A 53,168-nucleotide genomic window follows, 5' to 3' on the forward strand; every position below is an offset into this window, starting at 1 on the left:
TGACATGGGGACGCTTCGACCAGGACCGTAACTGGACTTGTACCGAAAGTAGCTCTTACGCTGATAAAAGCGCTACCGTTGCTTTACTCCACAGTACCAGCCGCCGAGCAGCGCCGAGCCTAGCAGCTCACTGCCGCCTCGTAGAATACCTGCCCCCAGCCGCCACCGGAAGGGTAGCCCCGCGAAGTCGTAGTCGTGCTGGTCGTCGTTAAGCCCCATCCTGGCTGACATAGACGCCGGTGCCAAGCAGAAACTCGACGGGGCGGACCTAACCGGTGAGGTAGGCGGTGTCGGGCAGGAAGCCGTAAGCTTGGCCAATCTTACTGTATAGCTCCACGCGGAAGGCCCGGAGCCTGCCGGGCCACCGGCCGGCAGAAAGAAACTTGCCCCAGGCATCGGGGTGCTGCGCCGCCAGGTAGCGCGGGGCGTGACTCTGCCGGGGTGGTGTAGGTAGCTACGCAGCAGGGCATAGTTGGCGGCGCAAGCCGATACCGGCGGCGGAGCAGCTCAGCTAACAACACGGGCCGGTACCGGGTAGCTTAGCTGGCTACCCGGTACCGGCCCGTGGACCGCAGAGCAAATGGTTAGTCTGCTGCAATCAAGCAGGCGGCGGGCTATTCCTGAGCCGACTGTTGAATGTCGGAACGGTCGGATTTGGTTTGGCCGCCGCCTTCCAAACCGTTGGTTTGGTCACTGTCGCCGTAGCCGCCCCGGATACCGGCGCCATCATCTTGCGAGAGTTCTTCCTGGGTAGTGGCGGGTTGTTTAGCGGTTTCGTGCGGGGCCGTGGTGTTGGGCTGGGGGGCTTGCCCGCCGTTCTGCGGGGAGTTGCCTGGCTCGTTTGCCATACTGATGGGAGCGTTAGGGTGGAATGAAAAGTTAGAGTTGGGGTACCTGGCCGGTTTCGCCGCCCGATACACCGGTGCCGGCGCTAATGGAGTTGCCGCCCACGTCGCCGTCCTGGGCGTTGCCGGGGGCGTCGTAGTTAGGAGCCCCAGACCGGACGCGGGTTCCGCTGATGGCTTGGCCGCCTTCGGTGCCGCCGCTGCCGGAGTTGTCATCGGCGTTCATGCCGGTATCCTGGCTGCCAGGAAAAATACGGCCTTCCGGCTGGCGGTCGTCCGAAACGGCGTCGGGGCGGTTAGGCAGCGTGCTGGCGTCCAGGGGTTCTTCGCGAGGAGTGCTCATGGCGGGTGGTTCTATTAGGATGAAGGATGCGGGCGAGTGGTGCCCGGCTCTGGCTATACGCAAGCCCTGGCCGGGGCGTTGAGCCCCGGCCGCTGGTAGTCCGGTGGCTTTTTCCCATTTTAGAGGGATTTTTCTGCTGCTATTCCTTTCCTTATCCGCGCATGGCTGCTGCATCTACCCCCGATTCGTTTCTGCAAAAAACCACCGATGAGCTGCTTTACCTGGTGCAGCACCCCGAGCTGTATCACCCTGCCCTAATCGCCGAAGCTGGGCGGGAACTACGGCGGCGCGGGGCCAGCCTACCCAATCCGTCCGCTCCGGAACCAGGGCCACCGCCGGTAGCTATTGAGGAGGAGCCGGCCCGGGCGGGAGCCAGCCGCTGGTGGCCAGCCGGAGTGCTAGCGGCGGCCGTGCTGGGGCTGGGCTGGTGGGGCCTGCGCTCCTCGTCGGCTCCGAGCACCACACCGGCCGCCAAAGTTGTTGCCCGGCCGGCCGCGCCCATTGTGCTGGAGGCGGTGAAAGCGGAGCGGCTACCCGATTTTGAGGCAGAGACGGCCGCTCAGGTGGCCGAGTTGCGCCGGCAGCTGCCCGCCTCCGAGCGCGCCGATACTACTGCCACCGGCCGCTACCTGCGTATGGCCCGGCGTTACTGGCTGGCCGAAAACGCAGCCGTTCACCTCACCAAGCAAGCTCGCACCAACGCCGCCACGGGTGTTTTTCCAGGTCAGGTTGACCTCGCGCTGGAACGCATTTCCTGGTTTATGCGCGCCAAAGCCTATAACCAGCACCTCACGCCCCTTATGGAGGCTCGTCTGACGCTTATGCAACAAGGCCTGGCGCTGCGCCGCAGCTCCTTGCAAAGCTTTAAGTCGCGCTACGAGGCAGAATTGACCATGATGGACCCCGGGGAGGAGCGCGTGAATGAGGAAGCTACGGGCTTTGCGGAAGAGCTGCGCGGCCGCTACCAGCGGAAAGAGCCTATTCGGGGCAATATCACAGACCTTTAGCCGGGTAGCCCGCAATCCTGTCAGGTGCTGGCGGGCTGGCAGGGTTTATGACGCCGGAGGGCAGCGGCCAAGCGCTTACGGTACGGGCCGCCGTCTTGCTTTTCGTACATGCCTGCCCCCGACCCCGCCGCGCTTTTCGCCCAGAAGACCGATGCTGAGCTGCTTTACCTGGCCCAGCACGCGCCCCACTATCCGGCGGCGGTGGGCCGGGCTGCCGTGCAGGAGCTGCAACGGCGCGGCCTGATTCCAACTGAGCTGCCCGCCCTACCTTCCACGCCAGCTCCGGCCCCCGAGCCGGAGCTTACCGCCGCCGGACTACTCTGGGGCACCCTTAAAGGAATTGCATGGCCTCGCCCGGGCTACCGTGTAACTCCCTTCCTGCTCGGGCTGAACGTGCTGGTGTACTTGGCCATGGCAGCGGCCGGCGTTAGCCTCTGGCACCCCAGCGGCGCCGACCTGATACGCTGGGGCTCGAACGTCACTTCTCTCACCCCCACCCAGCCCTGGCGCCTGCTCACCAGCTGCTTTCTGCACGGTGGGGTGGCGCATCTGGTTACCAACATGGCCTCGCTCCTATTTTTGGGGCTGCTCACGGAGCGGTTGGTGGGGGGGCGCCGGTTTTTGACGGGTTACCTGCTCAGTGGTCTGGGGGGCAGCCTGCTTAGCTGGTGGTGGCACACCCAGGGGCTAAACTCGGTGGGGGCCTCCGGCGCTATCTTTGGCCTCTACGGGCTACTGTTGTGTACGCTCGTCCGGCGGCCAGCCGCTTTTACCCGCTCCGAGCGCTACACCGTGCTGCTCTTCGTTCTGTATCTGGTAGCGGGTAGTCTGGCCACGGGCTTACAAACCCACACTACCGATAATGCCGCCCACCTGGGGGGGCTGCTGGTGGGTGCAACGTGGGGCCTGCTGGTGCGGCCGCACCGTTAGTTTTACGAAAGAAGCAGAATTATGCAACTCTTTTAACAAAATTGTGCCTCAGTAGTATTGATCTTACATAAACTGCTACTTTCCTTTCCAGTTACCTAATACTCTGTTTTGTATGAAACATCTGCTACGCTCTTTTTTCGCGGGAATAAGCCTGTTAGCGGCCACCTCGACGGCCCAGGCACAAACCCCCACGCCCGTTCCCAACGGTACGCTCGATACCTGGGTAGCCCGCAATGCGGCCCGGGAAATACCTCAGGGCTGGTTTACCACGGAGGATATTCTGGAGCCTTTGGTTGGGCAGCAGCTCCCCGCTATTGGCTTCGTAACCAAATCCACGACGGTGCACCAGGGCACATTTGCCGCCGAGCTGACCAGCATTGATATCGGCTCGGCTTCTCCCCTCGTACTGCCGGGCATTATTGGTACGGGCACCGATGGCGTAGCGGGCATTCCGTATACCTCCCGGCCCGCCCGGCTGCAGTTCTGGTACCGCCTCACCGGCGCCGATGCCAAAGCCGATTCGGCTTACGTGGGGGCTATCCTAGCTCGCAATGTTGGGGGCGAGTCTCAGGTAATTGGCACAAGCGAGGTCCTGCTTGCCCCCGCGGCGGTGTATACGCTGGTCAGCGAGCCTTTTGAGTACACCCCCCTGGGCCTGTCGCCGGACACGCTGCTGGTAGAAGCTCTTTCCGGTATTGCCGATGAGTTGCACGACGGCACCAAGCTGCTCATTGACGACATTCAGCTGACGGGCAGCATCACGGCCACCCGCAACCCCGCGGCCGAGGCTGCCCTGCAGATTTACCCCAACCCTAGCGCCACGGGCGAGTTTTCCCTGGCCTCTCTCACCGACGCGACTGTTTCGACGGCTCCCTTCACGGTTACCGACGTTACGGGCCGGGTAGTACTGCGCCAGGACAAAGCGCCGCTCAGCGCCGCCCGCGGCCGCCTGGTTGACTTGCGCGAGCAGCGCAGTGGCGTGTACCTACTCCAACTGAACACGCCCGATGGCATCCTGACTCGTAAACTGGTTATTCAGTAAACGCTACCGCTTATATCAGGCCCCGCCCCGGACTACTTTCGGGGCGGGGCTTTTTGTGCTGCGTACTGGCCGGTAGGTTTGGCCCGGGTGAAAGCTCACTCCACACCCTCCGGGCAGTCTTCTGGGCTTGGGGCCTCCCGAAGCTGCTGACAGGGCCGGGGCACCTTCGCCGGCAGCCATACGTTGGTAGTTTTCTACCTTGCCGCTTCATGGCTATGACTACCCCCGAGGATTCTTCTGCTCTTTCCGGTGCCCCACAGCCAACGTCTCGCTGGCGCCAGGCCGCGGCAGCCCTGGAGCGCGCCGCCCGGGTGCCCCTGGCTGGCGCCGACGCCCTGTACCGGCTGGGGCGGGAAAACCTGCACTTCACGCTGCCCGTCCTCAACGGGGCCTTCGGCGACCAGCTAGCGGCCCGCCACGACCGGCGCGCCATCCGGATGAGCTTCCGCCGCTACAAGGCCGATGTGCCCGTAGCCGACCTTCATGTAACCGCGGCACCCCCTGGAAAACCACGCAAAACAGTGGTGTTTCTGCACGGACTCATGGGCGACGAAATTATCTGGCAAACCGGCACGGGCTCGGAGGACATTCGCTTTGGGCCGCGGTTGCAGCGGGAGCTAGGCGTGCACTGCCTGTACGTGCGGTACAACTCCGGCCTGCACATCTCCGAAAATGGCCGCCTGCTCCACCAGTTGCTAACCGATTTGGTCCAGACGTTTCCGGCCGCCGTGGGCGAGCTAGTGCTGGTAGGCCACAGCATGGGCGGGCTGGTGATTCGCTCGGCGGGCTACTATGCCGGGCAGGAAGCCACGAAAGCCGCAACTCCTACCCCCGTAACGGCAGGCAACTCTTCCTCCGAAACCTCCGCCTGGCTTCCTCGCCTGCGCGACGTGTTTCTGCTGGGCGTACCCAACGACGGCTCGTTTCTGGAGCAGAACAGCCACCTCACCTCCCTGATTCTGCGCAAAATCAACCTGTGGCCTACCCGCGCCATCAGCGGGCTGATTGACAAGCGCAGCAACGGTATCAAGGATTTGCGCTTGGCCCGGCTGGTGGACGAAGACTGGCAGAACGAGCACGCCGACGACCTGTTTCCGCCCCGGACGGTAGTGCCGCCCTTGCCGGGAGTGCGCTACCATGTGCTGGTGGGCTCTCTGCTGAAAACTGCCAGCTCGGTCCTGCATGAGTACTTCGGCGACGGGTTGGTGGGCGGTGGCAGTGCCCGGGGCCGCATCTTCCAGGACCCCGCCTCCCCGCCCGACCTGCTTATTACTACCCAGGTGTACTCCCAGCTGCACCACGGCACCCTGCTCAGCAGCCCCGAGGTGTACCAGTACCTGCGCGAGCGGGTGGCCGAATAACCTGCTTTTTGTGCGCGGCGTACTGCCTGCGTAGCCTTACCCGACCTTCGTGTGACGCAGCCTCTCCTTATTCGCCGCATTGTTGAGGAAATTCCGGAAGTGAAAACCTTCTGGCTGGAGCCCAGCCGGCCCCTACCCTACCAGGCCGGCCAATACCTCACTTTGCTGCAGCCTCGCTACCCCGAGCTGCGGCGCTCCTATTCCATGTCCTCTACCCCCGGCCTTGACGCCGGACTGGCCATTACCGTGCGGCGGGTGGCCAACGGCTTGTTTTCGCGGTGGCTGATTGACGAAGCGCAGGTAGGCGACGAGCTGCTGACGACCGGCGCCGGGGGCCTGTTTACGCTGCCCGACCCTAACCAGCTCCCCTACGAGCAGGTACTACTGTTTGCGGCCGGCAGCGGCATTACGCCAGTGTACTCTCTCCTGAAGGAAGTGCTTTACCATCAGCCTACGGTGCGGGTGCTGTTGGTGTATAGCAACCGCACGGTGGCCGCAACCATCTTTGGGACCGAGCTGCGCCAGCTGGCCGCGCAGTTTCCGGGCCGCTTTGCGCTGGAGCTGCTCTACAGCGACCATCCGAACCTGGCCCGTGCCCGGCTCTACAAAGACCTGCTGGTGCAGCTCGTGCGCCAGCACGCCACTACTACCCCCGACCGGATGCTGGCCTTTAGCTGCGGCCCCGGCGAGTACATGCGCATGTGTGGCTACGGCCTGCACGCCGCCGGCCTGCCCCCTACACGAATCCGGCGCGAGAATTTCGTGCTGCCCCCGCCCCTCAAGCGCGCCCTACCACCCGATACCGCCACCCACCGCGTCGTTATTGAAACGCCGCACCAGACCCACACGGTGGTGGTTTCCTACCCCGATACTATTCTGAAAGCTGCGCGCGCTCAAGGCGTACTGCTGCCGTATAGCTGCGAGGCGGGCGTGTGCGGTAGCTGCACCATGCGCTGCCTGGAGGGCCAGGTGTGGCATTCCTACAACGAAGTCCTGACTGATCGGGACTTGGCCCACGGCCTCTGCCTTACCTGCACCGGTCACCCCGTAGGCGGCGACGTACGGCTGACTTTCTGAGCTGCCTGCAAAACGTGTCATCCTGAGCCGGGCGAAAGACCTTTACCGAAGACAGCTAACTGACTACCACTGGTAAAGATCCTTCGCCTGGCTCAGGATGACAGGAAAATTCAAAAGAGCACTACCCCACCACCAGCTCCGTAAACCCGGCACTAATTGCCACACCGGGAAGCGTGAGGCCGGTTTCCGTGGTTACGTCGGTGGCGGCGGCGGGCTGGCCGTCAGTGCTGAAGGCGGTAGCCGGGAAAGGCAGGCCGTGCAGCACCACGCGGTAGGTAGTCCAGGTGGGCTGGAAGTCGCCTTCGATGTGCTGTTGAAGCAATAGTCCTTGATCGGAGCCGGTTACGGTAAAGCGGCGCGTGGTGCTCTGGCCCTGCTGGTAGCCGTAGCCTTCGCCTCCGTCTTCGTATAGCACGCTGGCTTCGGTGCCCTTCTTGTAGTACACGTGCAGGGTAATTTCCTCCACGGTTTTCTCGCCTACGTACTGCATCAGGGGGTACATGGGCACCACAGCCCCGGCCTTGATGAACAGCGGAATCCGGGTAAGGTCGGCGGAGGCCCATACTTCGGCACCGCCGGCTTTGGCCTCATCGGTCCAGTAGTAGAACCAGTCGCCGCGGGGTAGGTACATCCAGCGGCCATCGGCGCCAGGCGTAGTGATGGGGCACACCAGCAGATGGTCGCCGAGGCTGAACTCGGCCATGCGCAGGTAGGTATCGGTATCGGTCTGGTCGAGGAAAGCCAGGGGGCGCAGCATGGGCGTGCCGGCTTGGGCATACTGCCAGAACGTGGTGTACATGTAGGGCAGCAGGCGGTAGCGCAGCTCAATAAAGCTGCGGGCTATGGCCATAAAGTCTTCCCCGAACGACCAGGGCTCCTGGTCGCCGTGGTCGCCGGAGCTGTGGGTGCGGAAGAACGGGTGGAACGCGCCCAGGGCCACCCAGCGCACGTACAGCTCGCCGTCGGGCGTGTCGATAAAGCCCCCAATATCGGAGCCGATAAAGCTGAACCCCGAAATGCTCAGGCGCTGGCACTGAATGTTGGCCAGCCACAGGTGCTCCCAGGAGGCAATGTTGTCGCCGGTCCAGCCGGAGGAGTAGCGCTGCCCGCCCGCGTAGGTGCTGCGGGTAATGGTGAAGGGCCGGTTGGGGTAGCTGAACTGCTTGACGCCGGCTGCCGTGGCGCGCGCCATCTGCATGCCGTAGATGTTGTGCGCCTTGCGGTGGGAGCCGGCGTGGCCTTCGTAGTGGAAGCGCACGTCATCCGGGAAGGTGCCCTTCTCGAACACGGCGGGCTCGTTCATATCGTTCCAGACGCCCTTTACGCCGGTTTCCTGAATTAGCCCTTTAAAGAGGCCGGCCCACCACTCGCGCACCTCGGGGCGGGTATAGTCGGGGAAGTTGCAGAGGCCGGGCCACACCGAGCCCTTCATCAGGGGGCCATCGGCGCGGCGGCAGAAGTAGTCGTTTTTCAGGCCCTCCTGGTACACCGGGTAGTCGGGGTCAATCTTGATGCCGGGGTCAATGATGACGATGGTTTTGAAGCCATCTTCGGCCAGCTCCTGCACCATGCGCTTGGGGTCGGGGAAGTGGGTAGGGCTCCAGGTAAAGCATCGGTACCCATCCATGTAGTCGATGTCGAGGTAGAGCGCGTCGCAGGGGATTTTCCGCTCGCGGAAGCCCTGGGCAATGGCTTTGAACTGGCTTTCGGGAAAGTAGCTCCACTTGCACTGGTGGTAGCCCAGGGCCCAGAGGGGGGGCAGCTCGGGCGGGGCCGTCAGGCGGGTGTACTCCTGGGTTACTTCCAGCAAGGAGGGGCCGTAGATGAAATAGTAGTTCATCTCGCCGCCCTGGGCCCAGAACGAGGCTACGTCGGCGCGCTCCGCCGCAAAATCGAAACTCGCCTTAAACGTGTTGTCGAAGAAGATGCCGTGGGCCGTTTTCTGGTGCAGGGCCAGGAAAAACGGAATGTTCTTGTAGAGCGGATCAGAACCCTTCTGGTAGCCGTAGGTATCAGTGCCCCAGTTGGTGAACTGGCGGCCGCGCAGGTTCATGTTGTCGGGCTTGTCGCCGAGGCCGTAGTAGTGGGCACCGCTTTGCACCAGCTTGCTCATCTTCACGATGTCGTTGCCGGTTTCGTACTCGTACTCCCAGTGGAAGCCCTTCTCATCTTCGCTCAGCACCAGGCCCGAGCGGTTGAGGACGCGGGTGCGCAGGTTTTCCTTGTCGACGACGCAAATCAGGCGGTCGGTGGTGATGCGGTAATGGTCGGGCTTTTCGCGGAACTCCAGAAACTCCAGCTCCTGGCGCGTGGGCACGCCCTCGGGGAAAGCGTAGCTGAAATCAGTGGGGAAACCCGCTTCGGTGGCGTAGCGAAAGCGCAGTACTTTATCCGTGATGACCTGCAAACAAAGCTGCACGTCATTATCGCAACGAAAAATAAAATCAGTGCCTTGCCGCTCGCTGTGCACCACCCGGCCGGGGTAGAATTCCTGCCTGGATCGGGCGGCCAGGTCATTGACCATGTAATTGTTTTCCTGAATATTGTCGGCCATGCTGGTAAATTTCGAGGGAGAGGAGGCAATATAACCCCAGACGCAACGGTCGGACGCTACACAGCCGGCAAAGGTAAAAATGTTCCGGGCCACCGTAGGCCGTACTCAGCTGTAGTTTTCCGGCGGCCCGCTATAAAAGCACCATGGGTAGCTTTTTTCTCTACCTTGCCATACCTCGTCATGCCCGCCGCTCATTTATTCTGTTTATGATTTCCGCCCCGTTTTCCGTGTTATTGCTTGGTTGGGATGAGGCACCCCAAGCCGGCGGGCCCTCTTTGCCCGGTGTACGCTCCTTGGTGCAGGCTCTGGCAGCACGCACGCCCCTCTCAGTGATAGTGCCCCGCCTACCTGAGCCCCCCTTCACTACCCCCGCCTCTACCCGCATTACCAGTCTGGCTAACCTGACGCGGGCCGAGGCCCAAGCCCCCCGCCCGCGCCCCGACCAGCGGCCCGGCGCCTGGCAGCGGCCGGCGGCGCCCTACCTCGGAGCCTCGGCTCTCGCGGAAGCAGCGGGGCCAACTTCCTACCTGGCGGCTTCCGATGGTACCTGGCAGACACCGGCTGCTCCTTACCTGGGTGCTACCCCCGCCCCTGCCTTGAACGCTGCCTCTTCTCAAGTGGAGGGTACGTCTATTGCGGTGTTGCCCGATGGCCGCCCTGCCGCCGAGGCTTTTGCTACCCCTGCGGCAGCCGCAGACCCTACCCCGCTTACCAAGCTTTCACCGGCTGAGCTACTGCTCAATGAGGATGACTTTGCGGGAGAAGCCGCTGAGCCCGATGCCACGGAAGCGGCCGACCTAAGCCAGCCCGCCAATGACCTGGCACCCGAAGCCGAGGCTCACCCCGTCGCCCCGCCGCAACTGGCCACCCTCCCCGATGCCCTGGTTGCCCTCGGCAATACCCAAACGTCGGATGCCGACCTTAATTTTCAGGTGATTCAGTACGCGCGCTTTGCTACCCGCCGGGCCCTGCTGGAAGAATTCTCGGTGGTGTATGCCATCGACTGGACGACGTGGCTGGCGGCCATGGAAATCCGGCAGCAAACCGGCCGGCCGCTGGTGCTGCACGTGCACAGCCTGGCCCAGGACCGCACCACCCACGCCGACCGTGGCTGGGCGCTGGCCCTGGAGCGCCTGGCCCTGCGCCGCGCCGACGTAGTGCTGGCCGCCACCGAGCAGGTAGCCGAGCTGCTGCTGAGCCGCTACTCCTACCTGGCCCCACGCCTGCAAGTGCTGGACCCCACCGACACCGAAACCCTACATACTACCCTGCGCCAACTGGGCAACGGCTTACCCGTGCGCCAACTGCCCGCGCCTTTTTTTCCGCCTACTGCATGAGTACTGAAACCCCTCTTCGCCACGAATTTGATGCCCCCCTGGAAATGGACGGGGCCGACAGCGGCGTGTTCCTGGTAGTTCCTTTCAGCGTACCCGAGGTGTACGGCACCAAAGGCCCGCTGCCCGTGCGCGGCACCGTAGACGGCTTCCCTATCCGGCTGAACCTGGTGCCCATGGGCGACGGCCAGCACATGATCAGCATCCGCAAGGAAGTGCGCAACGCCATCAACAAAACCTGGACCGACACGGTGCACGTGGTGCTGGAGCGCGACACCGATTCCAGCGGCATTGAGCTACCCGACGACCTGAAGTACGCCCTGGAACGGGCCGGCCTGCAAGTAAATTTTGATGCCCTCCCCTACACCCAGCGCAAAGAGCTGGCCCAACGGGTAGCTCGCACCAAAAAGCCCGAAGCCCGCGCCCAACGCATTGAAGACGCCCTGGGACAAGCTCAGTCCGGCCGCAAAACCAAGCACTAACCCTTACTGCTCTTCCATGAAAACGCTAGTGGCTTCTTTCCTGCTCAGGAAAGAAGCCACTAGCGTTTTCAGCTTATCCGGCACAAATAGCTACACCCTGCCCAGCACCAGCACCGTGCGGCTCGTGACGTAGAGGCTGAGCCGGTGCACGCCGTCTTCCTCAAAGGTTTCGTAGGTGTAGTTATTGTCGATGCGGGTGAAGCCGCCGAACTCGGCATCGTCGGAGTTGAGCAGGATGCGGTAGCGGCCGGCGTGGGGCACGTAGAAGCGGTAGTCGGGCACGCTCCGGTCGACGTGGAAGCTGAACACGAAAATCAGACCGCCCCGCTCGAAGATGAGGACCTGGTTGTGGGAGTCAATGTTCAGCTCCCGGGCAGGGGTAGCGGCCAGCAGGCGCGTGGTTTTCGCCAGCTTAATCATCGACTTATCGAACTGCAGCAGAAACTGGTACTTCAGGTCGGGGTTGTCGGCCAGGCTCCACTGGCGGCGGGCGAAGTGGTGGCTCCAGTTGTTACCCTGCCGCGGAAAGTCCACCCACTCCGGGTGGCCGAACTCATTGCCGATAAAATTGAGGTAGGCTTCGCCGCCCAAACTCAGGGTAGCCAGCCGAATGAGCTTGTGCAGGGCAATGCCCCGGGCCGCAACGGGGTCGGGGTCATCTTTGTGCATGTGCTCATAAATGGCCTTGTCCAGCAGCCAGTGGGCCAGGGTTTTGTCGCCTACCAGGGCCTGGTCGTGGCTTTCGGCGTAGGCGACGGTCTTTTCGCCTAGCCGACGGTTGGTGAGCGTGTACCACAGGTCGTGCAGGTTCCAGTCTTCGTCGCGGGTGTGTTTGAGCAGCTTAATCCAGTAGTCCGGGATGCCCATGCCCAGGCGAAAATCGAAACCCATGCCGCCTTCCTCAATGGGCCGGCACAGGCCGGGCATGCCGCTCATGTCTTCGGCAATCAGTAGGGCGCTGCGCTTCACCTCCCGCACGAGGGTAGTAGCCAGCTGCAGGTACAGAATGGCGTCGTCGTCGGCCTCGGGCCCGAAATACCGGTCGTAGGAGCCAAACGCTACCCCCTCGCCGTGATGGAGGTAGAGCATGGAGGTGATGCCATCGAAACGGAAGCCGTCGAAGTGAAACTCTTCCAGCCAGTAGCGCAGGTTGCTGAGCAGAAACTGCTGCACTTCGGGTTTGCCGTAGTTGAAGAGCTTGGAATCCCAGCCCGGATGGTCGCCACGCGCGCCTTCGTGGAAATACTGGTGGCCGGAGCCGTCGAAGTTGGCCAGGCCCTCGGCTTCGTTTTTTACGGCGTGGGAGTGCACCACGTCCAGCAAAACGGCAATGCCGCGGTTGTGGGCCTCGTTGATGAGGTGCTTGAGTTCCTCAGGCGTGCCGAAGCGCGAGGATACGGCGAAGAAATTGGCCACATGGTAGCCGAAAGAGCCATAGTACGGGTGCTCCATCACGGCCATCAGCTGCAGGCAGTTGTAGCCTTCCTGCTGAATGCGGGGCAGGACTTGCTCGGCAAACTCGAGGTAGGAGCCTACCTTGGCTTCTTCGAGGGCCATGCCTACGTGCGCCTCATAGATAAACGGCTCCCGCACGAAATTCGGGACCCGAAATTTCTGATCGGTCCAGACGAAGGGCGTTTCCGGCTTCCAGACCTGCCCGGCAAAATCCTTGGTTTCGGGGTTCTGCACGGCCCGGCGCAACATGGCGGGCAAACGGTCTTTACCCCCCTCGCGGGTTACGACGTGCACTTTGTAAAGCGAATGATGGGTTAGGCGGTCTTGGTACTCTTTATCGGCCAGAAACACCTCCCACACGCCATTCTTACCGCGCGTAAGGGGGGTAGCCTGCCGGTCCCAACCATTGAAGTCACCAACCAAATACACTGCTTCGGCAGCCGGGGCCCACTCGCGGAACCAGTAGCCGCGGCGGCGCCCATCGTAGTTGAGGCCAAGGTGCTGGTGGGCTTGCGCAAACCGGCTCAGAGAGCCACACTCGGCCACAATGTCGCTGAGGCGCTGGGCCAGACGCTGTTGGCGCCGGAGCAGCACCGGCTCGTAGGGCATCAGCCAGGGGTCTTGCTGCACCAGCAGGAGCGTTGGTTCGGCGGTGTCGGCGGCGGTAAGCAGGTCTGGAGTCATAGCGCAAAACGGAAAGTCGGTCGGGCCCAAAGCTACAGGATTCGTCGAAGTCTTAGTAGGACGATGAGTTGCAGGCTGAGTACGGCACAAGAATATCGGACAGTACAGGTCTTTCCTCCAGACTCAGATTGCTGGGGGCGCTACGTGCAACCGGGTATGCTACCTTTACTCTATGAAACGGTTCTTTTACCCGCTGGCCCTGGCCGGACTGCTCGCCTGCTCCACTACCCAAAACACTACCGCCCCGGCCGCTTCGGCCGCGCTGGCTACGCCCGTACCGGCCGCTACCCCCGTGGTAACCGATAAGGTGATGGTGGTATCGGCGCACCCCGAGGCCACGCGGGTAGGCGTAGAAATCCTGCGTAAAGGCGGTAATGCGTATGATGCGGCCGTGGCCGTGCAGTTTGCGCTGGCCGTGGTATTTCCGGTGGCGGGCAACATTGGGGGTGGCGGCTTCCTGCTGTACCGCGGCGCCGATGGGAGCGAAGGCGCCCTCGATTTCCGCGAAACCGCTCCCGCCGCCGCTACCCGCGACATGTACTTGGATAAGCAGGGCAACGTAATTCCGGACCTCAGCACCTTGGGCCACCTGGCCGCTGGCGTACCAGGCACCGTAGCGGGCATGGCCGAGCTGCACAAAAAGCTGGGTAAGCTCCCCTGGAAAGACGTAGTGCAACCGGCCGTAGACCTGGCCGCCAAGGGGGTAGTACTGACGGAAAAAGAAGCTGCTGGCCTGAACCGCACACGCGACACCTTCCTGAAGGTGAATCAAAGTGCTGCCCTCATTCGCACGCAGGGTGAATGGAAAGCCAACGAAACCTTCGTGCAACCAGAGCTGGCCCGCACGCTGGAGCGCGTCCGGGACCAGGGCCGCGCTGGTTTTTACGAAGGCGAAACGGCCAGCTTCATTGTGGCTGAAATGCAGCGCGGCAAGGGCATCATCAGCAAGCAGGACCTGCTGAATTACCAGCCCAAGTGGCGCACGCCCCTGCACGGTACGTACCGGGGCTATGAGGTACTCACGTTTCCGCCGCCCAGCTCCGGCGGGGTAGCGCTGCTGCAAATGCTGCAGATGCTGGAACCGTACAACCTGGGCAAAGCCGGCTGGCACTCGCCCCAGGCCACGCACTGGATTACCGAAGCCCAGCGCCGCGTGTACGCCGACCGTGCTACCTACCTCGGCGACCCGGACTTCGGGCGGGTACCGGTGGCCCAGCTACTGGAAAAGCCTTACAACCAGCAGCGCATGGCCTCTACCCTACCCTACCGGGCCACGCCCAGCGCCCAGGTAACGGCCGGCGCGGGCCTGCCCGCCTACGAATCGGACCAGACGACGCATTACAACATTGTGGACGCGCAGGGCAACGCCGTGAGCTGCACCACTACCCTTAACGGGGCCTACGGCAGCAAGGTGGTGGTAGCCGGGGCCGGTTTCCTGCTCAACAATGAGATGGATGATTTCAGCAGCAAGCCCGGTACGCCCAACGCCTACGGGCTGGTAGGGGGCGCAGCCAACGCCATTGCTCCGGGCAAGCGCATGCTGTCCTCCATGACGCCCACCATCCTGAGCAAGAATAAAAAGCTGGCCTTGGTAGTCGGCACGCCCGGGGGCAGCACCATCATTACCAGCGTTATGCAGGCTATTCTCAACACTCTGGATTATGGCATGAATGCCCAGCAAGCCGTAGCTGCTCCGCGGCTGCATCACCAGTGGCTTCCCGACCAGATTGACGTGGAAGAAGGCGCGCTGCTTCCCGTAGCGAAAGACACGCTGCAAGCGCGTGGCTACCGCCTGAACCCGCGCGCCCCTTGGGGCCGGGTAGAGGTAATTCGGGTGCTACCGGGCGGCAAGCTGGAAGGCGGCGCCGACCCCCGCGGCGACGACGCAGCGGCCGGGTATTAAACAGGTGCTACTACCAAACGCCCCTCCTATATCCAAAGAGGGGCGTTTGGTAGTAGCTTAGTTTGAAAGCTGCCTTACTGGGCTTGCTCTGCGTCGCGGGTGGTTTGCAGGTTGCGGGCCACGTCGGTGAGCTGCTTGGAGAGCTGGTCCAGGGACTCGATAAAGCGGGGGTTGGCATCATCCACGAAGCTGTTGATGTGCTCGGCCAGGGTTTGCAGCACGTCGCTGATGGGGTTTGGGTCAGTGCCGGCAAGAAAGCCCTTGAGCTTCACCAGGTCAGCGGCAATGGTGGCATGAGCGGTTTCGCCAGAAGCGCGCAGCATCTGAATCCAGCCGTCGATGTTTTCAGTGGCCCGGGCGAGCACCTGGGTTACATCTTCACTACGAAGGATGCGGAGCGTAGCCTCCAACTGGTCGGCGCTGGCAGAATGGGATACAGACATGGGGTAGGAAGTAAGGTGAAACAACAGGAATCTTCTTGTTTACTATCCCCTTACGTTGCGGGTTGGCCGCATAGTCCGTACAAGATTTGGCTTGCGGCTCAGCTTCGGGGCCTGCGCCACTGCCTTTCCAACAGCTGTTTATACGGGCAGTAGCATTCTTTCTGCCTACAACTACTACCTCACGGAAGCGGCCTACCCTCTACGGAAGAGTAGGCCGCTTTCGTGAGGTAGGCGGAAGTTTCCGGTAAAGATGGCCCCGGCCCTAGAGGGTGGCCGCAGCGTTTTGCAGGGCCTGGCTTAGCTGCTGCAGCTTGGGCTGCGATTCTGGGTCGGCGCTGGTAGCAGCCTGGGTAGTTAGCGTAGCAAGATTTTGCAGAATCTGCTTTACCTGCGGGCCATTGGGCTCGCCGTGGCCGATGGCATTGTACAGGTTTTGCAGCTCCTCAATGAGCGGAGCAAACCGGTCGCCTTCCACCGTCTGGAGCATGTGCATCCAGCGGTATAAATTGTCGCCGGCTGCGGGCCGCAGGTGAGGCAGTTGGTCGTGCTGTAGGGCGTGCAAGGTGGCTTCGAGGTGGGGCTGGCTGCCAGCCAGCACAGAGCCGGGCGCGTGGCCGTGGTCGGAGGGGGTAGTACTCATATGGGAAAGAGACAAGTCAGAAAGTAAAAAAGATGTCGCCAACGGGTGCAAACACTTTCGCCTGGGTGCTCAAAAAACAGCCTCGCCCAGAGAAGGCAAGGCTGCAGGGAAGCACGGCAGGAAAGCGGAAGGGCTAGGAAAGTTTCAGGTTGCCGGCGGCCGTAATCAGTACCTGGCCCAGGTGGCGCAGATGGTCGCCTACCCCATCGTGCATGTCGCGGGCAATCAGGGAGGTTTGCTGGCCCAGCAGCTGCAGGGAGTTGGCCATGGCGGGGCGGTCGTCGCGCTCTACGAAGGTGCGCAGGTTGCGCAGCTCGGTTTGCAGCCCGGTAAGGGCCGAGCCGCCGAGGCTGTCGAGGGCCTGAATCCAGCTGTCGATATGGCCCAGGCCGGCGTCTACGGGGTGGTTGCTGTGTTGCTCCAGGGCATGGTAAATGCCCTCAATGGTTTCTTCAATGCGGTCGGCGTGATTCATAACGCAGGAGGTTGGGAAGAATGAAGAGGTAGTAGAACTGTACGCCCGCTGCGGCTCAGGCGTTGCCTTCCCGGGCAAACTAGTGCTGCTGCCTGGCAGGTTCCGGCCCCGCCTGCAGGGTAGGCCAAGTGCCGGGCGTGCCTAAACCGTTGCCAGCCTTCTTCCCCTGCCTACTACGTAACGCCCGCAGCTTTCGAGACGGTTTCAACCGTTATTTTGCCTGCTTTCTGGCTCAGCGGCCGTATCCAGTAAGCAACTATGTAAGCCACGCCATCCGGCTGCTGGCAAACCAGACCAGGGAAATCAGCACCTGACCGTGCCCCTCGCCGTAGGGAAACAAGTGCTGCTCCTGGGTGGCTGGCCGGAAAGAGGAATAGCTCACGAGTAGTTACCCCTTTATAAAGCTTGCCGCTGTTCGGTTTCCTTTACTCCATCTCGTCACTTCTTGTCTGCGAAGCTAAAAATCCGGGAATGGGGCCGGCGCTACCTGCCGGCCGAGGCACTATCAGTAGTAGCTACGCTGGGCGGGGCAGGCGTGGTCTGGCACCTGACCCCGGGCGAAGACCTGCGGGCAGCCCTGGCGGGTACCTGGGCAGGCAACGTGGCGTACTTCGGGTGGCTGCTGGCCCAGGATGTGCGGCTGGCCCGGCGGGAGTTGCGGGCCCAGGGCAGACGCTACACCAGCCGCGCCTTCGGGCGCAACGTGCGGGCGTTAGCCGTGGAGTTTGGCCTGGCGGAGGTGCTCGACAGCCTGCTGATTCGGCCGGCGCTGCTGTACTGGCTGCCCCGTTGGACCGGGAGCCACGCGGGCGGTGTGCTGCTGGCCAAATTCCTAGCCGACGTCACCTTTTACATCCCGGCCATTCTGAGCTACGAACTTAGCAAAAAGCACCTGCGTAACTTCGGCAGCGACTAACGCTGCCTCCGGGTGGCTCCTGCTTGCTTTTATGCACCCACCCAGCCTCCCGGTTCTTACCCTCGATTCGTTTCCGCAGAGCCGGCCGCGGCCCTGGTACCTGGAGCGGCTGGCCCAGCACGTGGCCAACTTCCCCGGCGTGAGCCAGCCCCACGCCCACGACTTTTACCTGCTGCTCTACGTTACCCACGGGCGCGGCACGCACACCATTGACCTGGTTAGCTATGAGCTGCACCCGGGCAGCCTGTTTTTTATGACGCCAGGGCAGGTGCACCATTGGCAGCTTTCCTCCGATGCCCAGGGCTACGTGGTGCTGTTCGAGGCCGCCTTTTACTTATTCCGCTACCCCGGGGCCCGGCTGTTTGAGTACCCCTTCTTCCAGCACGCCCACCGCCCGGTGCTGCAACTGCCCCCCGATGAAACCGAACTGGGGCCGCTGTTCGCGCGCATGTGGGGAGAACACCAGGCACCGGCGCCGCAGCAGGATGAGGTGTTCCGCTCCTACCTGCACATTTGCCTGGAGCTGGCCGCCCGCCTCTACCCCCCGGCCCCGCCAAAACCCGCGGCGGGCGAGGCTCCTCATGCCCAGCAACTGCTGCGCGAGTTCGGCAGCCTTATCAACCAGCACTTCCGCAGCCAGCGCACGGTGCAGCTCTACGCCGATTTGCTGCACGTGTCGCCCAATCATCTTAACGCCTTGTGCCGCCGCCACTTGGGCAAAACGGCCAGTACCCTGATTCAGGAACGCGTGCTCATTGAGGCCCGCCGCCTGCTGCGCCACACCTCTGCCACTATTGCTCAGGTGGCCGATGCCCTGGGCTTCGAGGATGCCTCCTACTTCAGCCGCTACTTCCGCACGCACGCAGGCCAAACGCCCGAGGCTTTCCGGACCGCGTAACCTCATGGCTCCCCCACCCGACCACTCCACCCAGCCATTGGGCAGAATCTGTGGCAGATGATGGCCCCGCGTTGATTTGTACCGGACAAAGCCGAAAATGGCTCTTACGGGCGCGCATACGCCGTTTTACTTTTGTCTTACGATGTCACCAACACGTAAGAATCATGACAAGAATCAATTCAACGGCCCTGGCGCTGCTGCAACAACGCTGCCCCCGTTGCCACGAAGGCCCCTTGTTTAGCTACTCCGCGGCCAACCCCGTCCGCTTTGCCGAAATGCCGGCGCACTGCCCCGTGTGTGGGCAGGCCTACGAGCCAGAGCCGGGCTTTTACTGGGGTGCCATGTTCATCAGCTACGCCTTCTCCACGGCCATTATGCTGGTAACGGGGTTTCTGGTGTACTACCTGTTCCACGACCCGGCCGTGTGGGTGTACGTGACGAGCGTAGCCGCCCTGGCCGTATTGCTTACCCCGCTCAGCCTGCGCTACTCCCGCACCTTGATGCTATACTGGTTTGGCGGTGTGCACTACCAACCACGGCCAGCAGGAACGCACTAGCGGCAGCTCTCCGGCGGGTTTGCTACCGGGCTACTCTCCCCTTTTACCGACGCCGCCAAGCGTCCGGGGTTGCTCTACCTGCCAGTGGCTGTTCGCCCCGGCTAAGCACTGATGCCAGAGGAGGCCCTAGGTACCCAAAACGCCGGGAGCCCACGGAAAATCCGGACCCAGTGCCCGGTTTTTCCGTAGACGCGGCACCTACTATCCTTGCCCCGTGTCTGACCTTCTGCTACACCCCAACGCCCAGTTGTTCCGGGTCCGCCACCCCGATTGGGCGGCCAACGCCACCATCTACGAAGTAAACCTGCGTCAATTCACGCTAGAAGGCACGTTTCGGGCGTTTGAAGCGCACCTGCCCCGGCTGGCATCTATGGGCGTAAGTATTGTGTGGCTGATGCCGGTTCACCCCATTGGCGAGGTAGGGCGCAAGGGCACCCTGGGCAGCCAGTACGCCGTGCGCGACTATTTTGGGGTAAACCCGGAGTTTGGCTCCCTCGACGACTTGCGCCACCTGGTGCAGACCGCTCACCAGCTGGGCCTGCGGGTACTGCTCGACTGGGTAGCTAACCACACCAGCTGGGACAACCCCCTGGTGCAGCAGCACCCCGACTGGTACCAGCACGACGAGCAGGGCCACTTGGTGCCGCCCGTGCCCGACTGGACCGATGTAGCAGCCTTGGATTACCGCCACCCCAAGCTGCGCCGCTACATGACCGACGCGCTGCTCTACTGGGTGCGCGAGGCTGACATTGACGGTTACCGCTGCGACGTGGCCGGCTTGGTGCCCACCGATTTCTGGGACGCAGCCCGCCGGGAGCTAGACGCAGTGAAGCCTCTGTTTATGCTGGCCGAATGGGACGAGCTGTATCCGTCGGGCGGCCTAACCTGGGAGCAGTTCAACCCGGATACGAAGCTGCTGGAGAAGGCCTTCAACATGACCTTTGGCCTGCGCCTGCACTACCTGCTCGACCACATTGCCGAGGGCAAGCACCCCCTCCGCGACATTGATAGTTACCTGGCCGCCGAACGGGCTAAGTACCCGCCCTCGGTATACCTGATGCACTTCACCAGCAACCACGATGTGAACAGCTGGGACGGCACCGAGTATGAGCGCCTGGGCCCGCTGGCCCTACCCTTTGCGGTGCTTACCGTACTGCTGCCCGGTATGCCACTGGTATACACCGGCCAGGAAGCGGCCCTCAACAGGCGGCTGGCCTTCTTCGACAAAGATCCTATTAACTGGCAGGACTACCCCCTCCAGGAGTTCTATACCCGTCTGCTCCAGCTCAAGCGCCGCCATTTTGCCCTCCAGAACGGCGACCCGCTCAGTCGCTTCCAGCGCCTGCCCAGCCCCGACGACACCTACTGTTTTCTACGTACCAAAGGCCTGGCGGCTGTGCTTACCGGCGTTAACATTAGCCCCGAGCCCCAGCTGCTTGTGCTACCAGCTGCCGCCGCCGGCACCTGGCAGGATGTGTTTAGTGGCCAGACGCTACTGTTCCGGGCGGGCGAGGAACTGGTGCTGCCGCCCCAGGGCTGGCGGGTGCTGGAGAAGCAGTAAGCCTTGTTTAGCCAGCACCGTATCCTGGAAAAAATGGTCTACCGCTTGCCTACCCGCACGGCCACGTCGCCGAAAGCCCAGGCATTACCGGCGCCATCGTAGAGGTAGCCGTTGCGAAGAAGCAAGTCTGCCCGCGGCGTTTGCGGGGTAGCTAGGTAGGGGAGTAGAAGCAGCGAGACAATCAGCCGGAAGAAGCGCATAAGCCCGTACGGCCAGACCAGTACCAGCAAGTTTTTAAGCCTACAAGCAGCTGTGGTAGTGTTGCTTGCCTACAAAGTACCCCCTATCCTGTTGCTGCTGAGTGTTCCGCAAACCTTAGCAGGCTGCGTGGGCGGCCGCTGCACCAAAAGGTGGTGTTCCTCTGCTTTAGCCCGGCAGTATTTCGCTGGGGGCCTGAAATTCCTCTTTACATCCACTGCATTTGCTGCAGAATAGCCTCCGTGAGGGCCCGGCGGCCGGCCATGAAGCGCTTGTCGGCTTTCGGGCCATACTGAGGCTCCACGTTAAGAGCAAAGATGGCCGTGCGGCCGTCGGTGCGCTCGATCCAGCCCACAAACCACCCGTTATCGGGATTGTTGGCGGAGTGGAAGCGCCAGCCGGTTTTGCCGTAGAGCGAGTACGCAGGGGTTTTCTGTAGCAGCAGCAGCCGCTTCACAGCCCGCTGGTGGCGCACCTCCACTGGCAGGGTTTCCGCTTGCAAACGCCGCAGGAAATCTACCTGCTCAAACTGACTGATACGCGAGTTACCATCCAGCCAAAAGGTATCGAGGGTGCTAGGCGTGACCATGATGCCGGGGTAGCGCAGCTTACGCAGCCACTGCTGATAGGGCTTCACCCCAACGCGGCGGGCCAGCTGCTGGTAGCACGGCACACAAGACACGCGCAGGGCCCGGGCGTAGGGCATATCCTGGTTCCACTGCGGGAAGTCGCGCTTCACCCCGTCCCAGCGGCAGAGGGTGGCTGTATCGGGCAGGGTGCCGGTTTGCAGGCCAATGAGAGTATTCGGAATTTTAAACGTGGACGCGGGCAGAAACCCCTGGCGGCAGCGCTTTTCCTGGTAGGCGGTGAAGCGGCCCGTGGCAGTTTCGTAGAGCAAAAATGAGCCGCGCACCCCGTACGCATCGAAATGTTGCTGAAAGTTTCGCTCCGTAACACGAGGCGCGGGCGCGGTACTAAGCAGCAGCAAGCAACTGAGGCTCAGCAGTAGGTAGCAAGTCCGTAGCATAGCCGCGAAGATAAAGGCCGCACCGCAGCGGAGCGCGCCGCCGTCTGCTGGGTGAGCTATTGCCCTGACTGCGGCGGAGTGAGCTGCTCCACTATACGCGCAATGCGGCGCTGCCGCGTTTCGGGCCGACGCGCGGCAGCCAACTGCTGGAGGTGCTGCTTGCGGCTACTGGGAGCCAAGTGGGAAAAGCTCTGCTCAGCGCCGGGGGTAGCAGCCAGGGCCGCGGCCAAGTCAGGCGGCACCCGCAGGGCATCTACCTCGTCCAGCGCGGTCCAGCTGCCGTCCTGTTGCGCGGCGGCTATCTTGACCTGTCCGGCTGGCATGAGCAGCCCCGCGGCACGGAGCTGCTCGATGCGCTTTTTGTTGACTGCCGACCATACGCTGCCTTTTCTGCGGGGCGAAAAGTACAGGTGAAAGCGGCTGGCGTCGACCTTGCGGGGCAACGAGTCGATCCAGCCGAAGCACAGGGCTTCTTCCACAGCTTCGGCGTAGCTGAGGCGGGGCGGGCCGCTGCCTTTCTTGTAGAGTACCAGCCAGATACCTACCGAGTGAGTATGGTGGGCTGCCAGCCACGCCCGCCACTCCGGGCGGCTGGGGGCATCCACTACTTCCAGCGAATCCAGTTTCGTAGCCATGCGGTAAAATACATTGTGGCACACCCAGGTCCTAACCTCCGGGCCTTCTGCCGGTTTACTTCATCATTTCCTTTCCTTACGCACCCAACGTATGCAACACCGTGAACTGGGCCGCTCCGGCCTGCGCATCGCGCCCCTTGTGCTGGGCGGCAACGTTTTTGGCTGGACGGCCGACGAAGCTACTTCCTTCCGTATTCTCGACGCCTTTGTGGCCGGGGGCGGCAACGCCATTGATACTGCCGACGGCTACTCCGTGTGGGTGCCGGGCCACGTGGGCGGCGAGTCGGAAACTATCCTTGGCAAGTGGCTGCGGCAGCGGGGCCGCCGCGACGACGTGGTTCTTGCCACCAAGGTCGGCTGGGAAGTCAACCCCGAAAACAAGGGCCTGCGGAAAGACTACATCCTGCGTGCCGTAGAAGGCTCGCTCCAGCGCCTGCAAACCGACTACATCGACCTCTACCAGTCGCACAAAGACGACCCCACGACGCCCGTGGAAGAAACCCTGGAAGCGTATGCCCGCCTGGTGCAGCAGGGCAAGGTTCGGGTAATCGGGGCCTCGAACTTTGAGGCGGCCCGCCTGCGCGAGTCGGTGGAGGCCAGCGCCCGCCTGGGCTTCCCGCGCTACGAGACGTTGCAGCCGCTCTACAACCTCTACGACCGGTCCGAGTTTGAGCAGGAGCTACTACCCCTGGTACAAGAATACCAGATGGGCGTGATTCCTTACTATGGGCTGGCCGCAGGCTTCCTTACCGGCAAGTACCGCACCGAGGCCGACCTGCAAAAAAGTGCCCGCGGCGGCGGTGTGGGCCAGAAATACCTCAACGAGAAAGGGCTGCGGATTCTCGGGGCACTGGATGCCGTGGCAGCCCGGCAGCAGGCCACGCCCGCCCAGGTGGCCCTGGCCTGGCTGCTGGCCCAACCCGGCCTGACGGCACCCATTGCCAGCGCTACCAGCCCCGAGCAGGTGCAGGAGCTGCTGCACGCTACCGAGCTGCAGCTAAGCCCCGAAGACCTGACGCAACTGGGGCAGGCTAGCGCCTAGCTCTGCCTCTGCCACGTGCCCCGGCCGGAGTAGCTGCTACTCCGGCCGGGGCACGTGGCATTGGGCCTGCTCTGCTCCCGGCTGGCAACTCTGTCGCGGCGGAGGTGTGGGGGCTACCCCAGGTGGGCCCCGGCAGGTGTTGTAAGCAAACAAGAAGGAAAAATATGGTCGGCATGCCGACATCTTTCTATTGACTCGGCCGTCCTTCCCTATCTTACCGACTGAGTGTTTTCCTTGTCCTCCATGACCATTCGTACCGCTACCCGGCCCGACCTCGACAACCTGTATAGTATCTGGACTGAGCTGATGGACGAGCATCAGACCTATCACCCCATCTTTGGCTACCACCGGCTAGCCGAAGCGGAGTTGAAACGGGTGCTGCTACAGCGGCTGCAGGAGCCGTACACGCGGTTTTTCATTGTGGAAAGTTCCGAGGGGCTGGCCGGGCTGCTCGTGGCTATGTACCAGATTGGCAACAATGGCATGCACTTTAACCGGCGCGGCTACATTGCCGAAACTATTGTGCGGCCCCAGTTTCGGCGTACCGGCCTGGGGCGGCTGCTATTTGAAACGGCCCGCGAATGGCTGACCCGCCAGGGTGCCGACCACTTAGAATTGCAGGTGGCCGTAGCCAACCCCGGGGGGCAGCAGTTCTGGGCCGCTTTGGGCTTTACTCCCGCTACCTACCACCTGATGCTGCCCCTATCCGCGCCGGCTAACCCAGCCGCTACCGGCCAGCCATATTAATGTCGATTTAATTAACTGTGCAGCTACTACCTGCGTTAGACCGAACACGGCCAAGCTGGCCGGTCTGCTTTTCTGCTGTGTATGCTTCTTGCCGCCGATATCCAGCCCTTTGACTGGAAACGCTTACTGATTTCCGATACTGCTCCTCCTCTTTTCCTGCTGGAAATTGCCTTCCGTTGCGTAGTCACCTATCTGCTGGTGCTGGGAGCCTTGCGTGTAACGGGCCGGCGCGGGGTGCGTCAGCTCTCTATCTTCGAGCTAAGCATTATCCTGGCGCTGGGCTCGGCTGCCGGCGACGCCATGTTTTACGACGACGTGCCGATGCTGCACGTAACGGTAGTATTCGTGGTGGTTTCGGTGCTGTACTTGCTGTTCAATTGGCTCACAGAGCACTATCCTCGTTTCTCCGACTGGCTGGAAGGGGCCCCCATCCTGCTAATCGAGAATGGAGAAGTGAAGTTTGACGTTCTGAAAAATCAGAACCTGACCCAAAAAGAGCTATTTGGGGAGTTGCGCCAACACCAGGTGGAGCACCTGGGGCAGGTACGCCGCGCCTACATGGAGGCTACTGGCAACGTGAGCATCTACTTTTTCGAGGATGCTGACGTGCGGCCTGGTCTGCCGATCTGGCCGGAGCGCCTAAAGCAACTAGAGCACCGGGTGGACGAAGCCGGACCGCATGCCTGCACCTGTTGCGGCCACGTGCAGCAGCTGCCCCGCGGCGGGGTTGCCCGCTGCCCGGTGTGCCACGAAGACGCCTGGGTGCCCGCCTGCACCGATAGGCGCGTGCAGTAACGCCATCCTTTCGTACGCCACTTTTCTCCAACCCACCACTACATTTTACGCTGGCGGGGCCGCCGCCCGCAGCTGGGTGGTCAGCCATTGTACTACATCGGTGTCAACCTGGTCGCGGCACTCATCTAGTCCGTGGCCGCAGCCGGGGTAGAGCAGGAGTTGCTTGGGTTGCCGGGCCCGCTCATAAATACTTTCAGAGCAACGATGGGGCAGTATCTCATCGTTGGTGCCGTGCAGCACCAGTAAGGGCCGGGGACTTATACGCGGGGCCAGGTCAGTGCCGTAGGTTTGGCTACTCATGGCCACTACGGCCGTCACGGCGGGAGTTAGCGCACCAGCACTGATGACTACCGCCCCCCCGAATGAGTGCCCGACCAGGGCAACGGCTCCGTAGCCACGATGCTCCACCAGGTACTGCACGGCCAGCAAGACATCCACCACGCACTCCTCTAAGTAATTGGGCTTGCGGTAGTGCAGGCGCAGAGAGGCCACACCCTGCGCCACCAGCTGCCCGGCTAACCGCGGATACATGCCCCACGCAGGCCCATCGAGACCCCCACCCGCGCCCCCGACCCACACCACCACGGCGGCCCCGGCGGCAGCCGGATGCAGGCGCGCGGTCAGTGAGCCGGCGTTGGTACGCAGCGTGAGTTCTTCCACCCCTTAAGCTTGGCGGTCTACCGTTACTGTTTCTAACACATATTCCTGCGGTTGTCGTTGCTGCCGTGCCATACGCGTACTGCTTTATCGTTGCTCAAGAGGTGTACTACTGCGGGCCGAAAATGATGCAGCTGAGGTAGCCGGCAAGGGTGCTACCGGCCTGCGTATTGTCTAGCTTTGTGGCCTACCCTTCTTGCGCCGCTAGCCATGTTGCCCCTGCTCCACGTTCATCATATTGCCATTATCTGCGCCGATTACTCTCGCTCGAAGCAGTTTTATACCGAAGTGCTGGGCCTGCGCATACTCCGGGAAGTATACCGCGCCGAGCGAGAATCGTGGAAGCTGGATTTAGCCCTGGGCGAGCAGTACATCATCGAGCTGTTTTCCTTTCCGCAGCCGCCCGCCCGCCTCACCCAGCCCGAAGCCACTGGCCTGCGCCACCTGGCCTTTGCCGTTTCCGATATAGACCTCACGGTGCTTCACCTCCGCCGCCACGGGGTAGTGGCGGAGCCAATGCGGGTAGATGAGTTTACTGGCCGGCGCTTCACCTTTATTCAGGACCCCGACGGGCTACCTCTGGAATTCTATGAGCAGTAGCCGCGCTTGCCGGGCCTTTGCTCAGGAAAGATGCCGGCCACAAAAAAGCCCACTGCTGCTCGCAGTGGGCTTTTTCACGAAGAAAAGCGGCGTTATTCCACCACCAGCTTCTGCACTACCTTGCCACCGGGCAGCTCGGCTTCCAGCAAGTAAATGCCTTTGGAGAGCTGGTGCTGCACAGTTACCTCGGCGGTGTTCTTGGCCGGTAGCCGCGTCAGCACGGCCCGGCCCGTAAGGTCGCGCACCACGAGGCGGGCTGGTAGTCGGCTGCTATCGGCGAAGCGCACCCGGAAGCTGCCGTGGCTAGGATTAGGATACACCACCAGCGCACCCGCGGCCTGCGCCGACTGGCTGCTGAGCACCGATTGGTATCGGGCTTCCAGCCAGTTCAGGTTAAACGAGCCGGTTTGCACGAGCACGCGCAGCACGTGGCGGCCCGCTGTGAGCGGTACGGCCCCGGGTACCGTGAAGGTGCGCCAGGTTTGCCAGCCGCCGGTAACGGCAAAGGTGGCCGTGTGCAAGTCCTGGGGAGTGCCGCTGTCCAGCAGCTGCAGCTTTACGACGCCGGCCGTCGATTCGCTGGCCACCCGGTAGTCCATCTGGTACATACCATCCTGGGTCACATTCACCACAAAATCGAGGTAGTCGCCGGGCTCAGCGTGGCCTACGTTCAGGCCCCCGCCGGTGTCACTGCTGTTTTCGGTTTCCAGGCCGCTGTTTACGGAGAATTCTGCCGCCTTCATCCTACCCGGCAACTGGTGGCGGATAAGCTCGGTTTTGTTGAGGATGAATTCGGCGGTGAAAGCCTGCAAGGCCTCATTAGCGTATGTTTTCACGGTGCCATTGCCGTCGTAGCTCACTTTTACTACGGTAGTGGGCGTGATGGTTTGGGGCAAGGTCAGCACCAGCTGCTGCTGGGTGTTCAGTGAGGCTGCACCCACCGTAGCGGGCGCCCCGTTGAGCAGCAAGCGAAAACCCTGGTTGCTGACGGAAGCCGAGGACACGGGCTTGTTTAAGGTCAGCAGCACGGCGGTACCCTCCGCGTTGGTCTGGCCCGATACCAGCCGCAGGGGCGTGCCTGCGGGTACGCCCGTCAGGCGGAACTGCATCCAGTTCAGGTTAAACTCGCCCGATACCACGTCAATGCGAACCTGCTGGCTGCCGGCCGCCAGGCTAAACTCTTGCCCGGTAACGGTTTGCCAGGTTTGCCAGCCGCCGGTAGAAGCCACCGTCAGGGTTTCCAGCGGGGTAGTCTGCCCGTTGACCACGCTCGATACACGAATCACGCTGGGGCTGGCATTGGCGCTGGCCACCCGGTAGTCGACGCGGTAGGTGCCCGCTTCCTTTACTGTCACGTTGTAGCCGAAATAGTCGCCGGGGTTAAGGTAGCCCACCTGGGAGCCACCGCCCACATCGGCCGCGCCGCCAACGGTTACGCCTTCGTTTACGTCCAGCGCCTCAGCTTCCAGGCGGCCCGGAATCAGCTTCAGCGTGGCCGGATTTACCAGGTCCAGAGTTACGGGCTGGTCGGTGAAGGCAGCCAGGGCTACGGCGCCGGTGTTGGTAACGGTAGTGCCGGCGTAGCTCACCGTCACCACGTCGCCGTAGGTTACGGGCGTTGCCAGTGTAAGCACCAGCCGCTGCGGGCTGGTAGCGGGCTGCGCAGCCGCGCTGACGGTGGCGGCCGTGCCATTCACCTTCACGCTGAAACCGGTGGGCGCCGTTACCGGGGTCAGGGCTTGGTTAAACGTCAGTACAACGCTCCGGCCGGCCTCCGCCGTAGTAGCCGCCAACAGCTGCGGGGCCGTGGTGGCTGCGTGTGGGGCACTGAACTGCAGGTAGTTGAGGTTGAACCCGCCATTGAGTACGTGCAGCCGCAGGGCATTGGTGCCAGCAGCCAGGTACACGTCCTTAATCTCGGCTGAAGTCCACGCCGACCAGCTACCGGAACTGGGCAAGGTAATAGTTCTGGTCAGGGGCAGGCCATTGCTGCTCAGAGTGATTTGCCCCCCACCCGAGGCAGAGGCAATGCGCACCTGCACATCGTAAAGTCCGGCGGCGGGCACCTGCACGGTGTACTGCAGCCATTCTCCGGTTGAAATCCAGCCCACGTTGTAGCCGTTGGTTACGGCGTCGCGGTTGGTTTCAATGTCTACGCCATCGTTGCGGTACACCCAGCCCTGGTTCCAGGCCTGGTACTGGTTGGTGTCGGAGTGGTAGGTGGCCGTATCCAGGTCGTAGTAGGCAGCGCCGTTACGGCCCAGGTCGTAGTTCACGGCAAAAAGCGGGGCTGTGGGGCTGAGCGTGTAGGGCTGAAACGGCCGGGTAGCGGTGGTAGCTACCTGCCGGAACAGCGCATCAATGTAGTCGGGGTGGTAGAAGGTGTTTTCGATTTTGTAGGCTTCGGCCAGGGCGGCCAGGCCAGCCACCGCTTCGCTGTCGGAAGGCCGGGCGCCTGAGCCCTTCCAGTAGTTGAGTACCTTCTCGTAGGCGGCGGGGCGGCGCACCTCCAGCGGGGTGTTCAGCCCTACCTTCTTTAGCGTCCACCACGACCAGCCGATGTGGTTCTGCTCCAGCAGCTGAATAGCCGACCGGTGCCAGCTGTTGGAGTTCTCGCCCGATTCGCCCATCCAGAGCGGCACGTTGTAGCGGCTGCTCTGGTCCAGCATGCCCTGGATGGCGCTTTTGGTATTCGCGTTCCAGTACTTATGGAAGCTCATCACCACGTTATTGTCGTTCATGGGCCACAGGCCCGAGTGGTTGCCCGCCCAGCAGTTGCCCTCCACGTAAATAATGTGCTGCTTGTCTACCTCCCGGATGGCCGTAGTAATATCATTCAGCAGTGCTTTAAGCGGGGCGTTGGTTTGCTCGCTGCAGCCGTGCAGGTCGCCGGTGGGGTTGGTAAAGCCCCAGTTGGTTTCATTGATGAGGTCGTAGCCGCCAATCCAGGGCTCATTGGCGTAGTGCTCGGCAATGCGCCGCCACAGGGCCACCGTTTTCTGGCGGTTGGCTGCACTCTGCCACAGGCTAGGCTTGGTGGGGTCGTAGTCGGAAATGGCCGCGTCGGTGCCCTGCCCGCCGGGGGCAGCGTGCAGGTCCAGGATCAGGTAGATGCGGTTAGCCTTGCACCAGGCCAGCAGCCGGTCGGTCAGCTCGAAACCCTTGGGCCGCCAGGTGTTCTGGCCCGCCACCGGCTCCTCCTCAATAGGGGCCGTGAACAGGTTGTAGTGCAAGGGCACCCGGATGGAGTTGAAGCCCCAGCGGGCCAGGGAGTCCACGTCGCGCTTGGTGATGTAATTGGCCAGCCAAGCATCGTAGAAAGCCTGGGTTTGCGCCTCGCCTACCAGCTCCCGGATTTTTGTCCGGATTTGGTACTGCGGGTTAGCAAAGCTTTCGGTCTGCAGCATGTAGCCTTCCTGGAGCATCCAGCCCCCGAGGCCCATGCCACGCAGGATTACTTCCTGACCCTGGTCGTTTACAATGCGGCGGCCATCGGCGCGCAGGAGTTGGCCGTAGCCAGAGGTGGTGCCCAGCAGCAACAGCAAGAGCCCGATGGCCCATGCGGGTAGCAGTTTTCGCATAAGATATGGTGGGTTTGGAAAGGTTGACGCGGGGACGGAGGGTAGCCGGCTTAGGCTACCGCAGATAAACAACACGTTGGATATAGGTAAGCTAAAAGAGAATAATACCCGGAAGAAACGGCAAAAACCAGCAAGTAAAAAGCTTTCTGGTGCAGGTTTTGCGCCTTTTCCCGGCTACAGCCGAACTCACTTGCGCCGTAAGTGTATAGGGCTTCCTACCCTAAAGCGGCTATTTAGTAGCCTGCTACCTGTTCTGCGTGTGCCTATACTGCATTATGTCCTTGACTTCATTTTGTAAGGCTACCTGCGGCAAGTAGCCCCGCCAGGAGGTAGCCAAGCACGTAAGGCCGGTGCGCCTTCTACCTGGGTTTAGAGGCCTAGCTCAACCGTTTTTAGCATACTAGCGCGGTATTTCACGTAGTTTATCCTTATGAACCCGTGTTCCGTTCTACCTTGCTCCCGTTATGGCCGAACTACCCCAACCACTCCCCTACCTCATCATTGATTTTGACAGCACCTTCACCCAGGTAGAAGGCCTCGACGAGCTGGCCGATATTGCCTTGGCAGGTCAGCCTAACCGGGAGGAGGTAGTCGGCGCCATTCGGGCCCTCACGGACCGGGGCATGAGCGGGGAGCTGAACTTCTCGGAGTCCTTGAAGCAGCGGCTGGCCCTGCTGCCGGCCCGGCGCGAGCACCTGCCGCTGCTGGTGGAGCGCCTGCGCGGCAAAGTATCCGAAAGCATCCAGCGCAACCGCGGCTTTTTCGAGAAGTTTCACGGGCGTATCTACATTGTCAGCAGCGGCTTCCGGGAGTTTATTGAGCCGGTGGTGGCGGAGTTTGGCCTTGATGCCGACCATGTGCTGGCCAACACCTTTACCTTCGACGCGGAAGGCCGCATTACCGGCTTCGACGCGGAAAACGTGCTCAGCCGCGACGGAGGCAAGATTCTACAACTGCGCCAGCTCGACCTCGACGGCGACGTGTACGCCCTCGGCGACGGCTACACCGACTATCAGATCCGGGAGGCCGGGCTGGCCAACCGCTTCTACGCCTTCACCGAAAATGTGCACCGGGAGGCCGTAGTGGCGCGCGCCGATGAGGTGCTGCCTTCCTTCGACGAATTTCTCTACCAGAACAAGCTTCCGATGACGCTCTCCTACCCCAAAAACCGCATCAAAGTCCTGCTGCTCGAAAACCCCGACCCGCGCGCCGCCGAGCTGTTCCGCCAGGAAGGCTACCAGGTAGACACCGTACCCGGCGGCCTCGACGAGGACGAGCTAGTGCAGCAGATTGAGGGCGTGAGCATTCTGGGCATCCGGAGCAAAACCCAGGTAACCCAACGGGTGCTGGACGCCGCCAACCGCCTCATCAGCATCGGAGCGTTCTGCATCGGCACCAACCAGATTGACCTGACGGGCTGCATGAAGAAGGGCGTAGCCGTGTTCAATGCGCCCTTCAGCAACACCCGCTCGGTGGTAGAGCTGGCCCTGGGCGAAATCATCATGCTAGCCCGCCGCATCCCCGAGAAAAGCCCCAAAATGCACCAAGGCGAGTGGGACAAGTCGGCGAAGGGCTCATTTGAAATCCGGGGCAAGAAGCTGGGCATCGTGGGCTACGGCAACATTGGCTCCCAACTCTCGGTAGTGGCCGAGGCCGTGGGCATGCAGGTGCTCTACTACGATGTGGCCGAGAAGCTGCAGCTGGGCAACGCCGTGAAGTGCCGCACCCTGGAGGAGCTACTACGTCAGTCCGACATCGTAACCCTGCACGTGGATGGCCGCCCGGCCAATACCAACCTCATCGGGGCGGCCGAGCTGGCCATGATGAAGCCCGGCGCCCTGCTGCTCAACAACAGCCGCGGCCACGTAGTAGATGTGCCCGCCCTGGCCGCCGTGCTGCGCTCCGGCCATCTCGGCGGGGCTGCCGTCGATGTGTTTCCCTACGAGCCCAAAACCAACCAGGAAAGCTTCGAGAGTGAGCTGCGCGGCCTACCCAATGTGCTGCTTACGCCCCACGTGGGGGGTAGCACCGCCGAGGCCCAGCGCAACATTGCCGAGTTCGTGCCCGAGCGGATTATGCAGTACGTGAATACCGGCAACACCCAGCAGAGCGTCAATTTTCCCAACATTCAGCTGCCGGAGCAACAGGCCCACCGCCTCATCCACATTCACCACAACGTGCCCGGCGTACTGGCCCGCATCAACAACGTGCTGGCCCAGCACCACGTCAACATCCTGGGGCAATACCTGAAAACCAACGAGCACATCGGCTACGTGATTACCGACATCGACAAGCAGTACGAGCCGGAGGTAATTGGCGAGCTGCGCAAAGTGGAACATACCATCAAGTTCCGGGTGCTGTACTAGGGGCCTCTGCTTATACCTTATAAGAAAGCCTCTCCCGGCCGTGCAGTGCTACGGCCGGGAGAGGCTTTCTTATAGGATTCGGTAACTGACTAGCGGTGGCTTACGCGCTGGGTGCTGACGGTGCCGGCCGCCGTGGTGAGGCGCAGCACATATAGGCCGGCGGGCAGGCTGGGCAGGTTAGGCAACACCTGAGGCTCAGCCGAGAGCGGCAGGGTAGCCGAGTACACGGTAGTGCCGGTCAGGGAGGTCAGCGTGATGGTGGTGGCTTGGCGTGCCGAGCCGGCCGGCAGCGCTACCAGCAGCTCCTGGGCGAAGGGGTTGGGGTAGGCAACGGCCGGTTGGGCGGAGCCAGCTGGGCGGCTCAGAGTTACTACCGAGGAGTAGTAGGTAGCACCATCCTGGTCTACTTCGCGCAGGCGGTAGTAGCGGGTGCCGGCCACTTGGCTGTTGGCGGCCGCATCCTGGTACTGATAGGTGCGGGTGGTGGTGCTGGTACCGGCGGCGGCCAGTTGAGCTACCTCCTTAAACGTGGCGCCATCCTCAGAGCGCTCTACCACAAACCGGGCGCTGTTCAGCTCCTGAGAGGTAACCCAGCGCAGCAGCGTGCCGGTGCTGGTAGCCTGGCCCGTAAAGGAAACCAGCGTTACCGGCAGAGGGCGGGCTACGGATACTACCTGTTCAAACTGATATACCGTGCCGACGTCGTTGCCCACCAGCAAATCCAGGTACCCGTCGCCGTCCACGTCCACCAGAGCCGGGGCCGCGAAACCGCCCACGTCCACGGCTACGCCGTTGGCACCGGTCATAAGGGAGAGGGCCGTAAAGGTTGCCGAGTTAACGCCGGTTTGCTCAGCACGGTAGATGGTGCCATCCTGGCTGCCCACAATCATATCAATGAGGCCGTTCCCGTCCAGATCCGTGAAAACGGGCTTGGAGTAGCCCCCGGCGTCCAGATTAGCCCCAGCGGCGTTGGTAAGCGTGGTGGGGGTAGTAGAGAAAGGACCGTTGGGGCTGGTCTGCTCATAGCGGCGAATCAGGCCATCCAGGGCTCCTACCAACATATCCAGCAGGCCGTCCCCATCCAGGTCCACAATAGAAGGCTTCACCACGTCGGTGCCATCAATGCCCGGCAGGATACCGAGGTTGGTGAACGTGCCGGCCTTGGCGGCCGTCTGCTCAAAGCGCGTGATGGTGCCGTCCTGGGCGCCTACCAACAAATCCAATAGCCCGTCCCCGTCCATGTCCGTCACGGTGGGCTTGGCAAACTGCCGGGTGTTGCCGGTGTTGTTCACCGTTAGGGTGGCCCCGCTGCCCAGGGTTAGTTGGCCCAGGTTGGTGAAGGTAGCAGAGTTGGGGGCCGACTGCTCCATGCGGTAGATGGTGCCCGTTGCCTCGCCAACCAGCAGGTCAATCAGCCCGTCGTTGTCCAGGTCGGTAGACGCGGCCGTGGAGTACGTGCCCACGTCGAAGGAGTTGAATGAGGTGGAAACCTGGCGCAGAAAGCCAGTTCCGGCGGGGCGAGTTACGGTAAATTTGTTGGTGCTCAGGACAGTACCCCCAGCCGTTGTAACCCGCAGGAACCCCGAAATGGCTTCGCGAGGTACCTGCACGCTCACGGAGGTATTGGTGTTGGCCGGGCTGGCCAGAATAGGCATGGGCTGGCCGTTAAGCATCACCGAGAGCGTGTTGCTCAGCACCGTGCCCCTAATGGTAACGATGGTGGCAGCGGTTCCCTGCGAGGACTGACCGCTGGAGCCGCTGGTGGGTGTAAAGCTGAGAATAATTGGGGCCTGCGCCAGGGCGGCGGCGGGCAGTAGAAGCGTACCAGCTACAGCAGCGGAGCGGAGAAGGCGAGGTAGAAAGAGGGCCATAGGTGTAGGGAAGGGAATTTGTCTCAGGATTGGAAAAGGGCGAATTCTCTGGTTGAGAAACAGCCGCGTTTTTTCCTTTTTTGACAAAGCTATCCGTCCTTTTTCCCATGCTGGGCAAATTGAGTCCAATCCTATGGTTCAGTCGGTGAATCGACTAAAATGCTATGCGAGCCTTTTTGTGCTACTGTTCCGCAGCTAGGTTGTCGGCATTATAGCCGCTCGCGCACCTGGGTAAGGATTTTCTCCATTTCTGCCCGCACTGGGGCGTCGTCGCCGGGCAGGTTATTGTTCAGGAAGCTGAACGCCAGCAGCCGTCCCGATTTGGTTCGCACGTAGCCTACCAGGTTGTGGTTGTTGGTGAGCGTGCCGGTTTTGCCCCACAGCCAGGGTTTGCCCGCTACCGGGCGGTAGCGGCGGCGCAGCGTGCCCTGCCCACCGCCGGCCGCCAGCAGGCTCAGTAGGCGCGTTTCCTCTACTTCCTGATGCAAACGTACCAGCAGTGCCGTAAGGGTGCGGGGCGTCACGAGGTTCAGGCGCGAAAGGCCGGAGCCATCCACCCAAATAACGCGGTCAGGTAGCCCGGTCAGGTAGCGCTGCTGCATCATCCGGATGACGCGGGCTGTGCTGAGCGAGTCTACCCCCAGCGAGGAGGAGCACATTAGCAGGAGCTGCTCGGCCAGGAAATTGTCGCTTACCCGAATCATGCGGCGGTAGAGCGAATCGACGGGCAGCCCGCGCAGGGTATACACCGCATCCTGGAGCCGCAACCGAAACGGGGCGGGGAGCACGGGCCGGCGCAGGGTGTCCTGCAGCAGCTGCAGAAGCAAGGTTGGGCTGGTGCGGAAGGGCGTTTCATACACCCAATTTTTGGCGCTGGGAAAAACGGTGAAGCGGTTTTCCAGCTCAGTGCGGTGCACATGGTCATCCGCAGGGTTTGGAGTGCCCGCCGGAGCCAGCGCTGTCAGGGGCCGAAAGAAGCGCGGGTACACACGTGGCATGGGCTGCCCGGCTTTCGCGTAGAAGCGCACCGTGTGCCCATACACCGGAAATGCCCCCCGCTCGGGCTGAAAGTAGTAGTTGTAGTCGTCCCAGCTCCAGCCGGGGCCGAAGGCCGTCACGGTGGGTACGTCGGCATAAAACAGCTTTTCGGGCCGATTACGCAAGAAAGCCAAAGCGCGCGCCGAGGGTACGTCGCCGTGGAGCAGGGTAGGGTCGCCGGTGCCCCAGAACAGGAGGCTGTCGGGGCGTACTACGTAGTGCAGGGCCGGTAGCGAATCGGGCAGCATCCGCAGGCCGGCGTACAGGCTGAACAGCTTCATGGTGCTGGCCGGGGTGAAATACCGGTCTTCGTTCTGCCCGAAAAGCTGCTGGCCGGTAGCGGCATCGGTCAGGCATACTCCTACGTTATGCCGCCGCAGTGCCGTTGATTCGCGCAATAGCTGCTCCAGCCAGGGCAGATTGAAAGCAGGCCCAGGGGTAGCAGGGGGCAGCGTTTGAGCCACAACAGCCCCCAGTGGCAGGCAGAGCAGCACCAGCAGGGCACGTTGCAGAAAGCGAAAGAACGACATCAGAGCAGAAGCAATAAGCAAAACGCCTGCAACTTGGGTAAAACCGCTGCGCTTTTCAACTGCCTGGCTTTTGGGCAGACGTAAGTTGTGGTTAAAACCTCGTGTCATCCGGCGCCCAGCGAAGGACTTCTACAGAGGGTAATGCAGCCGTTACAACGAAGCGGGAGAGGCCCTTCGCTAGGCGCCGGATGACACGGGGTTTCCTGGAAAACACCTTCTGCCATCATCTCCCCTACCCTCCGAGCGGCTTCAAACCCTGCCTGTTTCCTGCGTAGCGACCAGCTTCTTTGCGGCATCGGTGCCTGCCGAGGCCATAATTTCATAGCGGCTGCCCAACGGGCAAAGGCAACCTCCTCAGAACCTGTCAGTATGAGATACTACATCTATCACGAACTACCTGCTGGTTATGTCTGTCACCAACGAACTACTCAATACCGTCCTGCGCCACGCCGGCCAGGAAGTTTCGCGCAAAGAATTCCTGAGCCTTGCGGGCCGGGGCCTCGCTGTGGGGGTAGCGGCCAGCACCCTGGCCAGCTGTCAGGATAAGTCGTCCTCTGCTTCGGCGGCCACCACGCCCACCACCGGCACGCCCGCCTCAGAGGTGGACGGCTCCACCGTGTACACCGCGCCCGACGGGCAGAAAGTACCGTCCTCCGAAGCCGTGTCGCCGCCGGCCAAGGTGCCCACCGACCTCAACCAGCCCATTGAACTGGAAGCGTGGAAGTCGGACGTAGATCCTCAATCGGGCCCGGTGCCTACCCCTCTACCCCTGGACAAGCGCGTGGGCTATGCGCTGGTGGGCCTGGGTCACCTGACGCTGGAGGAAATTCTGCCGGCCTTTGGAGAATGCAAAAAATCGAAGCCGGTGGCCCTGGTCAGCGGTTCGCCGGAAAAGCTCAAGAAAGTAGCCCAGCAGTACGGCATCAAGCCCGAAAGCTGCTACAGCTACCAGGAGTACGACAAGCTCAAGGACAACCCCGAGGTGCAGGTGATTTACATTGTGCTGCCCAACTCCATGCACGCCGAGTACACCATTCGGGGGGCCCAGGCCGGCAAGCACATCCTCTGCGAAAAGCCCATGGCCAACTCCGCAGCCGAGTGCGAGGCCATGATTGCGGCCTGCAAAAAGGCCAATAGAAAGCTGATGGTGGCCTACCGCATTCAATACGAGCCCTACAACCGGCAGGTAAAGGAAATGGTACGCGGCAATAAGTTCGGCAAGCCCAAGTACATCGAAGCCCAGAACAGCCAAAGCTCCGCCAACCCCGACCACTGGCGCCACAAAAAGGACCTGGCCGGCGGCGGCGCCCTCCCCGATATTGGCCTGTACTGCCTGAACACCAGCCGCTTCGTGCTGGGCACCGAGCCTACGGAGGTATTTGCCTACTCCTATAGCACCCCCGGCAACCCGTTGTTCAAGGAAATAGAGGAAGCCATGTCGTGGCAGATGCGCTTTCCGGAGGGCGTCATCGTCAACTGCATCACCCACTACAACACCCACGATTCGCGCTTCTACCGCGTAAACTCCGAGCGAGGCTGGATTCACGTGGATAATGCTTACGCCTACACCGGTCAGCAGCTGCAGACCTCGCACGCCGAGGGGCCCGCCAAAATGAAAACGCAGGTAGTACTGAGCGAGAAAAACCAGTTTGCCGCCGAAATGGACCACTTCTCAGAGTGCGTGCTGGAAGACAAGCCGCCCCACACCCCCGGCGAGGAAGGTCTGCAAGACCACCGCATCATGGAAGCCATCTACCAGTCGGCCCGCGAAGGTCGCCCAGTGAAGCTGACGGAAGTAAAAGGCACCGACGTGTTCCGCGGCCCCGAGCCCAAACAGGCGTAGTAGCGTATCATTTCAGACAACATTCAGCCCTGTTCATTATCTGCCTAGGCAAATGATGAACAGGGCTGAACTCTTCAGGCTGCCGGGCAATACTGTTCTTTCTACTTGAGCTTGATGCCGCGGGCTTTTAACACCGTGCTCTTTTTGATTTGTAGTAGCTCGTCTACGTAGTTGCCATATACGGCTATGGCTTTCTGACCTTCTACCCGGTAGTAAGGGGCCGGATAATATTCCTTGCGCTGCTCGGCATCCAACTTCGTGACGTCCACCTCCACGGGCGACGCAAACGTGAGCTTGGTTGGCTTCGGTCCTTTGCGGGCCATTGGGTGCGTCAGGTCGTCGGTATCTACCGGGGCGGCCCAACGGCCGTCCGTTGTGCGATAGAGCGGGTAGTACTGGTACTTCTCCTGAATATAGTCTCCGCAATACCGGCTCACAAACAGCAGCACGGTTTCGTGGCGGCTGAAGCCGGGCCAGCCGTAGTGGTCGTAGGCGGCGAAGGATACCACTGTGTCAGGCAGCGTGTTATAGATGTTTTCCAGCACCTGGTACCGGGCCGTAAACTTGCCATCCATGCTGAACCGGTTGCAGTAGTTGGGCTGCTGGGCGCGGGCAACAGTTTGCTTGCGGCCAATGAACACGAAGTGCGCGGGCTTGGCCTCCTGGCAGGGCACATATTCCTGACACGGCCGGGGTAGGAGCCGAACCTGAACAGCTGGCTGCCGAAGCAAGTCACGCACGCCTAGCGTCTGAGACACATGGCCGTAGGCAGTGAAGGTGACGGAATCCTGGGGGCGGGCGGAAACCCTGAAATGGCCTGCTGAATCGGTTTCCAGCACGTAGTGTCCGGCCTGCCGCAGCGCGAAGTCCTGCTGAGTTACCTTCTCGACTAACTCTTCCTGCTCAGGAGAGAGAGAAGGTTGATCGGGCACGGTGCGCCAGAGGCGCCGCAGGGTGTCATTGACAACCAGTTGCACCCGATACCCCTCTAATGTGGTAGCTGTGCCGTGTATCAGAACAGCTTGCGCCTGACCGCTGCTGATGGCTACTAGCAGCCACATAACCGTAAAAAACACCTTCATACGTTCTGTTTACACTATATCCAGGGCGGCAAGATAAAAGCCGTTAGCCGGAGATTATTCTCTTTTCCTGTGCGCATATAACACAAAGTTTCATAAGCGGCCCCGGATATATCCGCTAACTTTGTTTCCCGTTATGCCAGACCGAACCCCCACTTCCGCGGCTGCCACTACGGCCAAGTTCATTTTCGTAACGGGCGGCGTTACGTCCTCACTGGGTAAAGGCATCATCTCGGCCTCCCTGGCCAAGCTGCTGCAAGCCCGCGGCTTCCGGGTTACCATCCAGAAGTTCGACCCCTACATCAACATCGACCCCGGCACGCTCAACCCCTACGAGCACGGCGAATGTTATGTAACCGACGACGGCGCCGAAACCGACCTCGACCTGGGCCACTACGAGCGGTTCCTGAACGTACCCACCTCCCAGGCCAACAACGTTACCACCGGCCGCATCTACGACCACGTTATCCGGCAGGAGCGCGAAGGCGCCTACCTCGGCAAAACCGTGCAAGTGGTGCCCCACATCACCGACGAGATTAAGCGGCGCATGCTGCTGCTGGGCCAAACCGGCGAGTTCGACGTGGTGATTACCGAAATCGGGGGCTCCATTGGCGATATTGAGTCGCTGCCCTTTGTGGAGTCGGTGCGCCAGCTGCGCTGGGAACTGCCCGAAAACAGCTCCCTGGTAATTCACCTAACGCTGCTGCCCTACCTCAAGGCGGCGGGCGAGCTGAAAACCAAGCCTACCCAGCACTCGGTGCGCGACCTGCGCAGCGCCGGCCTCCAGCCCGATATTCTGGTGTGCCGCTCGGAGTACCCGATTCCGGCCGAAATGCGCCGCAAAATCGCGTTGTTCTGCAACGTGAACATCAACTCCGTTATCGAGAGCCTTGACGCCGACAGCATTTACTCGGTGCCCCTGCTCATGCTGAAAGAGCACCTCGACGAGCGGGTTATCAAGAAGCTGAAGCTGCAGGGTGGCGCGCCCCAGCCCGACCTGGAAGCCTGGAAAGACTTCCTGGGCCGCCTGAAAAACCCCACCGAGGAAGTGACGATTGCCCTGGTAGGGAAGTACGTAGAGCTACCCGATGCCTACAAGTCTATTAACGAAGCCTTCGTGCACGCCGGCGCACAGAACGAGTGCAAAGTGACGGTGCGCAGCATTCAGTCGGACCACATCAACCCTGATAATGTGGCCCAGCTACTACACGGCGTAGATGGGGTGCTGGTAGCTCCCGGCTTTGGGGAGCGAGGCTTTGAAGGCAAGATTCTGGCCGTGAAGCACGTGCGCGAAAACAACATTCCGTTCTTCGGCATTTGCCTGGGCATGCAGGTAGCGGTAGTAGAGTTTGCCCGTAACGTGCTGGGGCTGAAAGAAGCTTCGTCTACGGAGATGAACGCCCAGACGCCCGACCCGGTCATTGCCATGATGGAGGAGCAGAAAAATATCACCCAGAAAGGTGGTACCATGCGCCTTGGCGCCTACGACTGCGAGCTGCGCAAGGGCTCGAAAGCGGCCAAAGCCTACGGCCGCAACCACATCAGCGAGCGGCACCGCCACCGCTACGAGTTCAACAACGAGTACCTGAAGCGCTACGAGGAAGCCGGCATGGTCGCCTCGGGCCTCAACCCTGATACCGGCCTGGTAGAAGTGGTAGAAATTCAGAACCACCCGTGGTTTGTAGCCGGCCAGTTTCACCCGGAGCTGAAAAGCACCGTCCAGAATCCGCACCCCCTGTTTGTGCGCTTTGTGCGCGCCGCTATCCAGAACCGCAAGGGGTAGGAAGCAATGAATAGGAAGTGGTGAACTGATGAGTTACTCCTCTTCCTCAGACCACCAGCTTGTCATGCTGAGCTTGGCGCAGCTTTTCTCTCGCAGACCAATTCAAGTAAGTTGGTGTTGCAGGAAAGAGGCCGCGGCAAGCTCAGCATGACGTGTTTTCAGCACTTCCCTACCCCTCTATTTCACCTTTATACCTGACAAAAGCGCCGGCGCGAAAAATATTCGCCTGACAAGTCCGACCTTTGGGGCAGCACCGCCGGATTTTTGCTGGCGGTGCGCCTTCTCACCTTCCCTTTATTTGCCTTCACTAGTATCTGAATGGACCGAAATTCAGCAATAGGCCTCTTCCTGATGGCGGCCTTGCTCCTGATTTACCTGCAGTTTGCCCCCAAGCCGAAACCGGAGCCTGCGCCTCAGCCCGCCAAAACCGCCGCGGCCGCCCCAGGTACCACGCCCGCCGCTCCTGATTCTGCCGTGCTGGCCCGGCAGTTGGGGTCGTTTGCAGGAGCTGCGCAAGGCACTGCCCAGACTACCCAGCTCCAGAACGAAAACCTTACCATCACTTTCTCCTCGAAGGGAGGCCGGGTGGAAGCTGTGCGTCTGAACAAGTACAAGACGTTCCGCGGGCAGCCCCTGGATTTGCTGGATGCCCAGAGCGCCCAGCTGGATACGCGCTTCCGCACCACCGATGGCCGCCAGATTAAGCTGTCGGACCTGTACTTCCGCCCTGAGCCCCAGGGTAGCAACGCCCTTCGCTTTGTGGCCGATGTAGCTGGTGGTCAGATTGAGCAGCTGTATACGCTGCCGGCCAATAGCTTTGAGCTAAGCTATACTCTGCGCTTCAACGGCCTGAACAATGCCATTGCCCAAGAGCCCCTGACGTTCACCTTCCTCGACCGGGTGCGCCAGACGGAGAAGATGGCCAAACAGAACCGCAACCACACCACCATCAACCACTACCTCGTTTCGGGCGATTTTGCGATGGCCGAGGCCTCGGAAAAACCGGAAGAAGTGAAGGTTGCCGAGCCATTGAAGTGGGCAGCGCACAAGCACGACTTCTTCGTGGCCGGCATCATTGCTGATAAAGAATTCAGCAACGGGCAGTTCAACTCCACCGTTGACCTGAACGACACGACCTTCATCAAGACCCTGAGCACGACGCTGACCATTCCGGCCGCCGATGTGCAGCAGGGCAACGCCAAATTCCGCTTCTACTTCGGCCCTAACTCCTACAACATCCTGAAGGAAGTTACGCCAGGCTTCGACCGGAACGTGTACCTGGGCTGGGGCTTGTTCCGCTGGGTAAACCAGTTCGTGATTCTGCCGGTGTTCCATGTGCTGGAGAAGTTTGTCAGCTCCTACGGCATCATCATCGCCCTGCTGGTAGTGCTGATTAAGCTGGTGACCTGGCCCCTAACGTACAAAACGTACGAGTCGCAGGCCAAGATGAAGGTGCTGAAGCCGGAGCTGGATGCCATCAAGGAGAAGTACCCTGATGATGCCATGAAGCAGCAGCAGGAGCAGATGAAGCTGTACCAGACCATGGGGGCATCGCCGCTGAGCGGTTGCATACCCACGCTGCTCACCATCCCGATTCTGTTTGCCATGTTCCAGTTCTTCCCCAACGCTATTGAGCTGCGGCAGGAGCACTTCCTGTGGGCGAATGACCTGAGCACCTACGACGACCTGATTAAGCTGCCGTTCACCGTGCCTTTCCTCGGAAACCACATCAGCTTGTTTACGCTGCTGATGACGATTTCGACGCTGGCCATGACCTACCAGACCAACCAGAACAACCCCACGGCCATGCAGGGCCCGATGAAGTTCTACAGCTACCTGATGCCGCTGATTTTCTTCTTCGTGCTGAATGACTTCGCCGCTGGCCTGACTTGGTACTACCTCGTTTCTAACCTGGTAACCCTGGGTCAGCAGGCGCTTACCCGCCGCTTCGTCGACGACACGAAGGTGCGTGCTAAGCTGGAAGCCAACAAGGTGAAGAACAAGGACAAGAAGCCCTCCGGCTTCGGGGCTCGCCTGGCCGATGCCATGAAAGCCGCCCAGGAAAAAGAAGCCCAGGCCCGCCAGGGTGGAGGCCGCCCTGCCGCCGCCGATGACAAGGACGACGCGGATACGGAGCCTGGCACTGGCGCCTCGGATATCTCGCCCAAGCGCCCCCGCAAAACGCGCCGCTCGTAATTCGGAGTGCCCGCAAAAACAGCAACGCCCCGCAGCTTCTGGCCGCGGGGCGTTGCTGTTTTTGCGGGCACTCGCCACATCTGCCCGGTCTGACACTGGAGGCACCCGACCGGTTGGCTCCGTGCTGACTTCTGGCCGCTGGGGTCTGCGGCCGTGAGGGGGTAGGATTGTTTTGGTTAGTGGCGCGGGCGTCAACTAGTCGGGTGCCTCCAGTGTCGGACCGGATCCGGTGGCGGCTACTTTTTCCGCACGCGCTCCAGCAGAAGCTGATTCATGGGATTAGGAGTGAGTCCCTGGACGTTGTTCTGAGTTAGCCGCACTACCTCATCATAGTACACCGCTACCACAGGGCTTTCTTCCACCACGATGCGGTCCATCTGCTGATAGAGGGCGTAGCGCTTGGCGGCATCCTGCTCCAGTTTGGCCTGCTCGTAAAGCCGGTCGTAAGTGGCGCTTTTGAAGTGCGTTTTGTTAGGACCGGCCGGGGCGAAGTTCTTGCTGTAAAATAGGGCCAAGTAGTTTTCTGCGTCGGGGTAGTCGCCCAGCCAGCTGCGGGTGAAAAAGGCGGCCCGGCCGTTGTCAATCAGCTCCCCGTGGGCCGCGCCCTGGTTCACATCGATTTCTACCTGCACCCCTACTTCGGCCCACTTTTTCTGGTAGTACTCGCAGAACTCCTTGGTTTCGGCCACCGTGCTTAGGCGCAGCCGCAAGGGTTTACCGGGGCCGTAGCCAGCCGCCCGCAGCAACTGCCGGGCTTTGTCGGGTTGGTAGGTGTAGCCGGGCACCTTTTGCTGATCGAAGGAGGGTAGCGAGGCAGGCACGAAACCCGAGTTGCCGGGCTTGCCCACGTTATTGAGAAAGTAAGCTAGGAACTCGGGCTTGTTGAGGGCATAGTTCAGGGCTTGGCGCACGCGCTTGTCCTGGAGGGCCCGGCCGGTTTCGGCGTTGTCGCCGCGTAGGTTCTTGAGGTCCTGCTGCATACCCAGGTACTCGGTATTAAGGTAGGGCACTTTCTGTAGTCGGAACTTGCCCCGGAAGTCTTCGCGCACCGTCCCATCGGGGTACATAATCAAGTCGCGGGAGCCCGAGCGGATGCCGCTCAGGAAATCCAGCTTGCCCTGCATAAAGGTCAGGAACTCCGTCTTTCGGTCCTGAATAAAGCTGATCTGCACGGCATCCAGGTAGGGCAGACGCCGGCCTTGGGCATCTTTCTTCCAGTAGCGCGGGTTGCGGTGGTAGATGATGGCGTTGCCTTCGTCCCACTCCTTGAACCGAAACGGGCCGCTACCTACCGGGTGTTCCCGAAAGTCCTTGCCATACTTCTGTACGGCCTCCCGCGGCACCACATAGGCGTAGGGCATGGTCAGAATGCCCAGAAACGGAATAAAGGGTTCCTTCAGGTGAATGCGCAAAGTAGAGTCGTTTACCGCCACAAAGCACGTATCAGAAGGCTCTCCGTCGGCCTTTTCCAGCACCTTCCCCCGGAAAATCCAGCCGCCGGGGCTTGCCGTAGCTCCGTCCAGTAACCGCCGGAAGCTATACACGAAATCCTGGGCCGTTACGCGCCTACCCTTGCCACCTGGGAAAACCTCGGCGTCGTGAAAGAACACGTCGGGCCGCAGCGTGAAAGTGTATTGCCGACCGTCCGGGCTGATGTCGTAGTGGCGTGCGACCGAAGGGCCGGGCTTGAGGCTGTCGTCGAGCTCCACTAGTCCGTTGTAGAGCTGAGTCACGGCCCAGGTATTGGCCTGATTGCGGGCAAAAGCTGGGTCGAGGGACGTTAGGCTTTCCGGCTGGTTGTAGCGAAACACCCGGCGCGCATCAGTGGTAGAAGTCGGTTCGGAACAGCCCGTGAGCAGGCTGGTCAGGAGCAAAGCAAAACCGGCAACACGGCGCGAAAACGAAAGCATGGGAACGGCGAAACAGTGTATATTTGCAAAGGTATCCCACATCCGGGGTTTGCAGCTACTGCGCTGCTTAACTACCCTTTCCTTATGAACCTGACCTACTACGGCCACGCATGCTTCCTGCTGGAAGCCGGTGGCAGCAAAGTGCTCTTCGACCCCTTCATCCGCCATAACCCCCTGGCTCAGGATGTTGAGGTAGATAAAATTGAGGCTGATTTCATCCTGCTCAGCCACGGTCACGGCGACCATGTGGGCGACGTGGAGGAAATTGGTCAGCGCACGGGCGCCGAGTTGCTAGGCATGGTAGAAGTACTGGGCTGGTTTGGTCAGAAAGGCCTGAAAGCCACCTACGCCATGAACCTGGGCGGCACCGTGAAGCTACCCTTCGGCTCCGTGAAGATGGTAGCAGCGGCGCACTCCAGCTCCATGCCCGATGGCTCGTACGGCGGTCTGGCCGCTGGCTTCGTTATCGAAACGGAAGGCAAAACCTTCTACTTTGCCGGCGACACGGCTCTTACCTACGACATGAAGATTATCGGGGAACGGCACCAGCTCGACTTTGCCATCCTACCCATCGGCGGCCACTATACCATGGGCGTGGATGATGCCCTGATTGCCGCCGACTGGACCGGAGCATCGAAGGTTATTGGCATGCACTACGATACCTTCCCTCCCCTCGTCATCAACCACGACGAAGCCAAAGCCCAGGCGCAGCAGGCCGGCAAGGAACTGGTGCTGCTCGCCATTGGCGAAACCATTACGCTGTAATACCAACTGCCGGCTACTGGCTGGCGGTTCATTCTTTTTGCATTACCTGAGACAAGCTAACAGCTAACCGCTAGTAGCTAACAGCTTCAACCACATGGGCAAAATCATTGCGGTAGCCAACCAAAAGGGCGGGGTCGGCAAAACCACCTCCTCGATTAACCTCGCGGCCTCGCTGGCGGCGCTGGAGTATCGGACCCTGCTCGTGGATGCCGACCCCCAGGCCAACGCTACCTCCGGCGTGGGCTTCGACCCGAAGGACATTCAGAACAGCATTTACGAGTGCATGGTGGATGGCATCAACGCTCAGGACATCATCCTGCAAACCACCCTGCTCCCCCACCTCGACCTGATTCCCTCCCATATTGACTTGGTAGGCGCTGAGGTGGAGATGATCAACCTGCCCAACCGGGAGGAAAAGATGAAGGAGGCCCTGCGCCCCCTCGCCGATCAGTACGACTTTATCATCATCGACTGCTCGCCTTCCCTGGGTCTGATTACGGTGAATGCCCTGACGGCCGCGCACTCGGTTATCGTGCCGGTGCAGTGCGAGTACTTCGCCCTGGAAGGCTTGGGCAAGCTGCTCAACACCATTAAGATCATTCAGAGCCGCCTGAACGAGGAGTTGGAAATTGAAGGCATTCTGCTGACGATGTACGACGTGCGCTTGCGCCTCTCCAACCAGGTAGTGGAAGAAGTAAAGCTGCACTTCCAACAGTTGGTGTTCGACACCATCATTCCGCGCAACGTGAAGCTGTCGGAGTCGCCGAGCTTTGGCATTCCGGTTATCCTGCACGATGCCGAGAGCAAGGGCAGCATCAGCTACCTCAACCTGGCCCGCGAAATCGTGGAAAAGAACATTGTATCGGCTGACCCTGAGCAGGAACAAGCTGCAGAAGACACGGCGGCCTAAATAAGTCGGTACCGCAAAAATCCGGTGCTTGAAAAGTCGGCCAGTTACTTAAGTAGCTGGCCGACTTTTATTTTACCTCTATGTTCCACAATTTTTTTCTGGCGTGGAACAAAATTCCCCGGCATCCCGGGCGTTTGTGTATTTTTGAATCCCGCTTTCGTCCCGTGCTATTGGGCGAGGGCTGCTTGTAGGTATGTCAGAGAAAAACGAAGAGAAGAATATGCCGGCTGCCGCTTCCGCCGCCAAGCGCAAAATCGGCGGTCTGGGCCGGGGGCTGAACGCGCTGATTGAGGGCAGCTACGAGAAGAAAAGCGAGCGGCTGGGTCTGGTTCCGCACCCGGTGAACTCCGTGGGCCTGATTGCCGTGAGCCAGATTGAAGCCAACCCCTATCAGCCCCGTACCCACTTTGACCAGGCGGCGCTCCAGGAACTAGCGGAAAGCATTAAGCTCCAGGGCATTATCCAGCCGGTAACCCTGCGTCAGACGGGTACCAACGCCTACCAGCTTATTAGTGGGGAGCGGCGCTTGCAGGCCTCCAAGCTCGCTGGCCTCGATGCCATTCCGGCCTACATCCGCAAGGCCGACGACCAGCAGATGCTGGAAATGGCTCTTATCGAGAACATTCAGCGCGAAAACCTGAATGCCATCGAAATTGCCCTCAGCTACCAGCGCCTGGTAAGCGAGTGTAACCTCAAGCAGGAGGAGCTCGGCGACCGGGTAGGCAAGAACCGCTCGACGGTAACCAACTACCTGCGCTTGCTTAAGCTACCACCCGATATTCAAATCGGCCTGCGCGACAACGTTATCAGCATGGGCCATGCCCGCGCCTTGGTGAACGTGGAAGACACGGCCCAGCAGCTCAATCTGTTCCGCCGCATCGTTGATGAAGATCTTTCTGTGCGACGCGTAGAGCAGTTGGTACGAAGCGGCGCCGGTGCTACCCCCGAAGCGGAAAAGAAACCTACCCAGGCTGCTGCCCCGGCAGTGCCACCGGCCGAGCTGAAGCGCGCTGAGCGCCACCTCTCGGAGCGCTTTGGCAGCCGGGTGTTGGTGAAGCCCGGGCCACAGGGGCGAGGCGAAATCAAAATTGCCTTTGACTCGGTGGAAGATATGCAGCGCATCCTGCACATTCTGCAGCCAGCTTAAAACAAGCGGAGAGGCGAAACCTAGGTTTCGCCTTTTCTTTCCCTCTCCTTATGTTCGAATTACGCCCTGTGGCTTCTCTCTCGCTGCTGTTGCCAGTTACTCTGCTGCTGGCGCGAGTAGCTCACGGGCAGCAAGCACTTGCCGCACCGGGCTCCAGCCGAACGCAGGAAAGGCTGCTCGGGCATTCTGTTACGCCACCCCAAAAAGCCGGAATTCTGTCGGCAGTGGTGCCAGGCGCTGGTCAGGTGTATAACCATCAGCTCTGGAAACTGCCGTTGGTGTACGGCGCACTAGGAGGTGCTACCTACCTGGAGGTCCTTTACTGGCGGCGCTACCAAGAATATCGGCGGGGATACGAAGCCAGAAAGCGCTTGGCACAAGGTGAGCTAACGGCGGTAGATACCGGCCGAAATTCTGGCAAAGAACCCACGGATGCAGCCCAAAAATCACAGTTTTACCGTTACCGAACAGTCCGCGACTCCTGGATGGGCATAACAGCGGCCCTTTATGGGGGGCAGATACTGGATGCAATAGCTGCTGCCCACTTACGCAACTTTGATGTAAGTGAAAATCTGGCGCTTCATCTTCACCCCACTATGCTAGCTACTGGTATCACGCCCGTAGCCTTCGGTGTACAAGTGCAGCTTCACGTATTTCCTCACGTTTCTTCCCAGCTCCTGCCATGAACTTTCTGCGCTTTCTTCAACTGACGGGTGCGGTGCTTCTTTGGCTTGGGCTACACCGGCCTCTATCGGCTCAAACCGTTACAGTGGGCCCCGACTCGGCGCGAGTGGCAACCCCTACGGTTTCTGACTCGCTCAGGCGCACGGAGCGGCTGTTTGGCAAGCGCGTAACCCGCCCCCAAAAGGCGGCCCTGCTGGCCTTGATGCTCCCCGGCGCCGGCCAGATTTACAACCACCGCTACTGGAAGCTCCCCTTGGTGTACGGGGCAATCGGTGGCACCGGCTACGGCCTGTACTTCTACCAAAAGGCTTTTAAAGAGTACAAGCAGGGGAAAGCGGAGTTAGCCAACCTACCCGCTGGTACCTCTCCTTCCATACTCAGTGGCCCGCGTGTGCGGCTGGAAACCAGCGCGGCCAATGTGGAAGCGGGCCTGGTAGGCTACCGCCGTTACCGCGACACGTTTATTGCCTACACAGCGGTGGCCTACGGTATCACTATTCTGGATGCCCTGGTCGACGCTCACCTGCGCGACTTCGACATCAGCGACGACCTGGCGCTGCGCCTGGAGCCTGCCCTGCTTCCCACGGCTACGCCCCTTCCTGGCACCGGCCTGGCCCTTACCTTGCACTTGAAATAAAGCGGCGCCGACCTCCCTGGCTTTTCAGAACAGGTTCTGCCGCCTACGTACACTCTGCTTATAGAATCTCCCCAATGAAGCTCCTGCTGATTGGCTACGGCAAAATGGGCCGGGCCATCGAAGCCCAGGCTATTGCCCGCGGCCACCAGATTGCCGGCATCGTGGACCCGACCCGGCCCGAGGTGCACATCTCCGATTTCACGCCCGCTCAGGTAGATGCGGCCATTGAGTTTACCCACCCCGACGCGGCCTTTCAGAACGTGGTGGCCTGCCTGAAGCAGGGTATCCCGGTGGTGTGCGGCTCCACGGGCTGGCTGCACCATTTTTCGGAAGCCCAGGCCCTGAGCCAGCAAACCAATACGCCCCTGTTTTACGCTTCCAACTACAGCGTAGGCGTGAACCTGTTCTTCCACTTCAACGAGTACATAGCCGCCAAAATGCACCAGTTCGGCGGCTACAACGTGCAGGTGCGTGAGATTCACCACACCCAGAAAGTGGACCAGCCCAGCGGCACGGCCCTGACAACTGCCGAAGGTATTCTGCGCCACTTTCCGGCCAAAACCACTTGGCGCAATGAAGCCACTGAGGTACCCAACGAGCTGGCTATTCTCTCCGAGCGGGAGGGGGCAGTAGTGGGTACCCATATCGTTACCTACTCCTCCCCCGCCGATAGCATCGAGCTAAAGCACGAGGCGCATACCCGCGAAGGATTTGTGCAGGGCGCTCTGCTGGCCGCCGAGTGGCTGCCCGGCCGCCGGGGGGTGTTTGGTATGAAGGATTTGCTGGGGCTGTAGGTGACGAAATAGTGGGCTGGTGAACGGATGTCTATTGTACTGTCTGCGCCATTTGAGCAGTGTGAACAATAAGCTTACGGCTCACAATTTCACCATTCCACCCTCTCACAATTTCACCTCTATCCGCATTATTTCGCATCTTCCGGCGTTCAAGTCGGAAAGGGGCTGGCGCGTGCCGGCAATTCGTTTTTTCTGGCCTCCGATTCATTATGGCAGTACAATCCTGGGAGAAATATCTCGAAAAAAATAAGCCAGCGCCGGCTCCTCCGGCCGGGCCGCCCAAGAAGCGCAAGAGCGCCATGCGGGAATGGGGGGACGCCATTCTGTTCGCAGTGGTGGCCGCCACCCTTATTCGCTGGGCTACGTTTGAGGCCTACACCATCCCAACGCCCTCTATGGAGCACTCCCTGTTGGTAGGCGACTATCTGTTCGTGAGCAAGCTGCACTACGGCCCCCGAACGCCCCAAACGCCCCTGCAGGTGCCGCTCACCCACCAAACCATCTGGGGCACCAGCCTGAAAAGCTATTCCGACCTGATTCAGCTGCCCAGCTACCGTCTGCCGGGCTTCTCGGAAATTAAAAACAACGACGTGGTGGTGTTCAATGTCCCGTTTGAGGCTGAACACCCTGCCGACCTGCGCACGAACTACATCAAGCGCTGCGTAGCCATTGCCGGCGACGTGCTGGAGATTAAGCAAGGGCAAGTGTTCATCAACGGCAAAGCGGCCAAGAACTACCCCGAGATGCAGAGCAGCTACTTTCTGCAGGTGCCCCAACCCAACGACGACCTGGCCGACGCCTTTAAGCAGTTCGGCGTGGTGAATTACGACTCACCGGATGGCATGCCCTTTCAGATGCAGACCGCGCAGTACGGCCTGGGCTACGAGGTGCACATGACCAAAGCCGCCTACGACTACTTCAAGCAGCAGCCGTACGTGAAAGGCATCGTTGATTTGAAAACGCCCGTGGGCCAGCCCGAGCGCCAACAGGTTTTCCCCAACAATCCCGACTCGCCCTACAGTCAGCCCCTGCAAAACCCGCCCTTCCCGACTTGGAGCAAGGACAACTACGGGCCGTTGCAAATCCCCAAGGAAGGCCAGACGGTACAGCTCACGGCGCAGAATTCGCCTATTTACCAGAAAATTATCCTGCGCTACGAGCACAACGAGGGCATGAGCGTGGATGCTAACGGGCAGATTCTGCAAAATGGGCAGCCGCTGAAGAGCTACACCTTCAAGCAGAACTACTACTTTATGATGGGCGACAACCGCCACAACTCCCTCGACTCCCGCTTCTGGGGTTTTGTCCCCGAGGACCACATTGTGGGCAAAGCCGTGCTCATTTGGCTGTCCGTTGACCCGAATGCATCCTTTGCCCAGAAGATCCGCTGGAGCCGCCTGTTTAATCTAGTCGACTAATCACGGGGGTTCTCGGATGGGGTCGGAATAATCGGCTTTTGTAGCTGAGTAGTTTACCAACGGCTAGCCCCACACCCAACGCGCCGCTTCCTACTAGAAGCAGCGCGTTGGGTGTGGGGCTAGCTATTTTCAGATGGCACAGACGCAGAGTAATCGTCTACAAAGTCTGACTTCTCTGGCTCCATCCGAGAAACCCCGTGGCTCACCACTGAATGGGGGCTTTGCCGTGCTGCTGGAGGTAGGCATTGGTTTGGCTGAAGGGGCGGGAGCCGAAGAAGCCCCGGTCGGCGGCGTAGGGCGAGGGGTGGGCAGCCTTGAGCACGAGGTGCTTGCGGGTATCGATAATTTCGCCCTTCTTCTGGGCGGAAGCTCCCCAAAGAATAAACACCACGTGTTCTTTCTGCTCGGAAATCTGCTGGATAACGGCGTCCGTAAACTGCTCCCAACCCTTTTTCTGGTGGCTGGCTGGCTCGCCGGCTCGCACGGTGAGGGTAGCATTCAGGAGCAGTACGCCCTGCTGGGCCCACCGGTCGAGGTTGCCATTGGGGGCGGGCGGCGTACCGGGAATATCGGTTTGCAGCTCCTTGAAAATATTTTGCAGGGAAGGAGGCGTCCGGACGCCTTCGGCCACCGAGAAGCTTAACCCATGCGCCTGGCCTTTGCCATGGTAGGGGTCCTGGCCCAGAATCACTACCTTGACTTCATCGAAGGGACAGGCCTCAAAAGCGTGAAAAATTTGGGGCCCCGGCGGGTACACGGCTGTGGTAGCGTACTCACCCTTCACAAAGGCAATAAGATGCTGGAAATACGGTTTTTCAAACTCCGGGGCTAGTACCTTGCGCCAGCTTTCTTCTATCTTTACAGACATACGGGAGAGGATTATTTTTGCGATTGAGTGGGCCTTAACGTGCACTAGCTACGTAGATAAACCAAATTCCGCATACGGCTGTTAGCTTTTTCTACCCGGACCCCAGGCGCTATGAATACCATTTCCACCCAGGGTGTAACCGTTAGCGTTACCACCAACTACCTACCCGACTACTCTAGCCCGGGTCAGGAGCATTACGTTTTTGCCTACAAAATTGATATCCGCAACAACAGCGAGTATACGGTGAAGCTGTTGCGCCGCCACTGGTACATCTACGACGCCAATGGCGTGGTGCGGGAGGTGGAAGGTGAAGGCGTAGTCGGTCAGCAGCCTGTGCTGGAGCCCGGCGAGTCCCACCAGTACGTATCAGGTTGCAACCTAAAGTCGGGGCTGGGCAAGATGCGCGGCACCTACCAGATGGAGCGCCTGATGGACGGCAGCGAGTTTACGGTAGAAATTCCGGAGTTTACCCTCGTGGTGCCCTACCGCCTCAACTAGCCGGCTCCTTTTACCAAATGCCTTTGGCCGCCCCGCATTACACGGGGCGGCTTTTTTTCGCCCGCTACTACCGGGCATCCCGTATCTTCGCAGCCTCCCCTGTTTGCCTCATCACTAGAGCCTGCGTGGCGGGCTCTGCTGCGTTTGCGCCGTTGCTTTTCCAGATTATCAGCTATTTCCGCTTCTTAGTGCGGTCCGGCAACGCGCACGGACTGCACTCGCCTTTCGTGTTCGGCCTGTATGCGCACGTAATTAACCACACGGGGCACTTCGCCGCCTACGAGGCCGTGGAAGCCCGGCGCCGGGAGCTGCTGACCGACCCTACCCGTATTCAGGTCCGCGACTTTGGGGCGGGCTCCCGCACTGGCGCGGGCCGGCAGCGCCGCCTGCGCGACATTGCCCGCACCGCGGCCAAGCCCCCGAAGCTGGGGCAGCTGCTGTTTCGCCTGGTTAATCAGTTTCAGCCGCGCACCGTGGTAGAGCTGGGCACCTCCCTGGGTTTGACCACTGCCTACCTCAGCGCCGCAAACTCGCGGGCCCGGGTCCTCACCTTCGAAGGCTGCCCGGCGACGGCAGAAGTTGCCCGCGAAACGTTCCAGAGCCTGGGCCTGGCCAACATCCGCCTCGTGGAAGGCAACCTCGACGATACGCTGGCTCCTACCCTTGCCACTCTCGCCGAACCCGTGGACTTTGCCTTTTTCGATGGCAACCACCGCTACGAGCCTACGCTGCGCTACTTTGAGCAACTCAACCAGCACCGCTCTGAGCACAGCGTATTCGTGCTGGATGACATTCACTGGTCGGGGGAAATGGAACGGGCCTGGGAAGCCATCCGGCAGCACCCGGACGTTACGCTCACCCTCGACCTGTTTTACATCGGCTTGGTCTTTTTCCGGCGCAACCAGCCTAAGCAGCACTTTACCCTGCGCTTCGACCACGTGGTTGATAAGGTGCTGGAAGCCAGCATCCGTCTTTCCTCTTAACAACGGCAGCACCCCTACCCGGCGCGGGGCGTGTTCATGGGTGTACTACATCCATGAAC

Annotated in this window: 49 protein-coding genes (1 of these 49 only partly in view); 29 read left to right on the forward strand and 20 right to left on the reverse strand. The window is 60.8% G+C overall.

Features of this window, described 5'->3' with window-relative positions:
- The 4 genes from K3G63_RS20960 to K3G63_RS20975 all read right to left on the reverse strand — a co-directional run.
- Positions 1 to 6 carry the 5' portion of a M15 family metallopeptidase gene (locus K3G63_RS20960; RefSeq protein WP_220616099.1) on the reverse strand. Its footprint begins 624 nt before the window's first position, so only the first 6 of its 630 coding nucleotides appear in the window; the start codon lies at positions 4 to 6; the stop codon falls past the left edge of the window.
- 66 nt (positions 7 to 72) lie between these two features.
- A complete protein-coding gene (locus K3G63_RS20965) occupies positions 73 to 231 on the reverse strand; it encodes a hypothetical protein (protein ID WP_220616100.1) in 159 nt (52 codons plus the stop codon).
- 383 nt (positions 232 to 614) lie between these two features.
- Positions 615 to 848: a hypothetical protein gene (locus K3G63_RS20970; RefSeq protein ID WP_220616101.1), complete on the reverse strand. Its 234-nt coding sequence runs from the start codon at positions 846 to 848 to the stop codon at positions 615 to 617.
- A 31-nt stretch (positions 849 to 879) separates the two neighbouring features.
- Complete coding sequence (locus tag K3G63_RS20975) at positions 880 to 1,188, reverse strand: hypothetical protein (protein WP_220616102.1); 309 nt, start codon at positions 1,186 to 1,188, stop codon at positions 880 to 882.
- 161 nt (positions 1,189 to 1,349) lie between these two features.
- Between K3G63_RS20975 and K3G63_RS20980 the strand changes: the two genes are divergently transcribed.
- The 5 genes from K3G63_RS20980 (at position 1,350) to K3G63_RS21000 (ending at position 6,605) form a co-directional block, all read left to right on the forward strand.
- Entirely contained in the window at positions 1,350 to 2,195 is an 846-nt protein-coding gene (locus tag K3G63_RS20980; protein ID WP_220616103.1) for a hypothetical protein, read from the forward strand.
- A gap of 108 nt (positions 2,196 to 2,303) precedes the next feature.
- A complete protein-coding gene (locus K3G63_RS20985) occupies positions 2,304 to 3,125 on the forward strand; it encodes a rhomboid family intramembrane serine protease (RefSeq protein ID WP_220616104.1) in 822 nt (273 codons plus the stop codon).
- A gap of 112 nt (positions 3,126 to 3,237) precedes the next feature.
- Entirely contained in the window at positions 3,238 to 4,167 is a 930-nt protein-coding gene (locus tag K3G63_RS20990; protein WP_220616105.1) for a T9SS type A sorting domain-containing protein, read from the forward strand.
- Positions 4,168 to 4,376: 209 nt separating this feature from the next.
- Entirely contained in the window at positions 4,377 to 5,528 is a 1,152-nt protein-coding gene (locus tag K3G63_RS20995; RefSeq protein ID WP_220616106.1) for an alpha/beta fold hydrolase, read from the forward strand.
- A gap of 51 nt (positions 5,529 to 5,579) precedes the next feature.
- Positions 5,580 to 6,605 carry a ferredoxin--NADP reductase gene (locus K3G63_RS21000; RefSeq protein ID WP_220616107.1) on the forward strand — a complete coding sequence of 342 codons (1,026 nt, stop codon included), beginning with the start codon at positions 5,580 to 5,582 and terminating at the stop codon, positions 6,603 to 6,605.
- Positions 6,606 to 6,726: 121 nt separating this feature from the next.
- On the opposite strand, the gene K3G63_RS21005 is transcribed toward K3G63_RS21000, so the two are convergent.
- Positions 6,727 to 9,159, reverse strand: coding sequence for a TIM-barrel domain-containing protein (locus K3G63_RS21005; protein WP_220616108.1), 2,433 nt, complete (start codon positions 9,157 to 9,159; stop codon positions 6,727 to 6,729).
- A 206-nt stretch (positions 9,160 to 9,365) separates the two neighbouring features.
- Between K3G63_RS21005 and K3G63_RS21010 the strand changes: the two genes are divergently transcribed.
- Both K3G63_RS21010 and K3G63_RS21015 read left to right on the forward strand, forming a co-directional pair.
- The gene (locus tag K3G63_RS21010; RefSeq protein WP_220616109.1) at positions 9,366 to 10,496 is read left to right on the forward strand and encodes a glycosyltransferase; all 1,131 of its coding nucleotides are present in this window, start codon (positions 9,366 to 9,368) and stop codon (positions 10,494 to 10,496) included.
- Entirely contained in the window at positions 10,493 to 10,975 is a 483-nt protein-coding gene (locus K3G63_RS21015) for a YdeI/OmpD-associated family protein (protein WP_220616110.1), read from the forward strand. Before K3G63_RS21010 ends, K3G63_RS21015 begins: the two co-directional genes overlap by 4 nt.
- A gap of 90 nt (positions 10,976 to 11,065) precedes the next feature.
- Here K3G63_RS21015 and K3G63_RS21020 read toward each other — a convergent pair whose 3' ends face one another.
- Entirely contained in the window at positions 11,066 to 13,114 is a 2,049-nt protein-coding gene (locus K3G63_RS21020; RefSeq protein WP_220616111.1) for an alpha amylase C-terminal domain-containing protein, read from the reverse strand.
- Between the two features lie 172 nt (positions 13,115 to 13,286).
- Between K3G63_RS21020 and ggt the strand changes: the two genes are divergently transcribed.
- A complete protein-coding gene (gene ggt / locus K3G63_RS21025) occupies positions 13,287 to 15,017 on the forward strand; it encodes a gamma-glutamyltransferase (RefSeq protein ID WP_220616112.1) in 1,731 nt (576 codons plus the stop codon).
- 74 nt (positions 15,018 to 15,091) lie between these two features.
- Here the strand turns inward: ggt and K3G63_RS21030 are convergent, their stop codons facing one another.
- The 4 genes from K3G63_RS21030 to K3G63_RS22945 all read right to left on the reverse strand — a co-directional run bounded on the left by K3G63_RS21030 (position 15,092) and on the right by K3G63_RS22945 (position 16,957).
- Positions 15,092 to 15,460: a hypothetical protein gene (locus K3G63_RS21030; protein ID WP_220616113.1), complete on the reverse strand. Its 369-nt coding sequence runs from the start codon at positions 15,458 to 15,460 to the stop codon at positions 15,092 to 15,094.
- A 262-nt stretch (positions 15,461 to 15,722) separates the two neighbouring features.
- A complete protein-coding gene (locus tag K3G63_RS21035) occupies positions 15,723 to 16,100 on the reverse strand; it encodes a hypothetical protein (protein ID WP_220616114.1) in 378 nt (125 codons plus the stop codon).
- 133 nt (positions 16,101 to 16,233) lie between these two features.
- A complete protein-coding gene (locus K3G63_RS21040; RefSeq protein WP_220616115.1) occupies positions 16,234 to 16,575 on the reverse strand; it encodes a hypothetical protein in 342 nt (113 codons plus the stop codon).
- 256 nt (positions 16,576 to 16,831) lie between these two features.
- Entirely contained in the window at positions 16,832 to 16,957 is a 126-nt protein-coding gene (locus K3G63_RS22945) for a hypothetical protein (protein WP_259404620.1), read from the reverse strand.
- A gap of 63 nt (positions 16,958 to 17,020) precedes the next feature.
- On the opposite strand from K3G63_RS22945, the gene K3G63_RS21045 reads away from it, so the two are divergent.
- The 4 genes from K3G63_RS21045 to K3G63_RS21060 all read left to right on the forward strand — a co-directional run bounded on the left by K3G63_RS21045 (position 17,021) and on the right by K3G63_RS21060 (position 20,507).
- Complete coding sequence (locus K3G63_RS21045) at positions 17,021 to 17,491, forward strand: hypothetical protein (protein ID WP_220616116.1); 471 nt, start codon at positions 17,021 to 17,023, stop codon at positions 17,489 to 17,491.
- Between the two features lie 31 nt (positions 17,492 to 17,522).
- The gene (locus K3G63_RS21050; protein WP_220616117.1) at positions 17,523 to 18,389 is read left to right on the forward strand and encodes an AraC family transcriptional regulator; all 867 of its coding nucleotides are present in this window, start codon (positions 17,523 to 17,525) and stop codon (positions 18,387 to 18,389) included.
- 164 nt (positions 18,390 to 18,553) lie between these two features.
- The gene (locus K3G63_RS21055; RefSeq protein ID WP_259404621.1) at positions 18,554 to 18,946 is read left to right on the forward strand and encodes a DUF983 domain-containing protein; all 393 of its coding nucleotides are present in this window, start codon (positions 18,554 to 18,556) and stop codon (positions 18,944 to 18,946) included.
- A gap of 214 nt (positions 18,947 to 19,160) precedes the next feature.
- Positions 19,161 to 20,507 (forward strand): alpha-amylase family glycosyl hydrolase, encoded by a 1,347-nt coding sequence (locus K3G63_RS21060; protein WP_220616118.1) that lies wholly within the window; start codon positions 19,161 to 19,163, stop codon positions 20,505 to 20,507.
- 38 nt (positions 20,508 to 20,545) lie between these two features.
- On the opposite strand, the gene K3G63_RS21065 is transcribed toward K3G63_RS21060, so the two are convergent.
- The 3 genes from K3G63_RS21065 to K3G63_RS21075 all read right to left on the reverse strand — a co-directional run bounded on the left by K3G63_RS21065 (position 20,546) and on the right by K3G63_RS21075 (position 22,367).
- Entirely contained in the window at positions 20,546 to 20,707 is a 162-nt protein-coding gene (locus tag K3G63_RS21065; RefSeq protein WP_220616119.1) for a hypothetical protein, read from the reverse strand.
- A gap of 206 nt (positions 20,708 to 20,913) precedes the next feature.
- On the reverse strand, positions 20,914 to 21,732 hold the full coding sequence (blaOXA, locus tag K3G63_RS21070) for a class D beta-lactamase (RefSeq protein ID WP_220616120.1): 819 nt from the start codon (positions 21,730 to 21,732) through the stop codon (positions 20,914 to 20,916).
- A gap of 56 nt (positions 21,733 to 21,788) precedes the next feature.
- Complete coding sequence (locus tag K3G63_RS21075) at positions 21,789 to 22,367, reverse strand: YdeI family protein (protein ID WP_220616121.1); 579 nt, start codon at positions 22,365 to 22,367, stop codon at positions 21,789 to 21,791.
- Between the two features lie 91 nt (positions 22,368 to 22,458).
- Here K3G63_RS21075 and K3G63_RS21080 point away from each other — a divergent pair, with 91 nt between their 5' ends.
- The 3 genes from K3G63_RS21080 to K3G63_RS21090 all read left to right on the forward strand — a co-directional run bounded on the left by K3G63_RS21080 (position 22,459) and on the right by K3G63_RS21090 (position 24,951).
- Entirely contained in the window at positions 22,459 to 23,409 is a 951-nt protein-coding gene (locus K3G63_RS21080; RefSeq protein ID WP_220616122.1) for an aldo/keto reductase, read from the forward strand.
- Between the two features lie 243 nt (positions 23,410 to 23,652).
- Positions 23,653 to 24,156: a GNAT family N-acetyltransferase gene (locus K3G63_RS21085; RefSeq protein WP_220616123.1), complete on the forward strand. Its 504-nt coding sequence runs from the start codon at positions 23,653 to 23,655 to the stop codon at positions 24,154 to 24,156.
- An 81-nt stretch (positions 24,157 to 24,237) separates the two neighbouring features.
- Positions 24,238 to 24,951, forward strand: coding sequence for a DUF421 domain-containing protein (locus K3G63_RS21090; RefSeq protein ID WP_220616124.1), 714 nt, complete (start codon positions 24,238 to 24,240; stop codon positions 24,949 to 24,951).
- A 45-nt stretch (positions 24,952 to 24,996) separates the two neighbouring features.
- Here the strand turns inward: K3G63_RS21090 and K3G63_RS21095 are convergent, their stop codons facing one another.
- Positions 24,997 to 25,611, reverse strand: coding sequence for an alpha/beta hydrolase (locus K3G63_RS21095; protein ID WP_220616125.1), 615 nt, complete (start codon positions 25,609 to 25,611; stop codon positions 24,997 to 24,999).
- Between the two features lie 207 nt (positions 25,612 to 25,818).
- Between K3G63_RS21095 and K3G63_RS21100 the strand changes: the two genes are divergently transcribed.
- Positions 25,819 to 26,208 carry a VOC family protein gene (locus K3G63_RS21100; protein ID WP_220616126.1) on the forward strand — a complete coding sequence of 130 codons (390 nt, stop codon included), beginning with the start codon at positions 25,819 to 25,821 and terminating at the stop codon, positions 26,206 to 26,208.
- Between the two features lie 92 nt (positions 26,209 to 26,300).
- On the opposite strand, the gene K3G63_RS21105 is transcribed toward K3G63_RS21100, so the two are convergent.
- Complete coding sequence (locus tag K3G63_RS21105; RefSeq protein WP_220616127.1) at positions 26,301 to 29,789, reverse strand: carbohydrate-binding protein; 3,489 nt, start codon at positions 29,787 to 29,789, stop codon at positions 26,301 to 26,303.
- A 464-nt stretch (positions 29,790 to 30,253) separates the two neighbouring features.
- Here K3G63_RS21105 and serA point away from each other — a divergent pair, with 464 nt between their 5' ends.
- A complete protein-coding gene (serA, locus tag K3G63_RS21110) occupies positions 30,254 to 32,155 on the forward strand; it encodes a phosphoglycerate dehydrogenase (protein ID WP_220616128.1) in 1,902 nt (633 codons plus the stop codon).
- Between the two features lie 89 nt (positions 32,156 to 32,244).
- Here serA and K3G63_RS21115 read toward each other — a convergent pair whose 3' ends face one another.
- Both K3G63_RS21115 and K3G63_RS21120 read right to left on the reverse strand, forming a co-directional pair.
- Complete coding sequence (locus K3G63_RS21115; RefSeq protein WP_220616129.1) at positions 32,245 to 34,026, reverse strand: FG-GAP-like repeat-containing protein; 1,782 nt, start codon at positions 34,024 to 34,026, stop codon at positions 32,245 to 32,247.
- A 209-nt stretch (positions 34,027 to 34,235) separates the two neighbouring features.
- The gene (locus tag K3G63_RS21120) at positions 34,236 to 35,594 is read right to left on the reverse strand and encodes a D-alanyl-D-alanine carboxypeptidase/D-alanyl-D-alanine-endopeptidase (RefSeq protein WP_220616130.1); all 1,359 of its coding nucleotides are present in this window, start codon (positions 35,592 to 35,594) and stop codon (positions 34,236 to 34,238) included.
- A gap of 406 nt (positions 35,595 to 36,000) precedes the next feature.
- On the opposite strand from K3G63_RS21120, the gene K3G63_RS21125 reads away from it, so the two are divergent.
- Positions 36,001 to 37,437, forward strand: coding sequence for a Gfo/Idh/MocA family protein (locus tag K3G63_RS21125; protein ID WP_220616131.1), 1,437 nt, complete (start codon positions 36,001 to 36,003; stop codon positions 37,435 to 37,437).
- A 101-nt stretch (positions 37,438 to 37,538) separates the two neighbouring features.
- On the opposite strand, the gene K3G63_RS21130 is transcribed toward K3G63_RS21125, so the two are convergent.
- On the reverse strand, positions 37,539 to 38,519 hold the full coding sequence (locus K3G63_RS21130) for a hypothetical protein (RefSeq protein ID WP_220616132.1): 981 nt from the start codon (positions 38,517 to 38,519) through the stop codon (positions 37,539 to 37,541).
- Positions 38,520 to 38,652: 133 nt separating this feature from the next.
- Between K3G63_RS21130 and K3G63_RS21135 the strand changes: the two genes are divergently transcribed.
- A complete protein-coding gene (locus tag K3G63_RS21135; RefSeq protein WP_220616133.1) occupies positions 38,653 to 40,299 on the forward strand; it encodes a CTP synthase in 1,647 nt (548 codons plus the stop codon).
- A 318-nt stretch (positions 40,300 to 40,617) separates the two neighbouring features.
- Positions 40,618 to 42,495 carry a membrane protein insertase YidC gene (yidC, locus tag K3G63_RS21140; protein ID WP_220616134.1) on the forward strand — a complete coding sequence of 626 codons (1,878 nt, stop codon included), beginning with the start codon at positions 40,618 to 40,620 and terminating at the stop codon, positions 42,493 to 42,495.
- Positions 42,496 to 42,731: 236 nt separating this feature from the next.
- On the opposite strand, the gene K3G63_RS21145 is transcribed toward yidC, so the two are convergent.
- Positions 42,732 to 44,405 carry an ABC transporter substrate-binding protein gene (locus K3G63_RS21145; RefSeq protein WP_259404622.1) on the reverse strand — a complete coding sequence of 558 codons (1,674 nt, stop codon included), beginning with the start codon at positions 44,403 to 44,405 and terminating at the stop codon, positions 42,732 to 42,734.
- Between the two features lie 84 nt (positions 44,406 to 44,489).
- Between K3G63_RS21145 and K3G63_RS21150 the strand changes: the two genes are divergently transcribed.
- The 7 genes from K3G63_RS21150 to lepB all read left to right on the forward strand — a co-directional run bounded on the left by K3G63_RS21150 (position 44,490) and on the right by lepB (position 50,760).
- Positions 44,490 to 45,170: a metal-dependent hydrolase gene (locus K3G63_RS21150; RefSeq protein WP_220616136.1), complete on the forward strand. Its 681-nt coding sequence runs from the start codon at positions 44,490 to 44,492 to the stop codon at positions 45,168 to 45,170.
- Between the two features lie 94 nt (positions 45,171 to 45,264).
- On the forward strand, positions 45,265 to 46,080 hold the full coding sequence (locus K3G63_RS21155) for a ParA family protein (protein WP_220616137.1): 816 nt from the start codon (positions 45,265 to 45,267) through the stop codon (positions 46,078 to 46,080).
- Positions 46,081 to 46,273: 193 nt separating this feature from the next.
- Positions 46,274 to 47,227 carry a ParB/RepB/Spo0J family partition protein gene (locus K3G63_RS21160; protein WP_220616138.1) on the forward strand — a complete coding sequence of 318 codons (954 nt, stop codon included), beginning with the start codon at positions 46,274 to 46,276 and terminating at the stop codon, positions 47,225 to 47,227.
- 50 nt (positions 47,228 to 47,277) lie between these two features.
- Positions 47,278 to 47,913: a DUF5683 domain-containing protein gene (locus tag K3G63_RS23200; protein WP_220616139.1), complete on the forward strand. Its 636-nt coding sequence runs from the start codon at positions 47,278 to 47,280 to the stop codon at positions 47,911 to 47,913.
- Positions 47,910 to 48,548: a DUF5683 domain-containing protein gene (locus tag K3G63_RS21170; protein ID WP_220616140.1), complete on the forward strand. Its 639-nt coding sequence runs from the start codon at positions 47,910 to 47,912 to the stop codon at positions 48,546 to 48,548. The genes K3G63_RS23200 and K3G63_RS21170 overlap by 4 nt, the downstream gene beginning before the upstream one ends.
- A 74-nt stretch (positions 48,549 to 48,622) precedes the next feature.
- Entirely contained in the window at positions 48,623 to 49,342 is a 720-nt protein-coding gene (gene dapB / locus K3G63_RS21175) for a 4-hydroxy-tetrahydrodipicolinate reductase (RefSeq protein WP_220616141.1), read from the forward strand.
- Positions 49,343 to 49,551: 209 nt separating this feature from the next.
- Positions 49,552 to 50,760, forward strand: a complete 1,209-nt coding sequence (lepB, locus tag K3G63_RS21180; protein WP_220616142.1) for a signal peptidase I — start codon at positions 49,552 to 49,554, stop codon at positions 50,758 to 50,760.
- Between the two features lie 202 nt (positions 50,761 to 50,962).
- Here the strand turns inward: lepB and K3G63_RS21185 are convergent, their stop codons facing one another.
- A complete protein-coding gene (locus K3G63_RS21185; RefSeq protein WP_220616143.1) occupies positions 50,963 to 51,628 on the reverse strand; it encodes a uracil-DNA glycosylase in 666 nt (221 codons plus the stop codon).
- A gap of 111 nt (positions 51,629 to 51,739) precedes the next feature.
- Here K3G63_RS21185 and apaG point away from each other — a divergent pair, with 111 nt between their 5' ends.
- Positions 51,740 to 52,126 carry a Co2+/Mg2+ efflux protein ApaG gene (apaG, locus tag K3G63_RS21190; protein ID WP_110977156.1) on the forward strand — a complete coding sequence of 129 codons (387 nt, stop codon included), beginning with the start codon at positions 51,740 to 51,742 and terminating at the stop codon, positions 52,124 to 52,126.
- A 125-nt stretch (positions 52,127 to 52,251) separates the two neighbouring features.
- Entirely contained in the window at positions 52,252 to 53,109 is an 858-nt protein-coding gene (locus K3G63_RS21195) for a class I SAM-dependent methyltransferase (protein WP_310794618.1), read from the forward strand.
- Positions 53,110 to 53,168: the final 59 nt, after the last annotated feature.

The sequence above is a fragment of the Hymenobacter sp. HSC-4F20 genome (genome assembly GCF_019599275.1).
Classification (GTDB): Bacteria; Bacteroidota; Bacteroidia; order Cytophagales; family Hymenobacteraceae; genus Hymenobacter.

Bases quoted from the DNA above. Each gene is read 5' to 3' on its own strand.
- K3G63_RS20965 (WP_220616100.1), bottom strand. From the start codon at position 231: ATGTCAGCCAGGATGGGGCTTAACGACGACCAGCACGACTACGACTTC.
- K3G63_RS20970 (WP_220616101.1), bottom strand. From the start codon at position 848: ATGGCAAACGAGCCAGGCAACTCCCCGCAGAACGGCGGGCAAGCCCCC.
- K3G63_RS20975 (WP_220616102.1), bottom strand. From the start codon at position 1,188: ATGAGCACTCCTCGCGAAGAACCCCTGGACGCCAGCACGCTGCCTAAC.
- K3G63_RS20980 (WP_220616103.1), top strand. From the start codon at position 1,350: ATGGCTGCTGCATCTACCCCCGATTCGTTTCTGCAAAAAACCACCGAT.
- K3G63_RS20985 (WP_220616104.1), top strand. From the start codon at position 2,304: ATGCCTGCCCCCGACCCCGCCGCGCTTTTCGCCCAGAAGACCGATGCT.
- K3G63_RS20990 (WP_220616105.1), top strand. From the start codon at position 3,238: ATGAAACATCTGCTACGCTCTTTTTTCGCGGGAATAAGCCTGTTAGCG.
- K3G63_RS20995 (WP_220616106.1), top strand. From the start codon at position 4,377: ATGGCTATGACTACCCCCGAGGATTCTTCTGCTCTTTCCGGTGCCCCA.
- K3G63_RS21005 (WP_220616108.1), bottom strand. From the start codon at position 9,159: ATGGCCGACAATATTCAGGAAAACAATTACATGGTCAATGACCTGGCC.
- K3G63_RS21010 (WP_220616109.1), top strand. From the start codon at position 9,366: ATGATTTCCGCCCCGTTTTCCGTGTTATTGCTTGGTTGGGATGAGGCA.
- K3G63_RS21015 (WP_220616110.1), top strand. From the start codon at position 10,493: ATGAGTACTGAAACCCCTCTTCGCCACGAATTTGATGCCCCCCTGGAA.
- K3G63_RS21020 (WP_220616111.1), bottom strand. From the start codon at position 13,114: ATGACTCCAGACCTGCTTACCGCCGCCGACACCGCCGAACCAACGCTC.
- ggt (WP_220616112.1), top strand. From the start codon at position 13,287: ATGAAACGGTTCTTTTACCCGCTGGCCCTGGCCGGACTGCTCGCCTGC.
- K3G63_RS21030 (WP_220616113.1), bottom strand. From the start codon at position 15,460: ATGTCTGTATCCCATTCTGCCAGCGCCGACCAGTTGGAGGCTACGCTC.
- K3G63_RS21035 (WP_220616114.1), bottom strand. From the start codon at position 16,100: ATGAGTACTACCCCCTCCGACCACGGCCACGCGCCCGGCTCTGTGCTG.
- K3G63_RS21040 (WP_220616115.1), bottom strand. From the start codon at position 16,575: ATGAATCACGCCGACCGCATTGAAGAAACCATTGAGGGCATTTACCAT.
- K3G63_RS21050 (WP_220616117.1), top strand. From the start codon at position 17,523: ATGCACCCACCCAGCCTCCCGGTTCTTACCCTCGATTCGTTTCCGCAG.
- K3G63_RS21055 (WP_259404621.1), top strand. From the start codon at position 18,554: ATGACAAGAATCAATTCAACGGCCCTGGCGCTGCTGCAACAACGCTGC.
- K3G63_RS21065 (WP_220616119.1), bottom strand. From the start codon at position 20,707: ATGCGCTTCTTCCGGCTGATTGTCTCGCTGCTTCTACTCCCCTACCTA.
- blaOXA (WP_220616120.1), bottom strand. From the start codon at position 21,732: ATGCTACGGACTTGCTACCTACTGCTGAGCCTCAGTTGCTTGCTGCTG.
- K3G63_RS21075 (WP_220616121.1), bottom strand. From the start codon at position 22,367: ATGGCTACGAAACTGGATTCGCTGGAAGTAGTGGATGCCCCCAGCCGC.
- K3G63_RS21080 (WP_220616122.1), top strand. From the start codon at position 22,459: ATGCAACACCGTGAACTGGGCCGCTCCGGCCTGCGCATCGCGCCCCTT.
- K3G63_RS21085 (WP_220616123.1), top strand. From the start codon at position 23,653: ATGACCATTCGTACCGCTACCCGGCCCGACCTCGACAACCTGTATAGT.
- K3G63_RS21090 (WP_220616124.1), top strand. From the start codon at position 24,238: ATGCTTCTTGCCGCCGATATCCAGCCCTTTGACTGGAAACGCTTACTG.
- K3G63_RS21100 (WP_220616126.1), top strand. From the start codon at position 25,819: ATGTTGCCCCTGCTCCACGTTCATCATATTGCCATTATCTGCGCCGAT.
- K3G63_RS21105 (WP_220616127.1), bottom strand. From the start codon at position 29,789: ATGCGAAAACTGCTACCCGCATGGGCCATCGGGCTCTTGCTGTTGCTG.
- serA (WP_220616128.1), top strand. From the start codon at position 30,254: ATGGCCGAACTACCCCAACCACTCCCCTACCTCATCATTGATTTTGAC.
- K3G63_RS21115 (WP_220616129.1), bottom strand. From the start codon at position 34,026: ATGGCCCTCTTTCTACCTCGCCTTCTCCGCTCCGCTGCTGTAGCTGGT.
- K3G63_RS21120 (WP_220616130.1), bottom strand. From the start codon at position 35,594: ATGTCGTTCTTTCGCTTTCTGCAACGTGCCCTGCTGGTGCTGCTCTGC.
- K3G63_RS21125 (WP_220616131.1), top strand. From the start codon at position 36,001: ATGTCTGTCACCAACGAACTACTCAATACCGTCCTGCGCCACGCCGGC.
- K3G63_RS21130 (WP_220616132.1), bottom strand. From the start codon at position 38,519: ATGAAGGTGTTTTTTACGGTTATGTGGCTGCTAGTAGCCATCAGCAGC.
- K3G63_RS21135 (WP_220616133.1), top strand. From the start codon at position 38,653: ATGCCAGACCGAACCCCCACTTCCGCGGCTGCCACTACGGCCAAGTTC.
- yidC (WP_220616134.1), top strand. From the start codon at position 40,618: ATGGACCGAAATTCAGCAATAGGCCTCTTCCTGATGGCGGCCTTGCTC.
- K3G63_RS21145 (WP_259404622.1), bottom strand. From the start codon at position 44,405: ATGCTTTCGTTTTCGCGCCGTGTTGCCGGTTTTGCTTTGCTCCTGACC.
- K3G63_RS21150 (WP_220616136.1), top strand. From the start codon at position 44,490: ATGAACCTGACCTACTACGGCCACGCATGCTTCCTGCTGGAAGCCGGT.
- K3G63_RS21155 (WP_220616137.1), top strand. From the start codon at position 45,265: ATGGGCAAAATCATTGCGGTAGCCAACCAAAAGGGCGGGGTCGGCAAA.
- K3G63_RS21160 (WP_220616138.1), top strand. From the start codon at position 46,274: ATGTCAGAGAAAAACGAAGAGAAGAATATGCCGGCTGCCGCTTCCGCC.
- K3G63_RS23200 (WP_220616139.1), top strand. From the start codon at position 47,278: ATGTTCGAATTACGCCCTGTGGCTTCTCTCTCGCTGCTGTTGCCAGTT.
- K3G63_RS21170 (WP_220616140.1), top strand. From the start codon at position 47,910: ATGAACTTTCTGCGCTTTCTTCAACTGACGGGTGCGGTGCTTCTTTGG.
- dapB (WP_220616141.1), top strand. From the start codon at position 48,623: ATGAAGCTCCTGCTGATTGGCTACGGCAAAATGGGCCGGGCCATCGAA.
- lepB (WP_220616142.1), top strand. From the start codon at position 49,552: ATGGCAGTACAATCCTGGGAGAAATATCTCGAAAAAAATAAGCCAGCG.
- K3G63_RS21185 (WP_220616143.1), bottom strand. From the start codon at position 51,628: ATGTCTGTAAAGATAGAAGAAAGCTGGCGCAAGGTACTAGCCCCGGAG.
- apaG (WP_110977156.1), top strand. From the start codon at position 51,740: ATGAATACCATTTCCACCCAGGGTGTAACCGTTAGCGTTACCACCAAC.